The 47,124-nt window shown below is 49.8% G+C and carries 44 protein-coding genes, 2 tRNA genes and 1 pseudogene; 21 read left to right on the forward strand and 26 right to left on the reverse strand.

Annotation, left to right across the window (positions count from 1 at the left end; genetic code table 11):
- Window positions 1-217: 217 nt before the first annotated feature.
- The gene (eno, locus tag HQ50_RS09710) at window positions 218-1,495 is read right to left on the reverse strand and encodes a phosphopyruvate hydratase (RefSeq protein ID WP_039419728.1); all 1,278 of its coding nucleotides are present in this window, start codon (window positions 1,493-1,495) and stop codon (window positions 218-220) included.
- 209 nt (window positions 1,496-1,704) lie between these two features.
- Window positions 1,705-2,124 carry a YkvA family protein gene (locus tag HQ50_RS09715; RefSeq protein ID WP_018965739.1) on the reverse strand — a complete coding sequence of 140 codons (420 nt, stop codon included), beginning with the start codon at window positions 2,122-2,124 and terminating at the stop codon, window positions 1,705-1,707.
- A 133-nt stretch (window positions 2,125-2,257) separates the two neighbouring features.
- Between HQ50_RS09715 and HQ50_RS09720 the strand changes: the two genes are divergently transcribed.
- Complete coding sequence (locus HQ50_RS09720) at window positions 2,258-2,761, forward strand: RNA polymerase sigma factor (RefSeq protein WP_018965740.1); 504 nt, start codon at window positions 2,258-2,260, stop codon at window positions 2,759-2,761.
- 224 nt (window positions 2,762-2,985) lie between these two features.
- Here the strand turns inward: HQ50_RS09720 and HQ50_RS09725 are convergent, their stop codons facing one another.
- The 10 genes from HQ50_RS09725 to HQ50_RS12285 form a co-directional block, all read right to left on the reverse strand.
- Entirely contained in the window at window positions 2,986-3,201 is a 216-nt protein-coding gene (locus HQ50_RS09725) for a hypothetical protein (protein ID WP_018965741.1), read from the reverse strand.
- A gap of 137 nt (window positions 3,202-3,338) precedes the next feature.
- Window positions 3,339-5,009, reverse strand: a complete 1,671-nt coding sequence (locus HQ50_RS09730) for an AMP-binding protein (RefSeq protein ID WP_039430155.1) — start codon at window positions 5,007-5,009, stop codon at window positions 3,339-3,341.
- A gap of 613 nt (window positions 5,010-5,622) precedes the next feature.
- Complete coding sequence (locus HQ50_RS09740) at window positions 5,623-6,099, reverse strand: ATP synthase subunit C (protein ID WP_004583476.1); 477 nt, start codon at window positions 6,097-6,099, stop codon at window positions 5,623-5,625.
- A gap of 53 nt (window positions 6,100-6,152) precedes the next feature.
- A complete protein-coding gene (locus HQ50_RS09745; protein ID WP_026292317.1) occupies window positions 6,153-7,967 on the reverse strand; it encodes a V-type ATP synthase subunit I in 1,815 nt (604 codons plus the stop codon).
- Window positions 7,964-8,578, reverse strand: a complete 615-nt coding sequence (locus tag HQ50_RS09750; protein ID WP_018965746.1) for a V-type ATP synthase subunit D — start codon at window positions 8,576-8,578, stop codon at window positions 7,964-7,966. The genes HQ50_RS09745 and HQ50_RS09750 overlap by 4 nt, the downstream gene beginning before the upstream one ends.
- 15 nt (window positions 8,579-8,593) lie before the next feature.
- Complete coding sequence (locus tag HQ50_RS09755; RefSeq protein WP_018965747.1) at window positions 8,594-9,913, reverse strand: V-type ATP synthase subunit B; 1,320 nt, start codon at window positions 9,911-9,913, stop codon at window positions 8,594-8,596.
- Window positions 9,914-9,924: 11 nt separating this feature from the next.
- On the reverse strand, window positions 9,925-11,679 hold the full coding sequence (locus tag HQ50_RS09760) for a V-type ATP synthase subunit A (protein WP_039430158.1): 1,755 nt from the start codon (window positions 11,677-11,679) through the stop codon (window positions 9,925-9,927).
- 9 nt (window positions 11,680-11,688) lie between these two features.
- Window positions 11,689-12,621, reverse strand: coding sequence for a DUF2764 domain-containing protein (locus HQ50_RS09765; protein ID WP_039419732.1), 933 nt, complete (start codon window positions 12,619-12,621; stop codon window positions 11,689-11,691).
- Window positions 12,622-12,624: 3 nt separating this feature from the next.
- Window positions 12,625-13,215 (reverse strand): hypothetical protein, encoded by a 591-nt coding sequence (locus tag HQ50_RS09770; RefSeq protein ID WP_018965750.1) that lies wholly within the window; start codon window positions 13,213-13,215, stop codon window positions 12,625-12,627.
- A 352-nt stretch (window positions 13,216-13,567) separates the two neighbouring features.
- Window positions 13,568-13,636, reverse strand: a complete 69-nt coding sequence (locus HQ50_RS12285) for a DUF1661 domain-containing protein (protein WP_230587268.1) — start codon at window positions 13,634-13,636, stop codon at window positions 13,568-13,570.
- On the opposite strand from HQ50_RS12285, the gene HQ50_RS12290 reads away from it, so the two are divergent.
- Window positions 13,605-13,697 (forward strand): DUF1661 domain-containing protein, encoded by a 93-nt coding sequence (locus HQ50_RS12290; protein ID WP_230587254.1) that lies wholly within the window; start codon window positions 13,605-13,607, stop codon window positions 13,695-13,697. The genes HQ50_RS12285 and HQ50_RS12290 overlap by 32 nt on opposite strands.
- 268 nt (window positions 13,698-13,965) lie before the next feature.
- Entirely contained in the window at window positions 13,966-15,183 is a 1,218-nt protein-coding gene (locus tag HQ50_RS09780) for a T9SS type A sorting domain-containing protein (protein WP_039430159.1), read from the forward strand.
- A gap of 80 nt (window positions 15,184-15,263) precedes the next feature.
- On the opposite strand, the gene HQ50_RS09785 is transcribed toward HQ50_RS09780, so the two are convergent.
- Entirely contained in the window at window positions 15,264-18,146 is a 2,883-nt protein-coding gene (locus HQ50_RS09785) for an ATP-binding protein (protein WP_039430161.1), read from the reverse strand.
- Between the two features lie 280 nt (window positions 18,147-18,426).
- Here HQ50_RS09785 and HQ50_RS09790 point away from each other — a divergent pair, with 280 nt between their 5' ends.
- Entirely contained in the window at window positions 18,427-19,245 is an 819-nt protein-coding gene (locus HQ50_RS09790; RefSeq protein ID WP_039430163.1) for a T9SS type A sorting domain-containing protein, read from the forward strand.
- Window positions 19,246-19,540: 295 nt separating this feature from the next.
- Here HQ50_RS09790 and HQ50_RS09795 read toward each other — a convergent pair whose 3' ends face one another.
- The 5 genes and pseudogenes from HQ50_RS09795 to HQ50_RS12400 form a co-directional block, all read right to left on the reverse strand.
- Window positions 19,541-19,861 (reverse strand): hypothetical protein, encoded by a 321-nt coding sequence (locus tag HQ50_RS09795; protein WP_152566936.1) that lies wholly within the window; start codon window positions 19,859-19,861, stop codon window positions 19,541-19,543.
- Between the two features lie 32 nt (window positions 19,862-19,893).
- Entirely contained in the window at window positions 19,894-20,907 is a 1,014-nt protein-coding gene (locus HQ50_RS09800) for a peptidoglycan DD-metalloendopeptidase family protein (RefSeq protein WP_039421856.1), read from the reverse strand.
- Window positions 20,908-21,313: 406 nt separating this feature from the next.
- Window positions 21,314-21,601 (reverse strand): hypothetical protein, encoded by a 288-nt coding sequence (locus HQ50_RS09805; protein WP_039421855.1) that lies wholly within the window; start codon window positions 21,599-21,601, stop codon window positions 21,314-21,316.
- A gap of 107 nt (window positions 21,602-21,708) precedes the next feature.
- Entirely contained in the window at window positions 21,709-21,861 is a 153-nt protein-coding gene (locus HQ50_RS11750) for a hypothetical protein (RefSeq protein WP_160216973.1), read from the reverse strand.
- 119 nt (window positions 21,862-21,980) lie between these two features.
- Window positions 21,981-22,217 (reverse strand): annotated as a pseudogene (locus tag HQ50_RS12400) (hypothetical protein); the annotation flags it as partial.
- On the opposite strand from HQ50_RS12400, the gene HQ50_RS12405 reads away from it, so the two are divergent.
- From HQ50_RS12405 to HQ50_RS09835, 6 genes are all read left to right on the forward strand, one after another.
- On the forward strand, window positions 22,126-22,329 hold the full coding sequence (locus HQ50_RS12405; protein ID WP_152566937.1) for a DUF1661 domain-containing protein: 204 nt from the start codon (window positions 22,126-22,128) through the stop codon (window positions 22,327-22,329). The pseudogene HQ50_RS12400 and the gene HQ50_RS12405 overlap by 92 nt on opposite strands.
- A 271-nt stretch (window positions 22,330-22,600) precedes the next feature.
- Window positions 22,601-24,148 carry a glycine--tRNA ligase gene (locus HQ50_RS09815; RefSeq protein ID WP_026292358.1) on the forward strand — a complete coding sequence of 516 codons (1,548 nt, stop codon included), beginning with the start codon at window positions 22,601-22,603 and terminating at the stop codon, window positions 24,146-24,148.
- The gene (locus HQ50_RS09820) at window positions 24,145-24,708 is read left to right on the forward strand and encodes an FKBP-type peptidyl-prolyl cis-trans isomerase (protein WP_018965955.1); all 564 of its coding nucleotides are present in this window, start codon (window positions 24,145-24,147) and stop codon (window positions 24,706-24,708) included. Before HQ50_RS09815 ends, HQ50_RS09820 begins: the two co-directional genes overlap by 4 nt.
- On the forward strand, window positions 24,705-25,475 hold the full coding sequence (gene surE, locus HQ50_RS09825; protein ID WP_018965954.1) for a 5'/3'-nucleotidase SurE: 771 nt from the start codon (window positions 24,705-24,707) through the stop codon (window positions 25,473-25,475). The genes HQ50_RS09820 and surE overlap by 4 nt, the downstream gene beginning before the upstream one ends.
- Before the next feature lie 37 nt (window positions 25,476-25,512).
- The gene (gene lpxB / locus HQ50_RS09830; RefSeq protein WP_039430169.1) at window positions 25,513-26,664 is read left to right on the forward strand and encodes a lipid-A-disaccharide synthase; all 1,152 of its coding nucleotides are present in this window, start codon (window positions 25,513-25,515) and stop codon (window positions 26,662-26,664) included.
- On the forward strand, window positions 26,661-27,560 hold the full coding sequence (locus HQ50_RS09835) for an AraC family transcriptional regulator (RefSeq protein WP_039430172.1): 900 nt from the start codon (window positions 26,661-26,663) through the stop codon (window positions 27,558-27,560). Before lpxB ends, HQ50_RS09835 begins: the two co-directional genes overlap by 4 nt.
- A gap of 43 nt (window positions 27,561-27,603) precedes the next feature.
- Here HQ50_RS09835 and HQ50_RS12720 read toward each other — a convergent pair whose 3' ends face one another.
- Window positions 27,604-27,714 (reverse strand): DUF1661 domain-containing protein, encoded by a 111-nt coding sequence (locus HQ50_RS12720; RefSeq protein ID WP_235317996.1) that lies wholly within the window; start codon window positions 27,712-27,714, stop codon window positions 27,604-27,606.
- Between HQ50_RS12720 and HQ50_RS11890 the strand changes: the two genes are divergently transcribed.
- The 3 genes from HQ50_RS11890 (at window position 27,713) to HQ50_RS09845 (ending at window position 30,363) form a co-directional block, all read left to right on the forward strand.
- Entirely contained in the window at window positions 27,713-27,823 is a 111-nt protein-coding gene (locus HQ50_RS11890) for a DUF1661 domain-containing protein (RefSeq protein WP_235318006.1), read from the forward strand. The genes HQ50_RS12720 and HQ50_RS11890 overlap by 2 nt on opposite strands.
- A gap of 532 nt (window positions 27,824-28,355) precedes the next feature.
- Window positions 28,356-29,777 (forward strand): chromosomal replication initiator protein DnaA, encoded by a 1,422-nt coding sequence (gene dnaA / locus HQ50_RS09840; RefSeq protein ID WP_039430174.1) that lies wholly within the window; start codon window positions 28,356-28,358, stop codon window positions 29,775-29,777.
- Window positions 29,778-29,790: 13 nt separating this feature from the next.
- Entirely contained in the window at window positions 29,791-30,363 is a 573-nt protein-coding gene (locus tag HQ50_RS09845) for an acyltransferase (protein WP_039430177.1), read from the forward strand.
- Between the two features lies 1 nt (window position 30,364).
- Here HQ50_RS09845 and HQ50_RS09850 read toward each other — a convergent pair whose 3' ends face one another.
- Window positions 30,365-31,384, reverse strand: a complete 1,020-nt coding sequence (locus HQ50_RS09850; RefSeq protein WP_039430180.1) for an acyltransferase — start codon at window positions 31,382-31,384, stop codon at window positions 30,365-30,367.
- Window positions 31,385-31,463: 79 nt separating this feature from the next.
- Between HQ50_RS09850 and HQ50_RS09855 the strand changes: the two genes are divergently transcribed.
- Complete coding sequence (locus HQ50_RS09855) at window positions 31,464-32,168, forward strand: NAD-dependent deacylase (RefSeq protein ID WP_039430182.1); 705 nt, start codon at window positions 31,464-31,466, stop codon at window positions 32,166-32,168.
- 74 nt (window positions 32,169-32,242) lie between these two features.
- On the opposite strand, the gene HQ50_RS09860 is transcribed toward HQ50_RS09855, so the two are convergent.
- The 5 genes from HQ50_RS09860 to HQ50_RS12725 all read right to left on the reverse strand — a co-directional run bounded on the left by HQ50_RS09860 (window position 32,243) and on the right by HQ50_RS12725 (window position 35,380).
- Window positions 32,243-33,397 carry a metallophosphoesterase gene (locus HQ50_RS09860; RefSeq protein WP_039430184.1) on the reverse strand — a complete coding sequence of 385 codons (1,155 nt, stop codon included), beginning with the start codon at window positions 33,395-33,397 and terminating at the stop codon, window positions 32,243-32,245.
- Between the two features lie 52 nt (window positions 33,398-33,449).
- A complete protein-coding gene (locus HQ50_RS09865) occupies window positions 33,450-34,829 on the reverse strand; it encodes an MATE family efflux transporter (RefSeq protein WP_039430186.1) in 1,380 nt (459 codons plus the stop codon).
- 129 nt (window positions 34,830-34,958) lie between these two features.
- Window positions 34,959-35,032, reverse strand: a tRNA-Asn gene (locus HQ50_RS09870).
- Between the two features lie 22 nt (window positions 35,033-35,054).
- Window positions 35,055-35,128 (reverse strand) — tRNA-Asn (locus tag HQ50_RS09875).
- A 177-nt stretch (window positions 35,129-35,305) separates the two neighbouring features.
- Window positions 35,306-35,380 (reverse strand): DUF1661 domain-containing protein, encoded by a 75-nt coding sequence (locus HQ50_RS12725; RefSeq protein WP_235285215.1) that lies wholly within the window; start codon window positions 35,378-35,380, stop codon window positions 35,306-35,308.
- On the opposite strand from HQ50_RS12725, the gene HQ50_RS12315 reads away from it, so the two are divergent.
- The 7 genes from HQ50_RS12315 (at window position 35,349) to HQ50_RS09910 (ending at window position 45,580) form a co-directional block, all read left to right on the forward strand.
- Entirely contained in the window at window positions 35,349-35,615 is a 267-nt protein-coding gene (locus HQ50_RS12315; protein ID WP_235315012.1) for a DUF1661 domain-containing protein, read from the forward strand. The two genes, HQ50_RS12725 and HQ50_RS12315, sit on opposite strands and share 32 nt — an antisense overlap.
- 139 nt (window positions 35,616-35,754) lie before the next feature.
- Window positions 35,755-38,328 (forward strand): ATP-dependent Clp protease ATP-binding subunit, encoded by a 2,574-nt coding sequence (locus tag HQ50_RS09880; protein ID WP_039430189.1) that lies wholly within the window; start codon window positions 35,755-35,757, stop codon window positions 38,326-38,328.
- A gap of 215 nt (window positions 38,329-38,543) precedes the next feature.
- Window positions 38,544-41,555, forward strand: coding sequence for a glycoside hydrolase family 3 N-terminal domain-containing protein (locus HQ50_RS09890; protein ID WP_039430195.1), 3,012 nt, complete (start codon window positions 38,544-38,546; stop codon window positions 41,553-41,555).
- Between the two features lie 47 nt (window positions 41,556-41,602).
- Window positions 41,603-42,631, forward strand: coding sequence for a histidinol-phosphate transaminase (locus HQ50_RS09895; RefSeq protein WP_026292231.1), 1,029 nt, complete (start codon window positions 41,603-41,605; stop codon window positions 42,629-42,631).
- Window positions 42,632-42,640: 9 nt separating this feature from the next.
- Entirely contained in the window at window positions 42,641-43,411 is a 771-nt protein-coding gene (locus tag HQ50_RS09900) for a 2-phosphosulfolactate phosphatase (protein ID WP_039430198.1), read from the forward strand.
- Window positions 43,412-43,638: 227 nt separating this feature from the next.
- Complete coding sequence (locus HQ50_RS09905) at window positions 43,639-44,718, forward strand: asparaginase (protein ID WP_018965272.1); 1,080 nt, start codon at window positions 43,639-43,641, stop codon at window positions 44,716-44,718.
- Between the two features lie 52 nt (window positions 44,719-44,770).
- Window positions 44,771-45,580 carry an MBL fold metallo-hydrolase gene (locus tag HQ50_RS09910; protein WP_039430200.1) on the forward strand — a complete coding sequence of 270 codons (810 nt, stop codon included), beginning with the start codon at window positions 44,771-44,773 and terminating at the stop codon, window positions 45,578-45,580.
- A gap of 122 nt (window positions 45,581-45,702) precedes the next feature.
- On the opposite strand, the gene HQ50_RS09915 is transcribed toward HQ50_RS09910, so the two are convergent.
- Window positions 45,703-46,674 (reverse strand): Gfo/Idh/MocA family protein, encoded by a 972-nt coding sequence (locus HQ50_RS09915; protein WP_039430202.1) that lies wholly within the window; start codon window positions 46,672-46,674, stop codon window positions 45,703-45,705.
- Window positions 46,675-47,124 lie beyond the last annotated feature (450 nt).

The following is a 47,124-nucleotide window of genomic DNA, read 5'->3' on the forward strand; positions in this document are numbered from 1 at the left end:
CTATGAAGATAAGAAAACTTGCAGATTTAGCAAAGATATTCGCAAACTAATTTGCTGAATATCAGAGATTAAAAAGAATTTTAAGGGACGACTAAATAGGACGGTGATATAATCAAGCAGCCCCCGAAGTCGGATATCCGACTTCGGGGGCTGCTTTTATTTAGTTAGACAGCGGCACTGTCTTTTCCTCAAGCAGTGCCACTATATATTATGCAACTTACACTTTCATGTAGCCGTAAACAGCGCAAGGGCCTAACTCCTCTTCGATGCGGAGCAGTTGGTTGTACTTAGCCATACGGTCGGTACGGCTGAGCGAACCGGTCTTGATCTGTCCCGAGTTGGTTGCTACAGCAATGTCTGCGATCGTGGTGTCTTCCGTCTCTCCGGAGCGGTGCGATGTAACGCTGGTAAAGCCGTGTCGGTGTGCCATCTCGATAGCATTCAACGTCTCAGTGAGCGTACCGATCTGGTTTACCTTGATAAGGATGGAGTTGCCACACTTCTCTGCAATACCACGGCGTAGGAACTCCACATTGGTAACGAAGAGGTCGTCGCCGACAAGCTGAACCTTATCACCCAAGGCAGCCGTGAGCTTCTTCCAGCCTTCCCAGTCGTTTTCGCTCATACCGTCTTCAATAGAGTCGATGGGGTACTTGCCAACCAATTCGGTCAGATAAGCTACCTGCTCATCGATAGAGCGTTTTTTACCCTTTTCACCTTCAAACTTGGTATAGTCGTAAACGCCATCCTTGAAGAACTCGGAAGATGCGCAGTCCATAGCGATGGTAATATCCTTACCGGGTGCGTATCCGGCAGCTTCCACAGCCTTGAGGATGGATTCGATAGCATCCTCCGTTCCATTCAGGGCAGGAGCAAAACCGCCTTCGTCTCCAACAGCAGTACTAAGGCCGCGATCGTGCAATACCTTCTTCAGTGCATGGAAAACTTCGGCACCCATACGCAAACCCTCACGGAAAGATGATGCACCCACGGGGCGGATCATGAACTCCTGAAATGCGATAGGAGCATCAGAGTGAGAACCTCCGTTGATAATATTCATCATAGGCACAGGCAGCACATAGGTATTCGAACCACCGATATATCGGTAGAGAGGGATATCCAAATAAGCTGCAGCAGCTTTGGCTACGGCCAACGACACCCCCAGCATAGCATTTGCGCCAAGGTTGCTTTTCGTTTTCGTACCATCCAGCTCGATGAGCTTGCGGTCAATAGCTGTTTGCTCCAATACTGACATTCCGCAGAGAGCGGGATCTATCACTTCATTTACGTTCTTAACAGCCTTGAGAACACCTTTGCCACAGTAGCGACCTTTGTCCTGGTCGCGAAGCTCGATAGCTTCGTTTTCACCGGTGGAGGCTCCGCTGGGTACTGCAGCGCGTCCTATTATGCCACAGGCCAGGTGCACATCTACCTCGACCGTCGGATTACCTCTGGAATCGAGGATCTCCCTGCCAATAATCTTTACAATTTCCATTTCTTCTCGTTATTACTAAGGATTAATTATACGTCTTTTTCTTAGCCGTACAAAAGTACACCTTTTTCCCACTAAAAGCCTAATAATCTTTTCGTTTGCTGCGATACCGCAAAGAGAACTTTGCAACCGAACAAAAAGGAAAAGAATAAAAAAAGAAAAGCCTGCCAATAATCAGTGGCAGGCCTTAATTCGGGAGAGTTCCTTTTCTATCAATCCTCAAAGATAGCGGCAGCACGCAAGCGAGCCTTTTCGCGAATGGCCGGAGTGATATGGCGACTCAAAATCCTCAGCACAATGGACGTGACAGCAAGGTCGTCCGTAAAACCGATAAATGGCATGGCAAAATCAGGAATGAGGTCGATCGGTAAGAGAAAGTAGCCCAGAGCTCCTGCAAGAAGCAACTTCTCTTTCATTGTCATCTCCCCGGCCTGCAACATATAATAAAGCGTCAGCACTTGTGTGGTGCCAAACCGGCCGATAAGTCGGCAACACTTCAGCACCTTACTCACCAGTGCATTTTCCTGATAGTAAGAGGCGTAGTAAGATATATCGGACAAGGTCGTCGGGAGCTTTTCCACAAAGCCTTTGCGAAAACCTTTCCGCTCTTTCCGTGGATCGTTTCTTTTCATATCATTGATACCATCTATTGTACTTAATACGCTGTTTATTAATGAATCTCACCTATTCGATTATCTTTGTCTCAGTGGCAGGAGGGAACGAATCTTCCAACCATTGGCTTCAACAACAAAGAAACAGCTTATTATGAATAGTGTGCAATTTCGCGAAAAACTTCTGAGTCTGCAAGACAACATGCGCAATTTTGCCTTGACTCTGACTGCCAATCTGGATGACGCAGAAGATTTGCTCCAAGATACAACACTCCGAGTCCTCAACAATGAAGACAAATTCGTTGACAACGTCAACTTCAAAGGGTGGGTGCTCACTGTCATGCGAAATATCTTCATCAACAACTACCACAAGCTGGTTCGTTCGCAAACAGTCATCGATCCGAATAGCGATCCGTACAATGTCCCCATACTCAATGAAGGAGGAGAGGATACGCCTGACGGCACCATGGCCATCAAGGAAATAACCGCTGCTATCGCATCGCTGAACGAAACGCTCAAGCAACCGTTCTCCATGTACGTGAGCGGATATAAATACAATGAAATATCCGAGACGCTTGGAATCCCTCTGGGTACGGTGAAGAGCCGTATATTCCTTGCCAGACAGGAACTACAGCAGCAACTCAAGGACATGAGATAACAGCCTGCCCCGGGAGGGGTACACAGCCTCCATCGACAGACAGTATCAAAAAAGGGTATTCGTTAAAGCCTCTGAAAGGCCGATAACGAATACCCTTTTTTGTTGCAACAGCTCGCTAAGGCGAGAAGTTCATAACTGAAAAAGAGACATAAGTCCGACTCTCTTGAAGTCAGACTTATATCTTACCCCACAAATGATTCGGGGGATGCTAAATAGCCGTTGGATTATTGAGCGGCTTGTTCAGTAGCAGCTTCTTCAGCCTTCATTGCAGCAGAATCGATCTGCATAGCAGCAGTATCAACTACAGGAGCTGCCTCTTCTACCAAAGTGGCAGAATCCATAGCCGTAGAGTCAGCAGCTTCTTCAGTCTTAGCCTGAGAGTTGCAAGAAGCGAATGATACAGCTGCGATTACAGCTGCAAAAGCAACAAATTTCTTCATTTCCTTTTGGGGTTAAAAGTGTAATTAATGTTCTATAACGGCGCAAATATACAGTTTCTTTCGGTACCAGCAAAAAAACGGACAAATGCTGTTTATTTCGTGTTGATTCCTACCTGATGACAGACGGAGCCACGGGATCAGGTATAAAGGAATCGTTTGATACTCCGCTTGGGCGTCTTTTCGAACTCTTCGTCATGACGAATAAAAGCCGTTATCTTCTCATATGCGGCTACTTGGGCATTCAATTCCACCCGGCTCTTTTCGATTTGCGTCCAAGCCTGCTCGAGAGAGAGACCTTTATGTTCTATCGCCTGTCTATCGGGAACGACAAGCGCGACCAGGCGTCCGTCTCGCTCTGTGACGATGCTTTCAAGGACATAGGACAAATTGTTGATCTTCGATTCTATTTCCTCCGGATAGATGTTCTGTCCGTTTGATCCGAGGAGCATGGTCTTGGACCGGCCTTTGATAAAGATATTTCCTAAGCTATCTATGGTACCGAGATCTCCTGTACGCATCCACCCATCGGGAGTAAAAAGCTCGGCTGTCAGTTCGGTATTCTTATAGTAACCGAGACAAACATTCTCTCCGCGTACTTGGATCTCTCCCACATCACTATTGCCACTACCTTCTTGTTGCAAATGACCGATGCGCACCTCCATGATCGAGAGCGATTTGCCACAGCTACCGGGTAGCCACAGGCTGTGATCTTCGTAGCTGATCAGAGGCCCGCATTCCGTCATACCATAGCCCACTGTAAGCGGAAACCCGATCCGATGGAGGAAATGAGCCACTTCATCATTGAGAGCGGCTCCTCCCACAATGACTTGTCGGAAGTTGCCACCGAATGATTCGATCAGTTTGTTCCGAATTGATTTGTGGATCATCTGTTTCAAGAAAGGCAATGTCAGCAAAAACTTGATCAGCGGTTTCTTGATTTTCGGAGCTATCGCCTTGTGATACAGTTTCTCTATAATGAGCGGCACCACGATTATAAATGAAGGGCGCACATCAGCAAAAGCCTTGATAAGAGTAGCAGGCGAAGGAATTTTGCCCAAAATGTACACATGTACTCCGATAGTCAATGGTGTCAGGAAGTTGAACGCGCAGCTATACGTATGCGCCAAGGGAAGAAAACAAAGGATCGTCTCCCCTCGAAACATAATATCGCGATCCATCACATAGGTCACATTGCCGGCCAAATTATTGGCACGCAGCATGACACCTTTACTGAATCCCGTCGTTCCGGAAGTATAATTCAGCAGGATAAGCTCGTCATTCGAGATCTCTGCGTAGCGAATATCCCCTGCCACGAACCCCGAAGGATAGCGTTCGGAAAAGGAGCGATCCAATCCCTCCACCTCTTGAGAGAGGATGCCCCCTTCGGTACGATCCAAAAAGACGGTATAATCACGAATGGATACAACTCCGCTCAATAGGGGAAGCTGAGCCGGATCCATCGTCTCCCATATTTTGTCCGAGACAAAAAGATACTTGGCGTCGGAATGAGTTACAATACTTGCGGCATCAATAGCATTGAAATCCGGCAAGATGGGAACGATGATCGCTCCATACGTGATGACAGACATAAAAACTATGCACCACTCGGCTGAGTCTTTGCCAAGGAGTGCCACCTTGTCCCCCTGCTTGATTCCAATACGCTCAAAGAGCAGATGTCTGCGAGCAATATCGGCAGCCATCTCGCCATATGTATAACTTTCCCCTGTATCGTAGTTGGTTAGTGCCGGAAGTGACCAATGCTCCCGAAAACTACTCTGATAAAGTCTGATGAAATTCTGTTCGACCATATATGCACAAAAACACATATCCTGTGCAAAAATACACAAAAAGCCATAAAACGAGCAAATGACACCCTGACGATAACGGGACGATCGAATCAAAAGGCGAGCTGCGTCTTCAAATAGCTTCTTCGGAAAACGGCCTTATGCGACGATCAGGTTCGGATCCGAATCTCTATTCGATGTATAAGCTAACGACATGAACCATACACCAGTCTTTCATAATGCAGGCTGGATCTAAGTGCAGAGAGGGTCTATGAGGGATTTCAAGATCCTTCCCGGCACCAAAATTTTCCTGTTTGCTACTCCCAGAAATGTGGCGCGTAAACTTTTCGATTGTGGCGCGAGAAGCAAAAAATTTACGCGCCGGAACGAAAAAATTCCGGCTCCACCTTCTTCAGAAGACACAGACCGCAATTACAGAATTTTTGGGACGTATTGCCAAGGTTACGATGGATCGAATTCACCTCTCCATAAAGAAAAAGGGTGTGCAGAAACATTACGTTCCGGCACACCCCTTGGTGTTTGTTCCTTAGGCCAAGGCCTATGAGAAACGATTCTTGCTGTTTTAGGCCTTACTTGCCAACAGTACTGTTCGTATGGACTGAGACCCTCCTTCGGATTAAGCTCCGACCATGCCGGGAACGCTACCGAAGATCAGGATAGACACGAGAAGTGCCAAGATAGCATAAAGCTCCGGGAACACAGCCATCACCATGGTAGCACCGAATACGTTGTGACCACCGCCGATAGCTTGGATACCATTAGCGCATACCTGTGCTTGACGAATAGCAGACATCAGACCTACTACACCCAATGCCAAACCGGCGAAGAAAATAGCCCAACCTGCAAGCAGCGTAAGAGCATTGGCTGCAACCAATTTGGTGATCAATCCGGAAGCCATAAAGAAGCCCACGAAGCCGTAGAGACCCTGTGAACTGGGAAGTGCGCTAAGACCGATGTAGAGACCCAATGAATCGGGGTTCTTCTTCATTGCGCCAACAGTAGTGTTACCGCAGATCGTTACGCCGATGGCACTTCCGATACCGGTCAATGCAACCATCAATGCAATACCGAGATAAGCTAACATTTGTTCCATAATACTTTTGTGTTGTTTAGTTGTTATGATTTTTTGAATTGTTCTTTTATGATTTAGGAGCGTTTGAACGGTGTGTATTGGTTGCCTCCTCCCTCAAATTCGCTGTTCTTATAGAACTCTACGAATGTCAAACGAATGGGGTGAACAAGGGAACTGATCATCGTAAGACCGAAGTTCAGGCCATGACCGATCAGCAAAATGATCAGCATCACGATGATCCGAGGTACAATACTCATCGAAGCAGTCATATCTGTAGCCAACGTATTGAATACGCCACCGAGGATAGAACCCGTGAGTCCGATCGCAAACAGTCGGATGTATGAGAGCGTATCGCCCAAAAGTCCTGATGCTGTGTTATAAGCCGTCCACAAGCCGCTACCGAAATTGACAAACGGATTCTTGCCCGGTGAGTTGTAGAAGAACGCGACCAAACCTCCGGCAACAGCAATGCCGAACATGACGTTGATCACCGCTTCCGGCACCTTCGGTGCTATCATGGGCAAAGTGAATGCCAATATCACCGCCGTGATAATGACTGCCCACGCGAACGTAGCCAAGCTATACTTCACTCCGCGTTGAATTTTGATCTTGATACCGGCCAAAACCTTGGCATAAATGATTTGTATCAGACCGATGACAACGGACAAAGTCATCAGATTGTCCTGATTCAGGAAGTACTTCTTGATGCTTGCCAACTGCGGTACTTCGGCTAATGCTATACCGAAGAACGAACCGGTGAGCAGACCGATTATCGTCGTAGCCCCTCCCAACCATTGGAAAAGAGTGAGTATCGGCTTCAAATCCTTGCCGGCCTTCCCCTTGAAGAGGGTAGAAGCGAGCAGAATAAGCAAGCCATAGCCTCCGTCGCCGAAGCAAAGCCCGAAGAAGAGCATAAAGAACGGCGCAAGGAATGGTGTGGGATCCAGCTCTCCGTAGTTAGGCAGAGAATACATCTTCGTGATAGGTTCGAAGAGCCGCGCGAAGAAATTGTTCTTCAGCTTGATGGGCACCTTGTCTCCTTCTTCTATCTGCATCTGCTCTACATAGTAGCCTTCTCCGGCCAATGCCTGCTCCATGGTCGAAGCGTCCGACACAGGCACCCAGCCTTCGAGCAGCATCAGCTTGTCGTCTGCTTGCCCTTCGGCTTGTACCATGGCACTGGTAAAGGCGAACTTATCCGACAAAAGTTTGTCATACGCAGTCAGCTCGGCCATTCGATTGTCTGCAAACGCGGTCTTGTCCTTCGCATTCGCCTCCAATTGGGCCTCCAGCTCCTCCTGCTGCTGACGGAGTGTGGCCAGATCATGATCAGGCAGTTTGATTCGCTCGGCATCGGGCTTGGCATCCTGTTTGTGACCAATGGTGATAAAATGAACAGTGGAGCGTACGGTATTGATAGGCACAGCCCCGAACTTTTCCTCCCATTCCGTTTTGTATCCCGAAGAGGAAGAAGAGTAAAAGTTCACCTCGTAGCCCGCCTTCCGTAGTCTTTCGATGGAGGCGAAGTCAAACTGTCCCCAAACCTCCATATGCTCCACTTCCCGCTTCTTAGAGTGGATAGCACTTTTCAGACGTGTCTCTTCTGCGAAAAGAGCTTGAGCGTCCTGCATAGCCGCCTCACCGTCAGCTTGAGATCCAAGGGTCAGGGTTTGTTCGACGGGAGCATTTTCGCTCTTGTACGAAGCGAGCATGCGCTTGGTCTGGGCAATCTCTTTACGTAGATTGAGGAGTTCCTGCAATTCCGCCACATCTTTTGTAGCCTTGGTTTCCCGAATGTGTACCACTCCGATCGTACGCAACTTCTCGAGGAAGGTTTCGTACTCACGGTGATAAATCAGGAAAAGGTATTTGTTCATTGCGGTAATCATGCCATCACCTCCTCTTCTTTATTACGTTTCTCCATATTGGCACGCATAATCTTCTGAGAGGATTTGGACAAACTCTCTTCATCCTCCAGATAGCGTTTGATCTTGCGTATGGCGTCTTTGTAGCCGGGGATCTGCACTTTCTCAAAAAGATTCACCTTCTGTGTAGTCTTCTTGCGTGCATATTCGAGGAACTCCAACTTCAGACCGAGGAACTCAGCCTCGATTCCGGTGTGGGCCAAGTTCTTCAGCAGGTCAATGCCTTCGGCAAACCATGATGGGGCATTGAACAAACTGAATGGCTTGATGGTGTAAGAAATATCGTCCAGTACGGGAACGACCACACCTGCCACCTTCTTCGCCGAGAGCTTGACACCCTCCACGCTGATCAGATCAGGCTTGAATTCGTTCCACAGGCTTACCATGCTTTGGTAGCCTACGATCTCTTCTTCCAGTTGGCGTTCCAATCGCTCCACCTCATCCTTCGTCCGCTTCACCTCCAGACGCAGTGCGCTCTCCTTGCTTTTGATCGTAGGCAAGGTACGCTCTCGCATCTTAAGCTGCTTTTCCTGCTGCTGGAGAGAGGTTTTGTTGTATTGAAACTTAATAGCCATTGTAGCGCAAGGTTATTATTTCTTCCAGTAAGTGTCCACAAGCTGCTGCTTGATATTCACTTCGGCCGGTTTGAAGTGCTTCGAGAATAGCTCCCATGCCGTGTCGAGCATCTCTGTCGTATTCACGTTTACGTCTATGGCCAAGAGCTGACGAGAGTAGTCATTGGCGAATTCGAGCGCACGGTTGTCGTAGTCCGTAAGGTCGAAACCATTCTCCATCTTGGTCTGAGCGTTCGCTGCATCGGAGAATAGACGAACGGCTGCGTTCATCACCTGAGGGTGGTCTTCGCGCGTCTTCTTGCCGATAACGAGCTGCTTCAAACGAGAGAGGCTTCGGAAGGGGTCTACGATGACCTTACCCACGTTGCTGTCGCGACGGAGATAGAGCTGACCCTCCGTGATATAACCGGTGTTGTCCGGCACAGCGTGCGTAATGTCTCCTCCGGAAAGAGTGGTCACGGCGATAATCGTGATAGAACCGCCATCGGGGAACTGTACTGCCTTTTCGTAGATTTTGGCCAAATCCGAATAGAGCGATCCGGGCATAGAGTCCTTAGAGGGGATCTGGTCCATACGGTTCGATACGATGGCCAAAGCATCCGCATAGTTGGTCATGTCCGTCAGCAGCACGAGCACTTTCTCATGCTTCTCAACGGCAAAGTATTCGGCAGCAGCCAAAGCCATGTCCGGCACGAGGATACGCTCCACAGAGGGGTCTTCCGTCGTATTGATAAAGCTCACGATACGATCGAGTGCTCCGGCATTGCTAAATGTATTCTTAAAGAACAAGTAGTCGTCGTTGGTCATACCCATTCCACCGAGGATAATCTTATCACTCTCGGCTCGGAGGGCTACCATGGCCATTACCTGATTGAACGGCTGGTCGGGGTCGGCGAAGAAAGGAATCTTCTGTCCCGTCACCAAAGTATTGTTCAGGTCGATACCGGCGATACCGGTAGCGATCAGCTCTGAAGGCTGCTTACGACGAACGGGATTAACGGACGGGCCGCCGATCTCCACTTCTTTTCCTTCCGGTTGGGGGCCTCCGTCGATAGGTTCGCCATAAGCGTTGAAGAAACGGCCGGCCAGCTGATCTCCCACTTTGAGCGTAGGAGCTTTGCCCATGAATATTACTTCGGCATCGGTGGGGATCCCCTCCGTCCCGGCAAATACCTGCAGGGTTACATCTTCGCCCTGAATACGCACCACCTGAGCCAATCGGCCATCGATAGTGGCCAACTCTTCATTACCCACACCGGTGGCACGCAAAGAGCAGGTTGCCTTGGTGATATTGGTAATCTTCGTATATATTTTCTGAAAAGCTTGTTTTGACATAACTATCTAATTTATTTGATGCGTTCGGCCAGAATAGCGTCCAACTCTTTATTGTATTTGTCGAATTCGGCACTTTTGAACTGAGAGTAGTTCACCTGCTTGAAGGTATTGATCATTCGCTTGAAATAGTCCGAAACCTCGAGGAAGTCTTCGAAATCGAATTCCGTACGACAGATGTCCGTTATTCTGCTGAGCATCAGCTCCTGACGCTCGAGCGAGCTGTTGCAATCGACATCGTCGAAGGCGTCTTGCTGAAGGATCACAAAGTCGATCAACTCTGCTTTCCAGAAGACTACGTGATAGCTAACGGGTACACCATCATCACCGAGGATATTGATCTGCTCGGCAATTTCTTTACCCTGATGCAAGCGCATCTTCAGCTCATTCACCTTAGTAGTCCAGTCTGCACTGATGTGGTTCGATATATAGCTCTCGAATTCGGGATATTCGATGTACTTCGAGTAACTGTCGATGGGATTTACAGCCGGATAACGTTTGCGGTCGGCACGATTCTGCTCCAAAGCATAGAAGCAGCGAGCCACTTTCTTGGTGTTTTCCGTCACAGGCTCTTTGAGGTTACCACCGGCGGGAGATACCGTACCGATGAATGTTACCGAACCGGCCGAACCGTTGTTCAGGTAAACGTATCCTGCACGAGCGTAGAAGTTGGCTACGATAGCCGACAAGTCCATCGGGAAAGCATCCGGTCCGGGGAGCTCTTCCAGACGGTTGGACATCTCACGCAGAGCCTGTGCCCAACGCGAAGTGGAGTCTGCCATCATCAGCACGCGAAGTCCCATGGAGCGATAGTACTCGGCTATCGTCATGGCCGTATATACGGATGCCTCACGCGAAGCCACAGGCATATTCGACGTATTAGCAATAATAATGGTACGTTCCATCAATTTACGTCCCGTATGAGGGTCGTTCAGGTGGGGGAATTCCGCAAAGATCTCCACGACCTCGTTTGCACGCTCACCACAGGCTGCAATGATCACGATATCGGCTTCCGCCTGCTTCGAGATAGCGTGCTGGAGCACCGTCTTACCCGTACCGAAAGGACCGGGGATAAATCCCGTACCACCCTCTACGATGGGGTTGAAAGTGTCGATGATACGGATACCCGTTTCGAGCAGCTTGAAAGGACGCGGCTTCTCGCGATAGCAAGTGATGGCACGCTTCACCGGCCACTTCTGTACCATGGTTACATTGTGGTCTTTCCCGTCCTGATCCGTTACCACAGCGATCACGTCGTTCACTTTGTACGAACCAGCTTTGGCCAGACTCTTCACCTTGTAATTGCCTTCGAAAACGAAAGGCACCATGATCTTGTGCGGTTGGAAATTCTCCGTCACCTCTCCGAGCCATGAACCTGCGATCACATTGTCGCCCACATTGGCCAGAGGCTTGAATTCCCACTGCTTGTCATCATCGAGGGCAGGAGTATAGTCGCCTCGTTTGAGGAATACTCCATCCATCTTGTCCAAGTCGTGTTGCAAACCGTCGTAGTTCTTCGAAAGCATACCGGGGCCGAGCGTTACCTCAAGCATACTGCCGGTAAACTCTGCCTCATCTCCTACGTGCATACCGCGGGTACTTTCGAAAACCTGCACATAAGCATTCTTGCCGATCACCTTGATCACCTCGCTCATCAGCTTGGTGCCATTGACATCGATGTAGCAAATTTCATTTTGGGAAACCGGCCCATCGACCTCCACGGTCACGAGGTTGGACACAATCCCCTTAACAACTCCTTTTGTAGCCATTATCTTGATTTATTTCTTTTGATTTCTTCTGAACTCGTCCAATGACTCTGCGCTCTCGTGTTTGAGTGTCTTGACGATGCGGCGGAAAGTCTCCTCTCCCGTCTTTTCGTCCAACTTCACCCAACGCTCGATGATCGCCAGCTCCAAATAATAGCAGAGCAAACGCTCTATGGTGAATACACGGTTGAATACCGACTCTTCGAGCCACTCCCAACGAATCACATCGAGCAGACGTTCACGTTTGGTAATGTCCGTCTCCTCACCGACAGAAAAGAGTGTGGACAGATAGGGCAGTTCTTCGCCCAAGTCGAAGTCACGAGCCCGTGACGTACGCAATTTGTCTTCTATTTCGCCGGTACCGACAATATAATTGATCGGATTCCAGCCCAGCTTCCGACACGTGATCGCAGCCAAGATGTTCTTGATATGCAGATTCAGGGCAAACCATTCTTCGAGGAAGTCGTTGCCGCATTTCATGGCATATTCATAATAGTACATGGCCAGACGATCTTCGTCGGAGATCGGCAGGCGTGCTTTGCCTTCTTCGGTATCCGACAGGGACATCTGTCCCTCTTCGCTCTCTTCTTCCTCGCGGAACATTTCGGTCAGCTTTTCGGACAAGAATGTCCGGAAATGCTCCGGCAACGAATCCATACGGGGCATGACACGTTTCTCCCGATAGGCTGCTATGATACCATCCAGCGTATCATAAGAGAAGAGAGTCGGCCGGGATTCGTCGGCCTTGGCTTTCTCGCTGTCTTCCAGATAGCGCAGCAGGAACCGATTCTCCTGCTCCCAAAGCAGGAGGTCGAAGAGCTTGTTATCCGTACGACTCAGGATAGGCCTTAGCTCCTGAAGGAACTGCAGGGAAGTAAACGGCAATTTCCGATCTTCCACAGTGATGTTGGGCAGACCGGCTACAGTGGCGTAATATTTGGCCATGACTTAGAAAAGCATTTCTACCAGCCTGGGGCGCAAGAAACTCTTGAAGAGATTGATGAACTCTTCCTCGCCGAATTGGATCTTGTAAGAGCCATCCTGAGGTTGGATGGTGTAGGCCACCGGTTGATTGTTCACCTCTTTGACCGTCACCTTATTGTTGAGCAATTCTTTGGCGTTGCTCTCGAAATAGGATTGAAGGGCAGCGGCGTTTTGCGTGGAAATAATGATGTTTTCGCCCGATGCCCAATTCTTGGCCATATCGAGCATCATCTGCTGCATAAATTCGGGGTTGGTCGATGCCGCTTTCACATTAGCCGACACGATCTCGCCGGTAATCTGATCCACAATGGTACTCTTGAGCGACTCCAGCATCTGACCGGCATAAAGCTTCAGTTCGGATTCCGTATTCTGCTGAAATTCAGTTGCCTTCTTCTTTGCATCGCTTACAATGCGCTCGGCCTCAGCCTTGGCATTATTGATCGTCTCTGCGCTTTTGGCCTCAGCCTCAGCGATAATTTTCGCGGCCTGTTCGTTGCCTTTTTCGACACCTTCGCGATAAATTTTGTCAGTTAGTTCCTGGATTTTAGAGTCCATTGTTCTTGATTCTTTATTATGGTAGTATTTGATTCCGAATTAAGCGTCTGCAAAGATAGTACAAATCCGTAAATCACAATCAGTTTCACGCTTTTGCGCTTCTGTGGCATGAGCCTTTTGCAAGGCCTCCCGATATAGCCAAGCAGCAAGCTGCAAGCATCGGTCAAAAGGAGAGGCAATTTGTCGTTTAGCAATTATAAATCCGTATTCGATATAGTACCGAGTTTCGGCCTTTCGGACAGGGGCTATCCTCCGATATGAAGCCATAGAGTTTCGATGTCGGTCCACCGGATCAATATCCGCAAAGCTGTTGCTTTGTGTTTACGAGCCAGAAACGCTCCGATTGTGGTGCCTAAATCCTGAAAAAACGGCGTGAGAATTTTTTCGTTTTGGCGCGAGATTTTTTTACCCCCCGAACCAAAAGCAAAAAATTCTCGCGCCACGTTTTCAGGAGTAACAAACGCAAAAATTTTGGCACGTAAACAGGCCCAACAGAGATGATGTATTCCGGACTTTTTTAATGGCTATTTGTAATAGAGTATTGTATTCCCCATAATCATAGTTCCTGAGTCATTGCCACAAAGAGGGACACTTAAAATCCGGTCGTAAGCTCCATATTCACTCATTTTTTGTACGTAAACGTCTTTTTCCAAACTTTAATATTTATATTTATCCCGAAAAATTACCCAATAGAGATCGGGGCGATTGTCGATCCATCTTAAGTCATACAATCCAATAATCATTATTGAAATGAAAAAAACGACTATTATTTCTTTGATTGCCTTCGGAGCTTTCTTTGCAGCCACGGGCCAAACCAAGGACAATTCTTCTTACAAGCCTTTTTCGAAAGAAGATATTGCCGGAGGAGTTCGCACTCTCCCGATCCCAAAACGTGTACAGAAAGACAACGCCGAGTGGCTTCTGACAGCGACCGTCTCCACAAATCAGACGGCTGATACTTACTTCATATTCGATGAGGACAATCGCTACATCGGCCGCGACATAAAAGTGAATGGGGTAAGAAAATCTACGGACTCCATCTATTACGATGCCAATGGGAGGATATCGCATGTAGACCTTTATGTCTCTTTCTCCGGAGGAGAACCTGCACTCGACACCCGATTCAAGTACACCTACGATGCCGAAGGGAAGATGAGCGCAAGGGAGGTATTCATGCTGATCCTGGATCCGAACAACCCTATGTCGCGTGTAGAATATCATTATAACGAGGAGGGGCGACTGACCCATTGGATTTCCTTTGCTTTCGGCTCAGAGTCCCAAAAGAACACGTACTTCTACAATGACAAAGGTCTCTTGTCCCAAGAAGTGCTAAGCAATGTAATGGGTACCACCTATGTAGATGCGGGCAAAGTGGAATACAGCTATGACGAGGCTGACAATATGGTGAAGGCTCTGTACTTCATTGTCCAGCAAGGACAGGGCTGGGAAGTGCTCAAAAGTGAAGAATATACCTACGATGGCAATATCTGCACACAGTATTTGGCCATCAATGGCACCGACACGAAGGTGTACAAGCGAGACATCGAGAGCGACAAGTCCATCTCCGCAAATGTCATTGCCATTCCGTCAATGCCGGAACAGACCTGGCCTAATATGTACGGATTCAATGCAATGCGGCTGAAAGAGACTTATTCCTCTTACGAAGGGGATGTGGCTACTCCTGTGTTCGACTATATCTATACGTACAAGGCCCTCACCTCGATGGCAACACCTTCGACAGAAGCTCAGGTGGCAGTCTACCCCAATCCGACAACGGACCGGTTAGTGATCCTGGCCAATGGCATCACGCATCTGAGCATGTACGACTTGCAGGGTAAGCTTGTCCGTGAGTGTCCCGTGAGTGGCGACAAGGTGGAAATGGGTGTCGCATCTTTGACCCAAGGGACATACCTGCTTAAAGTGAATACGGATCAGGGAGCCTTTGTGAGGAAAGTCGTGATTCGATGATGTAGTTCAAATCGAATTTAGAAGAAAGGAGCTGTACGACAAGGGATCCCCCCTGCGTACAGCTCCTTATTTCATTGGGATCAAACAGTCTCCATGTCGTTCCCCGGCATGGCAAGGAGTTTTTGCCGGTATTGGGAGGGAGAGCAGTTCATGTAGCGTTTGAAAGTGCGAGAGAAGTAAGCCGGATCCGAAAAGCCTGCCTCAATGCTGATGTCGGAGATGTTTTTGCTCTCATCGGCAAGGAGCTTGCAGGCCAATTTTATCTTGATCTGCTGTATATAGCCGATGGCGGAGCAACCTACGACACTCGTGAGCTTTCTGTTGAGCTGGGATGGACTCATGCACATTTTTTCGGCCAAGTCCTGAGCGGAAAAGTCCGGATTCTGTTTGACCCCACCGGACACTGCATCCTTGGCAGCAAGGAGGAACTGCATGCTGCTGTCGTCTATCGGTTGAGGTTCCTCCTCCGGCTTCCGATCCAGCATGAGTTTTTGCATATAGAACTTCTTGAGCGACTCACGGTCTTTCAGAAGCTGCTCGATCTGCACCAGAAGTTCCTCCGGAGAGAATGGCTTGCACAGATAAGAGGCTACACCGCTTTTGATTCCCTCCAATCTGTCCTGCTCGGTACTCTTGGCCGTCAAAGCGACAATGGGAATATGGCAGAGAAGAGGCGATTGTTTCATCCGGATCGTCATTTCTATCCCATCCATTATCGGCATCATAATGTCCGTAATGATGATGTCGGGAATATGCTCGGTAGCGAGGGCTATACCCTCTTTTCCGTTTGCGGCGGATAGCACATTGAAGCGATCGCAAAGGAGGAGTTTGACGAGCAGGTTGATATCCTTATTGTCCTCGACGAGCAGTATGGTTGGACGTTCGTCCTCGAAGCGATGATTCGGAGCCGCTACCACCGGAGATGTCGCCGAGTCATCGGGTTCGACGTGGACAGGCATGACAATGTCATCGGAGGAGGGTAGCCAAGGAAGAATCTCTGCCGAAGAGGACTGGTTCCGTGTAGGGATACTAATGGTGAAGGCACTTCCTTTCCCCGGCTGGCTTTCTACTTTGATCGTACCACGAAGGTTTTCGACCAGTATATTGGTAAACGAGAGTCCGACACCCGATCCATGCTTTTCGGTAGCAGACTGTCCTCGATAGAAGATGTCGAAGATATGAGCCTGATCGGTTTTATCTATTCCTATACCGTTGTCTGCAACGCGTATGATCAGATTTTTTTCATTCTTGGTTTTTGCCAGAGATATGACCACTCTCCCTCCGGCAAAAGAATACTTGATGGCATTGGACAAAAGATTGGATATGATCTTTTGCAAGTAGGAGGGGATGAAGTCCACGACAATAGGTTTGCTCTCAGCTTGCAGTTCCAAAGTTATGTCCTGAGCTTGTGCGTATGGAGTAAATGAATCGATGAGAATCTGTACGAAGGAGACGATGTCGCCATTGCGCCATTCGGGTGTGGATATTCCGCTTCTGATCTTGCAAATATCCAACAGCTGATTCACCAAATTCAGCATATGGCTACTTTGTCTGTCTATTATCTTGTGCAGTTCGGCTCTGTCCGATGCTTGGAGATCAGGACTCGACCTCATTTTCTCATTCAAGCCTTGTATGACGGTGATCGGCGTACGAAATTCGTGTGTAATGCCGGTGAAAAAGCTGGAGCGAAGCTTATCCGTCTCTTTGATCAGTTTGTTGTGCTTCTTCCCCTGACGGTATGCATAGGTCAGAACAGAAATCAAAAGAATCGAGATGAAAAGGGCAAAAAGAGTACTCAAGAGGATAAACTTCGATTTCTCTTGTTTCGCCTTGCTTACCTGTTGTATTTCTTCAAGCTCTTTTTGGGACTTGTTGCGTTCGTAGTTGAATCGCGTCTCTTGTATGCTGCTGACCTTATGCGCAATGGACATACTGTCGCTCAACGTCTTGCTCAGACGGAATGTCTCGAGGGCTTGTTTGTATTCCTTTTTACGCTTAAGGTTCTCGTATTGGAGATTGTATATTTCTATCAGATGCGAAGTCGAATTAATTTCTTTCGCAGTCTCTTCGGCCAAAGAAATGAAATGCTGGTAGAGCTTTTCGTTCCCCTGTTTAAGATTGATACGTGCCATCGGGATACAGGAGTTCAACCAATGCCATCGATCGGATAGCTGTTCCATCAGTTTGTATGCCGTAGCATACTCTTGTAAAGCCTTTTGATAATCCCCTTTTTCTTCGTCTACTTCTCCGAGATTGATGCTACAGAGACCGATACCCATCAGATTCTCTGCCAGAAGATTCTGCTCTAAAGACAAGAGGTAGTAGGTGCGAGCTTTGTCGTATTCTTTGCGTTGTCGATAGATACGCCCGAGGTTTGCGTAGTTGATAGCCTCCCCGAGACGACTGTCGAGTTCTTTCTCCCCCTGCAGTGCTTCGTGGAAATTCTTTTCGGCTTCATCATAATATCCCAGCTCAAGATTAACGTTACCGATTCCGTTTAGGGCTGCCGATCTGGCTTTGATAGCCGGCTTGTATTGCTTCCCGCTAAAGGATTCTATCAAGGCAAGAGCCTTGTAATGATAATCCGAAGCTTCGGCCAGAGCACCGATACGTCGGCTATCGGTGCCAAGGTGGTTCCATGCCTGTGCGGCTACAATGGTGTCCCTTAGCGTCAACGCCGCAGTCAATCCTTTTTGGTGGTATAGCATTGCATCTGTGTACTGGGACATATTGCGCATCAGCTTGCCTACCTCGATAGCAAACAGCATTTGCCCCACCAGATTCTTATCTTGTACACTTTCTTCGTAAAGCTGTTTGACAGAGTCTGCAGAGAGCTCTTTTTCATACAGCAATGCAGAGATGCGCTTTTTTTCTTGGGCGACTTCAGTCACAGAGCGTTTTTCTTTTTTACCACATCCGACCAAAATCGATAATACGAGCAATAACGGGAAAAGTATTTTCATCGGACTCTCCGTATGTGAAATTTTCGGTAAAGCTAATCAAACACAGATAATCTAACACATAAATCGTAGTCTGCGAAACAATATTATACGGCCTGCAGATTGTTCATTTGAATTATTTCCTATATTTGCGGAGGCACTGTTGAAAAAGAAGAAGAAAATTTTTCGATTTTCCACGTGATGACAAGCTGACAAACGAGAAAATAAGAGAATAGAAGGAGTGGAAGTCCGTGACTTTTGCCTCTTCTTTTAACAAGTATAACTTAATAAAAACAAACGAAAAATGAAAAAAGCATTACTTATTGGTGCTGCTCTTTTGGGTGCAGTCAGTTTTGCTGGTGCTCAGTCTTTGAGCGCAATCAAAGTACAGAACAATTCAGTACAGCAACCTCGCGAAGAAGCCACTATCCAAGTTTGTGGAGATCTGCCCGCAGAAATTCCTACCGTTGGAACACAGCAAGCAGGACTCATGGCTGTTGCAGCCAAATTTGACAGTGATGATCTTGAAAACTACGTTGGATGGGAAATCAAAAGCGTTGATTTCTTCCCTGGACATGAAGGTTGTAAGTACACTTCTGCTGTATGGGCTGATGATATGACTATTTTGGGCGAATCAGTAGAAAGTGATCCGGTAATGCAGCAGATCAACAATCTTGCTCTTAAGACAGGTGTAAAGATTGAAGCCGGCAAGACTTACACGATCGGTTACAAGGCTAACACCGATGGTGGATTTCCTCTCGGTTGCGATGAGGGTCCTGCAATTGACGGTTATGGAGATTTGATTTCTCTCTCAGAAGACGGAGAAACTTTACCACCGTTCGTATCTCTGCATCAAGAAGTTCCTTCCTTAAATTACAACTTCTATATCGTTGTTCATTTGAGCAAGGGTGAAGGTGTTGAGGCTGTTCTCACCAACGACAAGGCTAATGCTTATGTTCAGAATGGCGTTATCTATGTAGCGGGAGCTAATGGTCGTCAAGTATCTCTGTTCGACATGAACGGTAAGGTTGTTTACACCGGCGTTAGCGAAACGATTGCAGCTCCTCAGAAGGGTATGTATATTCTCCGTGTAGGTACTAAGAGCATCAAGCTGGCTATCTAATTTGAGTACCCTTATATCTGATAGGCATGACCCTTTTCAGGTATAACTATCGTAAAAACACAGCGAATTTCGATTCGCTGTGTTTTTCTTTTTTATTCGTGACGCCTTCAAGTGGGATAAACACCTAATCAGCCATAAAAAGCGAGAAAGAAAATAGACCAGAAGCTGATTCCGAAGCGGAGTACGTTTTATTTTTCCAGTCCTGCAGCAACGGAGTCAAAGCCGACTTAGTTTTCTGTATGGGTAGGCTCAATGGTATTTTGGCTAATGCATATACAACTTACCTAGTCGTCCCTTAAAAACGCCCTTTAAGCCAGATACAATTATCAAATGGTTTCTCACTTATTATTTTGATCATGAGCCAAAGAGCCATGAAGGCTCTTTTGCACCTGCTCAAAATAATAAGCGAAAAGCTAAGCGAGAGACCATCGATGAATGACTTCTCACTTGCAAATGCTTTTGCACCTGCATCAGCCCTTCCGGCGTTTGAATCATCTCCATATTTTTCAAAGGTCTCCCGAAAGACATAAAAATATCCCTCAAAGCCTAAAGCCGGTGGCTTAATCAACCGCAAACCGAAAAGAAAAGAGGCTGCGCCAAAAATGAATTTTGACACAGCCCCTTTTTCTTTTTTTCTCCGAGAGCGTTTTATTTGATTCTCAAAGCTTTGCCCGGAGTCAAAACCTTGTTTTGGCTGATGCCGTTAGTCGCACAGAGCTTCTTTACGGAAGTACCATGTCGTTTGGCTATTTTCTCCAATGTGTCGCCCTTTTTGATTCTGTAGGTCATTGGAGAAGATGCTCGTCTGTCTCGCTTGCCATTCTTGGCGTAGCGCGAAGGTGCCGGAGAGGCTTTGGCGTAACGAGAGTTGGTTCCTCGTTTGAATGTGTAGACGTCTCTGAGGGGTACTCCATTGCCGAAGTCGATAATGGTGCTCGGATTGATGGGGATACCCATAAAACGAGTCTCGAAATGGAGATGAGGTCCTGTGCTACGTCCTGTGCTGCCACCTAATCCGATCGGTTGTCCTGCACGAACGATCTGGTTTTCCTCCACCAATTGGCGGCTCATGTGTCCATACACTGTCTCCAGACCATTCGGATGACGCAGGACTACGTAGTAGCCGTAGCCACGACCTTCGTAGCTGCGTACACGAACTTTCCCGTCGAAGGCTGCTCGTATCGTGTCGCCACGATTCACTGAAAGATCAATACCATAATGCATCCGCCCGAAACGCCGGCGGTAGCCAAATTCAGAGGTGACCTGCTTATCTTCGACGGGCATCACGAACGAAGAGCAGTCAATGTCGTAGGAGTCCGGAATTTCGACATCGGTTCGTGCGCCCACAAAGGGGTTCACATACTCGCTCCAAGAATCTTCACCATATAAATCTATGGCGGGGTAATTAAGGGCTTCCATCGCCAGCCGACTTTCGTATTCGGCATTCCTTACCTCTTTTTCAGAAGAAATCTTGTTGCGGAACTCGAGTCGATCGGCAACCATGTTGCCCAAGTAGCGTACAGAGTCCGAAGGCTTTGTACGTTCGGTCTTTGCTTTGCTTTTCACTTGGTTATTGCGCACATTTCGGACCGGGGTCACAGCCTGGGTTGCAGAAATGAAGCACAGCGAACAGCAAAGCAGAAGGATCGATTTTTTCGACATATTTCTGTTCCTGTTTTAAAATAAGATTAGGCAGTCGGCTCTACGCTGAAAGGTCATGGGAAAGAGCGCTCCCGAGTCTGCCGCTGAAAAAAATTTGCCTCAAAGGTGTAATAAAAAATCCGAATAACCATGCTTTTCGTTAGGCTTTTTCTCTTTTTGCACACATTTCGCATCCGTGTGCAAGGTTTTGGCTCGCTTTAGGACATGATCGTTTGTGTGCTTGATCATGGCCATCTCCCGTTAGTCAAAAAGGTGCTTCAAAGTCTGTAGAAAAAGAGGATGCAAATCCGATCCTTAGTGGGCATTGGATCTTCTGACATCCTCTTTTTATCTATATGATCCCCTCCGGCAGGAAGAGGCTGTAGCTTCAGCTGCGAGGCGCGCAGTCCCTTTGGGGAAGATTATCTTATTCTCCGATAAATAGTTTGTCCGTGCGATCTGGTCCGTTGCTGATCAGGTAAAAACCGAGACGCATACCGCAGGAGATGGTCATCGACCCCGATGTGGCCATCGTTTCAAATGCCAGACGTCCATTCATGCCATATACACGGATTGCTTGTCCTACGATCAGATTCTCCAAATGGAGCATGCCGTCAGAGTAGCGCGCTGCAAGGCGGGAGGGAGCGGCCTCTACTGAGTTCAAGGACGTTGCCGTTCCTTCATACTCCACCCATGCCGATCCGTTCCAAGCCATTACATCCTATTTTTTAGCTTTTGCACGAGCTGCATGATCCGGGGTTATGATATTGCCTTCGGATGCAGATAGTACTGCTGCAAAGAGTGCGCCGGGAGATTGTAGTGTCATTTGAGGCAGAGATTCTTCACGATCTCTTCCGTTTCGGCCTCTTTGATATTGTTCTTGGCTACGGAGATGAAATAGAGTTCGGGCTTATTGCTTATATCGAGTTTGGATATCTTGTTGTCCTGACAGGAAATCATGATCAGCTTGTCCATGCCGGTCACGTTCAGTTCGGTCAGCTTATTCGAATTGCATTCGATGTAGTTGAGTTCATGGTTTTTGGTTATATCGATCGACGTGAGTTTATTCTTGCTAACTTATATCAACTATTTTCTTAAATTAATAATGCGCTTATATGATGTCGAACAAACTTGCTAAAATTGAGGATAAAAACAAGTGTAATTAGTGCTTGCAATCCCCGAAATGACGAGCTTGGGGGCTGTGGAGCGGCCCGTATTGTCCGATAGGGTAGCTTGGGCATGGGGTGGGGAGGGGGGCGTTCGTGGCTGATAGCTTTGGCAATTACGAACCTAAAATGCTCCGATTCCGGCGCGTGTTTTCTGAAAAAGTGGCGCGAGAAAAATTTCGTTTTGGCGCGAGATTTTTTTCATTCCCGCGCCAAAAGAAAAAAGTTTACGCGCCACGTTTTTCGGATCGGGAAACCCAAAAGAAATCAGCCGTAAATCACGGTAACGCAAAAACCTTGTAGGACCTTTCCTCCCAACGAACTGCCCGCTTCTGCTCATGATGAGAGCCGAGGGGAAGAGCTCCCCGATAAACAAGGAAAGAGGTGCAACCTGATCTTACAGCCATTCGGATACCTTCGGGGAAATGCGTCGAAGGCTGATCGGACTGTGCCGGCTCCTCAAATCGGTTGGGACAGTATTGAAGAAAAAGGATTATTTTCGCGAGGTAAAACGTAGGAATACAATAAGATTCACACATCAAGATAGCATGGCACAACAGGAAGATCTCTTCAAAAAAATAGTCTCACACTGCAAAGAATACGGCTTCGTCTTTCCCTCTTCCGAGATATACGACGGTCTGGCTGCTGTGTACGACTATGCACAATACGGTTCTGAACTGAAGAACAACATCAAACGCTACTGGTGGGAAAGCATGACCCTGCTGCATGACAATGTGGTAGGTATCGACTCCGCCATCTTCATGCATCCTTCGATCTGGAAGGCTTCCGGACACGTGGATGCGTTCAATGATCCACTCATAGATAATAAGGACTCCAAGAAGCGTTATCGTGCGGATGTCCTCGTGGAAGATCATTTGGCCAAAATAGACGAAAAAATAGCGAAGGAGGTAGCCAAGGCAGCCAAACGCTTCGGCGATGCATTCGACGAGGCTCAATTCCGTGCCACCAACGCCCGTGTGATCGAATATCAGCAGAAGCGAGATCAGATACACGAACGCTTTGCTGCTGCACTGAACGACAACAATCTGGAGGAAATCCGTCAGATTATCCTCGACTGCGAGATCGTCTGTCCGATCAGCGGCACGCGCAACTGGACAGAGGTACGCCAGTTCAACCTGATGTTTGCCACGGAGATGGGTTCCACGGCCGATGGTGCCATGAAGGTATATCTCCGTCCCGAAACGGCTCAGGGTATATTCGTCAATTTTCTGAACGTACAGAAGACGGGACGAATGAAGATCCCTTTCGGAATTTGTCAGATAGGCAAGGCCTTCCGCAATGAGATCGTAGCCCGTCAGTTCATCTTCCGGATGCGCGAGTTCGAACAAATGGAGATGCAGTTCTTCGTCCGACCGGGTGAAGAGCTGCAGTGGTTCGAGAAGTGGAAAAAACTCCGTATGCAGTGGCACCGTGCCCTCGGCTTCGGAGACGACAAATACCGTTTCCACGATCATGACAAGCTGGCACACTATGCCAATGCTGCCACCGATATTGAGTTCGAGATGCCGTTCGGCTTCAAAGAAGTGGAAGGGATCCATAGTCGGACAGACTTCGACCTCTCTCGCCATGAAGAGTTCAGCGGCAAGAAACTGCAGTATTTCGATCCCGAATTGAACAAGAGCTACGTGCCGTATGTGGTGGAAACCTCCATCGGACTGGATCGAATGTTCCTGACGATTCTCTTCGGATCGTATTGCGAAGAGGAGACTTCCAACGGCGAGATGCGCGTAGTGCTGAAGTTGCCCGCAGCGCTGGCCCCCGTGAAGCTGGCCGTACTGCCTCTGGTTCGCAAGGATGGTCTTGATACGAAGGCTCGGGAGATTGTCCACGACCTCCGTTTCGACTTCGCCTGCCAATACGATGAGAAGGACTCTATCGGCAAACGCTACCGCCGTCAGGATGCCATCGGTACTCCTTTCTGTATCACGGTGGATCACCAATCGCTCGAAGACAATACCGTGACTATCCGCTATCGCGACACGATGGAGCAGGAGCGCGTGGAGATCAGCCGTTTGAATGCCATTATCTCGGAATATGTAAGCCTCAAGAGCTTGCTCAAAAAGATAGACCTATGAAAACGAAAAAGAATATCATCATGGTGGCCCTTGGGCTGATGCTGGTAAACGTCCTCCTTGTTTTCTCCTCGTGCGAGAAAAGGCCGAATGAGGAAAAACAGCGTCGCCACGACAACGAAGTGGCCTTCAACGCCTATGCAGACAGCACCAACTTCAAGAAAGCATCTGTCGATGGTTCGACCGCATACGTTTACATGCGCTGGATAACAAACGGTACGGGCACAGAGCATCCGATTGCTACCTCCCGTGTGGAGGTCCACTATCAAACGTACCGTTTGGTAGGGAATATCATGGTGGACGGAAACTATAACTCCGAAAAGCCGGCGCGTATCACACTTTACAGAAATGAGAAGGATAAGGCGATTACCGGCTTCCGCATTGCTTTGCAGAATATGGTCATCGGAGACGAGTGCGAGTTCATTGTCCCCTGGTATCTGGCCTATGGAGAAACGGGAGTGCCTGCATCGGGCGCAAATCTCATAGCCATCCCTTCCTATTCCGCACTTCGCTTTATCGTGAAGCTTAGTGGCATTATTCCTGAAGAAGAAGACAAAAAATGAAAGCCGAGCCGATTGAAATTTTAGTTTCGAATGACGATGGTTTTCGAGCACAAGGCGTCCGCGAGCTGGCAGAGGCCCTGCGCTCATTGGGGAATGTCACGATCGTAGCTCCCGACGGGCCACGATCCGGAGCTTCGGCTGCCATTACCTCCACTCTGCCCATCAAGCTCAAGCTTCGGCACAGAGAGGAAGGCTATACCGTGTATAGTTGTACGGGAACGCCGGCGGACTGCGTGAAGCTGGCGATGAATACGGTATTCAAGGAGCGCAAGCCCGATCTGCTGGTTACGGGGGTCAATCACGGCAACAATGCCGGCATCTGCGTAATCTATTCCGGCACGGTGGGTGCTGCAATGGAAGGATGTGTATGCGATGTACCGGCTCTGGCCGTTTCGCTCGACGACCATAGCGAGATCTGCGATATGAGTCATGCCACGGCCTATGCCGTGCTTGTCAGTCGTATGATCCTGAAGAATGGCTTGCCTCAGGACACGATGCTAAGCATGAATGTTCCGAAGGGAAAACCTTTGGGGCTAAAGCCTTGCGCCGTCACGGACGGTCGTTTTGTCGACGAATACATGGCGTCCGAAGATGCACGCGGCAATGCCGTCTATTGGATGACGGGACGTCAGATCAACAAAGGAACCATAGAGGGCGATTTGGAGCTGATGCGTGCGGGCTACGTTACGCTATCTCCCATCAAGTTGAACATGACTTCCAGACGTTATCTGCCTGTTTTGGAAGAGCTTCTCAAGGAGCTTGACTGATCTCTTCTCCCCCTTTCCCTGATTTTTCCTATTGCCTATGCGCTATTTCATCGTAGCCGGCGAAGCCTCGGGCGACCTGCATGGATCCAATCTGGTTCGTGCCTTGAAAGAGCACGATCCGGAGGCTGTATTTGCTTTCATGGGAGGGGATTTTCTGTCCGAGGCGACCGGGGAGCAGCCAATCTTTCATTACAGGGAAGTAGCCTTCATGGGCTTCATTCCGGTACTCACCCACCTCGGCGTCATTCGGCGCGCAGGAGAGCATGTGCAGGAGCAGATGCGAGCTTTTAACCCCGACGTTGTCATCGCAGTAGACTACCCGGGCTTCAATATGCGCTACGTGCTTCCGTTTGTACGCGAAGAGCTTGGCAAGCCGATCGTCTATTACATCTCGCCCAAGGTCTGGGCATGGAAATTCTGGCGGATCAAGACGTTGAAGAAATACGTCGATCTCATGCTCTGCATCTTGCCTTTCGAGAAAGATTTTTTTGCCCGACACGATTTTCCTGTCGTCTATGTAGGCAATCCGTGCTACGATGCCGTGAAGCAACACATGCGGCCAACGATCGAAGAGCAGGAGCATTCAGTCAAGGATTCTCGTCAAGTAGCTCTTCTCTGTGGGAGTCGCTTGCTCGAAGTCAAGGAGAATTTGCCCGTGATGCTACGGGTGATGAAGCAATTCCCCGACTACCGACCTGTCATAGCCGGTGCGCCCGGACTGACGATGCAAGACTACGTCCCGTTCTTGCCCGACGACTCTGTTCCCGTTGTATTCGGACATACGTATGAAATACTGCGAGAGAGCAAAGCAGCCCTCGTAACCTCCGGAACGGCTACGCTCGAAACCGCCCTGATCGGTACGCCGCAGGTCGTATGCTATTATATCCGAGGAGGCCGACTGACCAATCTGATTTTCAAGTATTGCTTTAGTACACCTTTCATCTCGCTGACCAACCTCATTGCCGGCAGGGCTGTAGTGCCCGAGCTTTTCGGAGCCTTGTTCACGGAGAAAAGGTTGGCCGCAAGCCTCTCTCCGCTCCTTGATACTTCCTCCGCAGAGCGACAAGCGCAGTTGTCCGGATACGACTGCATCCGCAAAAGCATCGGCACGGACAATGCGTCGGACAAGGCTGCCCGTTGCATAATAGCTCGCTTTGCCAAAGATAACGCCCGACCATCCTCCTTATGAGCATTCATATCTGTCAGCCTGTCTCTCCCAAAGAAAAGCCAAATGGCTTCCTGAACAACAGCCGACCGACCACGGCTCTGTCCGGATTGCCCGAACTCCATACGATAGGACAAGGAGCTGATTTGGAAATCTGGACCAAAGACAGCCATGCTTTGCTCTTCCTGCTCAAAGGAGAGCTGGCCGTATTCGTTGGGCGAGAATCCGGCAATTCGCAATTATCGGGAGATAATGTCGTTCTCTTAGCTGCCAATCTGCGTATAAGACTTAGAGCCGAAAAAGGACCGGTTACGCTCATCTGCTTTTATTTCCACCCCACACTCCATTTATGCCTCGGCATTTGTCCCTCCTCGGGCAATAAGAAAGAATGCCGGAGACGAACTGAGATCGTTCACATCTCCTCCTTGCAACGAGAGACAATGGTGAACTCGTGGCTCCACTCTGTGATGGGATATTTATCAGAAATGCCCACTTCGTCCGAGATATTCGAGCTGAAACTGCGCGAACTCTTCTGCATCTTGCGCTCACGCTACGAGAAGGCGCTCTTAGACAACTTTCTCTCCTCCTTCCACTGTCAGAACAAGGGGTTTCGCGCTTTCGTATTCCGACACCATTTGGAGTGCCGATCGGTAGAAGAGCTTGCAGCCAAAATGAATCTGTCGCTCAGTTCTTTCAAGCGTCACTTCAATCAGGAATTCGGCTGTCCGCCACTCAAATGGATGCACGAAGAGCGAGCCAAGCATATCTACTCGGACTTGGCCGATCCGTCTCTGTCTCTCAAGGAAATAGCGGACAAGAACCTCTTCTCCTCCGTGAGTTACCTCTGTGCTTTCTGCCGCAAGATGCTCGGCAATACACCCCTGCAACTCCGCAAAGCAATTGGACGACAGTCCAAATAAGCTCCCCTCCTTCTCCTCTATTTAAGATTAAGAGCAAGCAGAATCATCTGCTTTTTCTTCCCTCCTTGTCTCCGTGGTTCTTTCTATTCCGGTGCGGGAATTGACCGGAATGCGGTTCGTGTTTTCTGAAAAAGTGGCGCGAGAATTTTTTCATTCCGGCGCGAGAATTTTTTCATTCCCGAACCAAAACGAAAAAATTCTCAGACCGCGTTTTTCGGCGTGATAAACCGCGATTTTTTAGCATGTGCAAGGAGCGTCAATGAAATTTCCCTTTCGGTACCTTACACATCGAATTTCAAAAGATATGGATCTCCCGTGCAGGATGTTTTCGGGATTCCTCGGTCTATGATATTTTTGTTCCTGGTCGGACACATCTGTACCGAGATGCGAAGATAGGTATCCGAAGATGCCATTTTTCCACAGTCTGTACTCAATTTTAGGGGGGGACTACGTATTTCCCTTATTTCGATTCATTGTAAATAAAAGCACTGTTGAAAAATTTTTCGCTCTTGGCTCGCAACCTCTTTGTACACAAACAAATCGGGCATGCAGCTTGGTTGTTGATAACTCCATTATTCATCAGTCGAAAAAACAGCAATATCCTGAAAAACAGAGGTATACAGGTATTTCGTTCGTTGTTTATATCTCGGGGTTATAACCGCCTGAAAACAATATAGATACAGTTCTTCTGAATTATACTACACTTTTTGCCGATTGTTTTTTTGCTCTTTTGTTTGAACCTTTGCTATCCCTAAAGGAGCAATGAATAACCGCTCCCAAAATGATAATTTTTAGATGAACTACCACTCGACCGACGTAAACGAAATATGGGACGCGTGTCTTCGCATCCTTCAGGATATTGTAGATGAGCGAGCATACCGCACATGGTTCTTGCCTATCGTGCCGGTATCTATTGAGGGCGATACGCTTACCTTACAAGTGCCGAGTCAGTTCTTCTGTGAGTTTTTGGAGGGCAATTTCGTAGAGCAGCTGCGTACGGTGCTGGGGCGTGTCATAGGTCCCAACGCATCATTACAGTACAATGCCCTTGTGGACAACAGTTCGCCCAAATATCCCGGCACGGTGACATTGGCCGGTTGTGCCGGCGGTGGGCAGGCAGCCGAACAGTTCGATGCCAATTTGCTACACAGGCACATGCCGAGTACGGCTACGCATAGCGAGGCACAGGATTTCGACACGCAGCTCAACAGCAGGCTCAATTTCCGCAACTTCTACCAGAGCGAATGCAACTATGTAGCTCGCTCAGTGGCTGAAGCCATCGCCGCCAGCCCGGGCAATACGCCGATGAATCCGTTCTTTATATATGGAGCTTCCGGTGTGGGCAAGACGCATCTGTGCCATGCCTTGGGCCTTCGTGTCAGAGAGATACACCCCCGGTTGAAAGTACTATACGTATCGAGCCATTTGTTCGAGATGCAGTTCACTACGGCAGCCCGTATGGGGACGATCAATGACTTCATCGCCTTCTATCAGCAGGTGGATGTACTGATCATCGATGACATCCAATGGTTGATCGGCAAGAAGAAAACACAACTGGCTTTCTTCCAAGTGTTCAATCACCTCTATATGCTCGGCAAACAGATAGTCCTGACGTCGGACAAACCTCCTGTGGACCTTAACGGGATGGAGGAGCGGTTGGTCACTCGTATGGCCGGTGCTACTTGTGTCAAGATAGAACGTCCGGATTTGAAGTTGCGTCGCGAGATACTCCAGCAGCGTACGCTCCAGAGCGGAGTCCGGCTGGACGAATCGGTGCTGAACTTTATCGCCGAGAATGTCTGCGACAACGTTCGTGAACTGGAAGGCACCCTCGTATCCTTGATTACAAATTCGGTGGTTGTGGGTAAGGAAATCGACCTGACCTTTGCCAAACGGATTGTCCGCCAAGCTGTCAGACTGGAGAAAAAGGAAGTCACCATCGAGTGCATCCAGCAGGCTGTCAGCCGTGTATTTCAGGTGCAGATAGAGCAGATGAAAAGCAAGAGCCGGAAGCAGGATATTGTACAGGCACGTCAGGTGGTCATGTTCCTCTCCAAGAAGCATACGGCTCAGTCCTTATCGGCTATCGGCGAACTGATGGGTGGGCGTAACCATGCCACCGTACTCCACGGCTGTCGCTGCGTGACGAACGAGATGGAGATGAATGCCTCGTTTCGTTCGTCGGTAGAACGTGCCGAACAGTTGATCGCCAATTGATACGCAGGTCTTTATGATTCATCCCACAGCGATAGTAGAAGACGGTTGTGTGCTTGGCCAAGGTACACGCGTATGGCACTTCTCTCACTTGATGGGCGGAGCCGAGGTCGGAGAGAATTGCAACATCGGGCAGAATGTCGTTATAATGCCGGGAGTACGATTGGGACGCGGATGTAAGGTGCAGAACAACGTTTCCCTCTATAGTGGTGTCGTATGCGAAGATTACGTATTCCTCGGACCGAGTTGTGTATTTACCAACGTGATCAATCCTCGTGCCTTTATTGAAAGAAAATCCGAATACCGCTCCACTCATTTGCGCGAAGGCGTCTCCATCGGAGCCAACGCCACTATCCTTTGTGGTATTACGATAGGAGCTTATGCCATGGTAGGAGCAGGAGCGGTGGTGATTAGAGATGTACCGCCTTACGCCTTGGTAGTGGGCAATCCTGCCCGCCGAATAGGTTGGGTAAGCCGTGTCGGTCACCGTTTGTCGTTCGATGACAAGGGGATGGCCGTCTGTCCTGAGACGGGCGAACGATACAGAGAGGTCGAAGAAACGGGTACGATAGAACCGATCTCGGACTGACCTACACCAAATGGCGGCATATCGGCAACCGCTTCATCAGCCGCACAACTCCCCAAGAAACGAAGAAAACCAATCCTACACGAACCGGTATGTTGAGCCATGCGCTTTGCATCAGGCCGGGGGTGGCGAGTACAAGTATCTTTGTCACCACGTTCAGCACAGCGATGTGCACCAGATAAATCCCTAAAATATCCCCTTGGATCTTCCCGATCCGTGCCAATTTTCCTCCACATTCTCCCCAAGAAACGAAGAAAGCGAAGAGACTGACAGCAGAAAGAACAATCAGTGGTGAGAGATTACGGTAGAAGTATAGCCCTTCGCCGTGCTCGAAAGCGTGCCGACTGGCGAAGAAGAGACAAATTGTAGAGAGTCCGTACAGGGAAAGAGCCGGTAAAGAACGCTTTGGAGCATGGCTCCTCAGCGTATAACCTACGAGGAAATATCCCAGATAATCCGGCCAGAGAAAGGGGAAAAAGCAGTTGTAGCCGAGTACGTAATCGTAGGTGTTGGACAATATCCCCAGCAGCAGCAATATGGTGGATAGTGTCCAAAGTTGTTTCCGAGCTGCCTTCTCTCCACCGGCTTCGCACCTGCGGATTATTTCGTTGAGCAGAGGAACGACCGCATACAGTCCCAGCAGCATCACCACATACCACAGATGAACGAACGAGCGTCCCTGCCAAAAGCCGGCAAGATAGGAACCTATGTCATCTCCCTTGAGCCACATCCACAGCCAATAGAACGGGAGCCAAAAGACAAGCAGTACCAGCAGTCGCGGTATTCGCTTCCGATAGAAATCTCCCCACGTCTCATTGCGTCCCAAGACGAAAGCCCCACTGATAATAACGAATAGAGGAACGGCCGGCTGAACGACCGCTTCCCAGCATAGACCGGCTATAAAGTTTGTACCCTCAGCCACTCCTTCGAGAACGTATTCTCCCGAAGTATGGATGCCGATTACCATCAATCCGGCCAGAACTCGCAGGACATCGACGGCGGTATGTCTCCCCTTGGTAGTCATAACTATCTGATAATTGCAGACAAATATACGGGGACTTCTCTTTATCTTTGTCAATAAACCCCTAAACGAAGGATACAACATGAATAAGAAAAGACTCGTCGTCTTGAGTGGCGCAGGCATGAGTGCCGAAAGCGGCATATCGACTTTTCGTGATGCCAACGGACTGTGGGAGAATTATCCCGTCGAAGATGTGGCCTCTATCGATGGGTTTAGGCGCAATCCTGCCCTCGTCCTCAAGTTCTACAATGCACGCCGACGCGACTATGCCGGTTGCAAACCGAATGCAGGCCATATCGGCCTGGCAGAAATGGAGAAGGAGTATGATGTGAGGATCGTCACACAGAATGTGGATGATCTGCACGAGAGAGCAGGCAGCACGCACGTCATTCATCTGCATGGAGAGCTGATGAAGAACAGATCTGTGGCCACAGACAGTGTACTCTATCCCGTAGACCCGACCAATCCCGATCTGCATGTGGGAGATCTGGCACCCGACGGCTGTCAGCTACGGCCGTTTATTGTCTGGTTCGGAGAAGCCGTTCCGATGATAGAGCCGGCCATCGAAGAGGTAACGCAGGCTGACATTCTCGTTGTCATCGGAACCTCTCTCAACGTTTATCCGGCTGCCGGACTATTGAATTATGCTCCTCGCAACTGCCCCATCTACCTGATCGATCCCAAACCCGTACGCAGCACCTCCCGGCAAGACATCCGGTATATCCAGGCTCCTGCCACGGAAGGCGTAAGGATGCTACGGCAAGAACTCTACGAAACAGACCGCTAAAAAAACACTAACCCCAAGGACCTGCCATCGTGGTGGTTCCTGGGGTTAATTGTATCTGTTCGTTTTTCGGAAGACTAACGAGCCTGTTTGTTTTCGGGGGCAAACCGAATATTCAGAATGACAATCTCGCTCTCCGTGAAAACACGAATAGCCGGTCCGGCCGCTCCTGCTCCTGAACTGACATAGAACTGCGTATGCCCTTTGCGAAGATAGCCCCATGATTTTTCAAAAGCCAGTCGGGTCAAAATCGTAAACGGCCAGATCTGTCCGTTGTGCGTGTGCCCGTACAGAGCCAGATCCACACCGGTCATCGCCACGCTGTCCAGCTTGTGCGGCTGATGATCGAGCAGGATAGAGGCCTTAGTGGTATCGACATATGGCATAAGTTCATGTAACGGAGCACGGAAGACATTCGTGCTATCGTCCCGTCCTATCAGATAGAAAGCATTGCCCGGGGTGACAACCTGATCGATCACCAGATGGCCGATCGAACGGAACCACTCCCGCTTCTCTACTTCGTCCGCCCTGTATTCATGATTGCCCAGCACATAGTAAGCTCCCATAGGCGTCTCGTCCTGCAGGCGGCGCATATACTCCGTGATGCTGTCCCGACGAGCATATCTGCCATGATAGTCGATCATATCCCCACCGATCAGAACAATATCCGGACGTTCGGCCAAAGTCCTCTCCACCATCTCGCGGATATGGCCGGCCGTCACCGTCTCGCTGATATGAATATCCGTGAGCAGGGCTGCTCTCATGGACTGCCTTCCGTCTATGGCCGGTCTGTCCAGACGAATGTCCATATGCTTTACTACGGGATAGCGTACGATATTCAGACCATGTATCACGATCAGAGCCGAGTACAAGCCTATGAAAACGAACAGTCCCAATCGGATGCGAGCCTGCACTCTTTCGGACAGCCTGTCGAATCTGTGCAGGAAATGCCTGTCCACGACACGGGCAATCTCTACGATCACCATGGCAAACATGGCATAAATGGACATGACAAACCAGAACCCCGTGACAGACATAATACAGCTCATCACGGCATCGGGCAAAACCCTGTTGCCGGCAAACCCTATTAGATACAGGGCGAATACTACACCCATCAGAAGGTGAAAACCTTTGCGCCAAAGGCTCTTTTGCGGCAGCGCCTGTCCTCCTCGGTATGCGATGTAGAGGGTGAGAAGATATTGCAGGAGGAAGGCTTCGAGAAATACTTTCATCGTTCCGGTAAGATTATCTGAGTCATGAAAAGGATTCGGTTCTGTAAGATGATTACTCGGCGAAAGTAGTTTTTTTCGATTGATTGAAATGCTTCATCTGTATGGTAATCAGCACAAAAGCCAAAACGACCGAGGCCAGATCACTGATCGGCAGACTCCACCACACGCCGTCCAACCCCATGAATCGGGGGATAATCAGCAAACAGGGAATCAGGAAGATGATTTGGCGCGTCAGGCTCAGGAAAATAGCCTTATGGCTGAAGCCGATGCTTTGGAAGAATTGGGTCGTGGTGACTTGAAAGCCGACCAAAGAAAGCCCGATCAAGGCCGTGCGAAGAGCCGGAGCAGATAGCGCTATCATCTGTTCGCTATCGGTGAACAGCCCCACGATCGTCCTCGGCATAAGCATAGCCAGAGCAAAACCGAGAAAGCTGACCAGTAGATTGACGCCACAACTGTAGCGATAGGCCGACTTCACTCGTCCCAGATTCTTAGCCCCGTAGTTGAAGCCCACGATCGGCTGCATCCCCTGAGCCACACCGATGATAATCATGAAAAAGAGCATGGCATAGCCATTGATAATCCCGAATGCTCCGATGGCCAAATCGGTAGTCTCCGGCGTGTCGCCATAGGATACGAAGGAGCGATTCATGATGATATTCACAAGGCTCCCTGTAAGATGCATGGCGAAGGGTGCTACCCCTATAGCCGTGATGCCGCCGATCACGGGCATCGAAAGGCGGAAAGCCGAACGGTGGAAACGTACGATGCTGTCCTTACGGAAAAAGTGCGAAAGGACGTAGACCGAACACACTATCATGGAGATGACTGTCGCTATGGCGGCTCCGCTTATCCCCATCCCCAACGGATAGATGAAGATGTAGTCCAGCACCACGTTCGTCATAGCCCCGATAATCATCGTGATCATGGCTTTGCGCGGATAGCCTGAAGCTCTCATGATAGCATTGTAGCCAAAGCTCAGAGCCGAGAAGATATTGGCAGGAACCACGTATTGGAGGTATTCCATGGCGTAGGGCAACGTACGTTCGCTGGCTCCGAACAGCCGAAGCAGCGGTTCCATGAAGATATAGCAGGGGATAATGGTCAGGGCTTGTGTGAAGAAGGTCAGGAAGATGGCATTGGCCAGTGTGTGTTCGGCCCCTTTTATGTCTTTTCTCCCCAGCAGGATGGAGACTCGCACGGACGCACCGGCTCCCACCAGCATACCGAAGGCCATCAGGAAGATCAGGATCGGGAAGGTGATAGCCAAGCCCGACAAGGCATATTCGCTCACCCCGTTCCCGATGAAGATACGGTCTACGATGTTGTATAGCGAATTGACTGCTGTGCCCACCACTGCCGGCAGAGCATAGTGAAACAGCAGTTTGGGTATCTTTTCCGATTCTAATGCTTGGATCTGTTGGGATGACATAATTCTTCTTTACGCGCTGAAATCTCTACCGAACGGGCTGTGCGAAAACAAACGGCATATACCGCAGAGCTTCCTCTCCCATACAAAACAGACCGAAAACCCTCTCGGACTTTCGGTCTTGTTCGTTTGCTCTTCCTCTTGGACTTGAACCAAGGACCCTCTGATTAACAGTCAGATGCTCTAACCAACTGAGCTAAGGAAGAATAGAAAAACGTCTTGTGACTGCGCTTTCTCTTGGGCTCGAACCAAGGACCCTCTGATTAACAGTCAGATGCTCTAACCGACTGAGCTAAGAAAGCCTTTCGTTTTTCGTGATGCAAAGGTAGTGGATTATCCCAAACTTGCAAGAGGTTCCGCAAAAAAATTACAATCCGACATTACAACCATCTCGCTACCCCATCCGTTGGGGCATCTCATCTGTATTCATGACAGAGAAAGAGCTGCCACCTCCAAACGGTTTAGGCTCGTGAATTTTCTCATTCCATGCTCCGAAAAACGTGGCGCGAGATTTTTTTCGCTGTGGCTCGAGAATTTTTTACTTCCCGCGCCACAGCGAAAAATTTTACGCGCGTGTTTTTCAGGATTTACGAACCGCAATCTCGGCATTTTCGGTTCGACAATCAAATTTCCAGCAAACCGCAGACTTCGGCTCACTCCCTATGCAATAGCAGATCTGTGACTGTGGATTCATCCGGAGGTAAAAAGCTTTTTTCTTATTATCTTTCAAGAACGGGAAGTCTGTGCCGAGCGATCGGTATAAGTTCTTCCCGGCCTGTTGGAGACTGAGGCCTGTCAGCCAATCGGGCTTTCGCATCGGTCATTATGACAGACGAGGAGGCATTGAACACCCGCCAAACGGCCATTGTTATGCCTAAAGGGATAAATCCGAATCCTGCGGCACGATAATTGCAATACGTATTTAGAGATGGCATACGACTTTACACAAACATTCCGCAACAGTCTGGAGTACAGCTATCAGGAGGCAACCCGTCTCGGCGTCGTAGCCGTGACGCAGGATATGCTCGTACTCGGTATCATTCGCGACGGAGACAACGGCGCGATCGACATCATGCGGCACTATGGGATCAACCTGTACGAACTCAAACGGTTGATCGAGTTGGAAGCCATCGCCGAGAGTTTGCCTGCTTCGCCCGAGGGATTGCCCATCTTCACCCCTTCGGCTCGGGAGGCTATCAATGATGCCACAGACATCTGTGCCGACATGGAAGACGAGGCCGTCAGCCCGGTCCATCTGTTGCTGAGTATTCTCAACTCGACACAGGAGAGCTTAGTACAAAAGATATTTATGAAACAAGGTATAAAATACGACACCATCCTGTCGGATTACTTCGGACAGCGCAGCCCCTCCGAAGGAGAGACTCCTGCCGAAACGGAGATCATCGACGGGTACCAAGACAACGACTTCGACGACGAAGAGGACGACGCCTCTCTGCCTCCGGGCAACAGCGGCCCCACCGGCGGCTCCGGCGATGCTCCCGAACAGAGCTTCGGCGGAGGCGATACGACTACCACGACACGGAGCGGAGGCGATACGCCTGCCTTGGACACCTTCGGCACCGACATCACCGCCATGGCAGCAGCAGGCAAGCTGGATCCGGTAGTAGGTAGGGAGCAGGAGATCGAAAGGGTGATACAGATCCTGAGCCGGCGCAAAAAGAACAATCCGGTACTCATCGGCGAACCCGGTGTGGGCAAGAGTGCCATCGTGGAAGGACTGGCCGAACGCATCGTGAACAGGAAGGTGAGCCGCATCCTTTTCGACAAGCGGATCATCAGCCTCGATCTGGCTCAGATGGTAGCCGGCACCAAATATCGCGGACAGTTCGAAGAGCGACTCAAAGCCGTACTCGATGAGCTGAAGAAGAATCCGCAGATCATCCTCTTCATCGACGAGATACATACCATCGTGGGAGCAGGTTCTGCCGCCGGATCGATGGATACGGCCAATATGCTCAAACCCGCTCTTGCCCGTGGACAGGTGCAGTGCATCGGAGCCACTACGCTGGATGAGTATCGCAAGAACATAGAAAAGGACGGAGCACTCGAACGCCGCTTCCAGAAAGTGCCGATAGCCCCTTCGACAGCAGAGGAAACGCTGACCATCCTGCAAAACATCAAAGAGAAATACGAGGACTATCACGGCGTACGCTATACGGACGAGGCCATCAAAGCAGCTGTGGAGCTGACCGATCGCTATGTGTCCGATCGCTTCTTTCCGGACAAGGCCATAGATGCCATGGACGAGGCCGGCGCGAGCGTCCACATCACTAACGTAGTGGCACCGAAAGAGATCGAACTATTGGAGGCCGAACTGGCTTCGGTGCGGGAGAACAAGCTCTCGGCCGTAAAGGCTCAGAACTACGAATTGGCCGCATCCTTCCGCGATCAGGAGCGACGCACTCAGCAGCAGATAGCGGAAGAGAAGAGGAAATGGGAGGAGCAGATGGCCAAGCATCGCGAGACGGTGGACGAGAATGTAGTGGCGCACGTAGTGGCGTTGATGACAGGCGTTCCGGCCGAGCGGCTGAGCACGGGCGAAGGCGAACGTCTGCGTACGATGGCAGATGACCTCAAGACCAAAGTAGTAGGTCAGGACACAGCCATCGAAAAGATGGTGCGTGCCATCCAGCGCAATCGTCTGGGACTTCGCAATGAAAAGAAACCGATCGGATCTTTCCTTTTCCTCGGCCCCACAGGCGTGGGCAAAACCTATTTGGCCAAGAAACTCGCCGAATACCTGTTCGAGGATGAGAATGCGATGATCCGGGTGGACATGAGCGAGTATATGGAGAAGTTCTCCGTATCGCGTCTGGTGGGAGCACCTCCGGGATATGTGGGCTATGAGGAGGGCGGCCAACTCACCGAGCGCGTAAGACGCAAGCCCTATTCCGTGGTTCTCTTGGACGAGATCGAAAAGGCCCATGCCGATGTCTTCAACCTGCTTCTGCAGGTGATGGACGAGGGGCAGCTGACCGACAGTCTGGGACGGCGCGTGAATTTCAAGAATACGGTGATCATCATCACCTCCAACGTGGGTACACGCCAGCTCAAAGACTTTGGGCAGGGCATTGGGTTCCGTTCGGACAAAGACGAGGAAGCGAACAAGGAGCACAGCCGTTCTGTGATCCAAAAAGCACTAAACAAGACGTTCAGTCCCGAATTTCTCAACCGTTTGGACGACATCATCCTGTTCGACCAGCTGGGCAAGACGGAGATTCGCCGGATGGTGGACATAGAGCTTAAAGCCGTCTTGGCGCGCATCCATCGTGCCGGATACGACCTCGTTCTTACCGATGAAGCCAAGGATGTGATAGCGACGAAGGGATACGACCTCCAATATGGAGCACGACCGCTCAAGCGTACACTCCAGAACGAAGTGGAGGATCGCCTCACGGATCTCATCCTCTCCGGACAGATCCGGAAAGGACAGACGCTTACGCTCTCGGCTTCCGACGGGGAGATCGCCGTACAAGAGTAGGCATAATACAACTTTCTCTACCTTTTTTCTCTTTTGAGTGAAGGAGGCGGCAACGGAAGCAATGCTTCTTTTGTTCGTCTCCTTTCTTTTTCGGGTATGAGTGCATCCCTCAGTCGGCCGACGGCTGCCCCCGATGCACGACATAGGGAGAAAGCACCGTTGCACAGGGTCTGCAAGCTCGGAGCAGGCCGCTTTTTTGTGTACATTTGTAGGGTATGAAACGATTTCTTTTCTCCTCCATCACAATACTCTTTCTGTCGGTGCTGTACACTGCCATGACACCGCCTCGTACGAACAAGGGTACAATGCGTGCCGTACAGTCGAAGGACTATCCCTTTCTCCTCTTCGAGGGGATCGACGGTAAGGATGTTGATCGGTGGGTCGAAGACCGAATCAAGAACATGAGTACAGAGGAAAAAGTAGGCCAACTGCTCATGCCGATCGTTTACCCCTCTTTGCAGGGAGAAAAAGTAAAGCAAGCCGAACAACTGGTGCGCTCCTGCCATATCGGGGGTATCCTCTTCCAAAAAGGAACACTCTCGGAGCAATACACGATGACTCGCCACTTGCAGGAAGCTGCCCGCATCCCTCTGCTGATAGCACTGGACGGTGAGTGGGGTTTGCACATGCGTCTGAAAGATGCCCCACGCTTCCCTCGCAATATGGGCTTGGGACACCAAAAAGACAATCAGCTCCTTTACAACTATGGTCGGGAGGTAGCGCGCCAATGCCGGCTGATGGGGATTCATGTCAATTTTGCCCCGGTGCTGGACGTGAACAATAATCCGAAGAACCCCGTTATCGGTACGCGTAGTTTCGGCGACAATCCACGCCAAGTGGCGGAAAGGGGAGTCGCCTATGCACAAGGTTTGGAGGACGGTGGCGTAATGGCAGTGGCCAAGCATTTCCCCGGGCATGGCAATACGATGGAGGATTCGCACAAGACCTTGCCCACGGTCTTTGCCTCCCGAGAGGAATTGGACAAGACCGAATTGTTCCCCTTCAAGGAGTTTTTCCGAGCCGGTCTCAGTGGAGTGATGACGGCTCACCTCAATGTCCCGGCATTGGAGGCGAAGAAAAATACACCCTCCTCTCTCAGTCATGCCATCTGCACCGATCTGCTCCAGCGGGAAATGGGCTTCGAGGGGCTGATCTTTACGGATGGGCTGGCCATGCAGGGGGTACAGAGCGCCGGTTCGCAGCCGATCTCGGTTCGTGCCATATTGGCCGGCAACGATATTCTCCTCGGTCCCGTAGACCCGGCCAAGGCTTTTTCTGAAGTGCTCGCTGCTGTAAAAGACGGGACGATAAGCAACGATTTGCTGGACAAGAAATGTCGCAAAATTCTGGCCTTCAAGTATGGGCTCATTATCCGCAAGGAACTGCCCAAGGAAAAGGCCGCGGAGAAGGTGGTACGGCAGGTAAACAACCGTGAAGCGGAACGGATGGCAGAAAACCTCTGGCTGGCGTCTATTACGATTCTCAAAAACAAGAAGCAGTTCCTCCCCCTCTCGGAGGGAAACCGTATTGCATGCGTCGATCTGGATGGTGCAGCCACCAATACTTTTACACAAGAGCTGGGGCTTACGAGCAAGGACTGCTATTCCTATACCAAGGGCAGCAGCAGTACGCGCACACAAGAGCTGCTCTCCAAACTCAAGGGGTACGATGCTGTGATCGTCACGGTTCGGCACACACAGCCGGATCGGGCAAGAACCTTTCTCCACCGGCTGACGGAACAGAACCACACTGCCATCGTCTTCTTCACATCGCCCTATGTAGCCGACAGGATTCCGGCGGCTACGGACAAAGCACGGGCTATAGTCGTGGCATATGAAAACGTAAAGGAGGCTGCTCGAATGGCAGCTCGCAAGATTCGGGACAGAGTTGTGGTATCCTCAGGTGGTGAGATCCCGGTTGTTCCGGAAGAGGAGGAGACCGATCCGACTGCGAACATGATGCCACCGACCGAATCCCACTCCTCTATCATCCCGATGCCGGCGGTAGACCGCATAGCGAAAGAAGCCCTAAGGCAAGGAGCTTTCCCCGGTTGTCGTATCCTCGCTGTCCATCGGGACAAGGTGGTATATGACAAAAGCTTCGGCACCCTCGACGGATCTGCACACGGAGGCAAGGTATCTTCTTCCACCATCTACGACTTGGCATCCGTCACCAAGATCGTAGCCACTACTCCGGCTGTGATGCTACTGGTTCAGGATGGGAAATTGAAGCTCAGTGACCGGCTCGGAACGCTATTGCCTCGCTTTGCCGGAACAGACCTCAAAGACATCACCGTACAGCAGCTTCTGCTTCATGAAGCAGGCCTTCGGCCATCGGTCAATTTCTACGAATCCCTGATAGACAGTAGCAGTCTGGACGGCAAGTTGCTCTCTCCCCGGCGGAGTTCGGGATGGGTTCGAGTAGATACCAATATGTGGGGCAATCCGTTCTTCGGATTTCGCTCCGATCTGGTCTCCGGACAATTTCGGCCGGACTATCCGTTTCGTTTTTCTTCCAATCTGTACCTGTCCAAAGAGGTCAAAGAAATTGTCCTCAATACGATCGCTTCTACTTCTCGCAATGGTGTCGGACGCTACAGGTATTCGGATCTGGGGTTCATCCTGCTACAGCAAATTGTGGAAAAAGTGTCGGGCAAGAGCTTGAATGTCTTTGTCGAAGAACGCATATTCCGCCCCATCGGAGCCGGTTCGCTCGGTTATCTTCCACTCGATAAGTATCCCGTTTCGCGCATTGCACCGGCACAGAACGACAAATTTCTACGTAAAAGCATCGTCCGCGGTACAGTGGACGACGAAGCTGCCGCATGCCTCGGAGGCGTGTCGGGCAATGCCGGTACTTTCGGCACGGCAGAGGATGTAGCGCGCGTGTTGGACATGTTCCTTCACGAAGGCAGCTACAAAGGCCGCAGAATCATTGACCAAAAGGTCTTTCGACAGTTCATCACGACTCACGGCAAGGGCAACAGACGTTGTCTCGGGTTTGACAAAGGTCGCGCAAGCATGGCGGAATCGGCTTCCTCCTCTACCTACGGCCATACGGGATTTACGGGCACCTGTGTTTGGGTCGATCCCGAGAACGAACTTATCTTTGTATTCCTTTCCAATCGAACTTACCCCAATCGGCTGAATAAGACACTGATGACGGCAAGCGTACGCCCAAGGCTGCATCAAGCGATATACGAGGCTTTGGGAATAGCGGAGCAATGAGACCGGAACAAAATAGAAACCTACAATATAGAGAAGGAGACAGAACTATGATTTTTGGACATGGAGATGAAGGCGTTACACCCTTATCAGGCAAAATAATCAACTTCAGTACCACTGTCTGGACAGATGGCGATAAAGATCATCTGGAGAAACATCTGGTAGAAAACCTCAACTGTATTCAGCACTACCCCGAGCCGGATGCCGGTACGCTCAGGCAGATGCTCGCCAAGCGGAACAGTGTGGATAATAACGCCATACTCGTGACCAACGGACCCACGGCGGCCTTCTACCAAATAGCACAGGCATTCAGAGGGAGCCGAAGCCTCATAGCCATTCCTTCTTTTGCCGAATATGAAGATGCTTGTCGGATGTATGAGCACGAAGTCTGCTTCTATCCTTCTAATGAGGATATAGGCGAGGCTGATTTTTCCAATATAGATTTCTGCTGGCTTTGTAATCCGAACAATCCCGATGGCAGACTGCTGCAGCGGATAGAGATCCTGCGTCTGCTCAACGATCATCCTGACACGACATTCGTCCTCGACCAGTCCTATGTATCGTTTACGACCGAGGAAGTGATTCGTCCGGCCGACATCAAAGGACGAAAAAACCTTGTCATGGTCTATTCCTTCAGTCATGCCTACGGGATACCGGGACTTCGTATCGGCTACATCGTGGCCAATAAGGATTTTATGAAGCGTGTAGCTGCTTTCAGTACCCCGTGGGCGGTAAATGCACTGGCTATAGAGGCTGCCAAATTCATCCTTATCCATCCTGCACAATTTACTCTGCCGATCCGCAAGTGGCAACGCAATACGGTAGATTTTATCACAGCCCTGAATCGCCTCGATGGCGTAGAAGTACATCCTTCCGGTACCACGTTTTTCCTCCTTCGGCTGAAGAAAGGGACTGCAGCCGAACTGAAAAAATATCTGTTGGAAGAGCATAATATGCTGATTCGGGATGCTTCTAATTTCCGTGGTCTCGACGAATCCTACGTCCGAATCACTACGCAGCGACCTGCTCAGAACCAGCTTTTCATCAAAGCTCTGGAGACATTCCTCGAGAAATACTAAGAGTAGCAGATGCTGCAGATCAGTCTCTGTCCTTCTCCCGTACTCTATCCATACTACAAGACGGAGCAAGAAGAGTACACGGTTGTCATCGTGGATATATTCCGTGCCGGCACCACGATTACGACGGCACTGATGAACGGTGCCGCAGGCATCATCCCGATTGCAACCGTCGAGGAGGCGGAAATCTATGCCAAGAACGGCTTCCTCGTAGGAGGTGAGCGAGGAACGAAGCGATTGCCTTTCGCGCATTTCGGCAATGCTCCCGAAGAATATACTCGCCGGGCGGTAGAGGGGAAACAGCTCGTACTATCGACGACCAACGGCACCCGTGCCGCCGACATAGCTGCCGGAGCCTTGCACGTTATTATCGGGGCTTTTATCAATCTGGAAGCTGTCGCTCGCTACTGCATCGCCAAGCGGAAGCCAGTCATGGTACTGGCTTCGGGCTGGCAAAACAGGATGAGTACGGAGGATTGTCTGTTCGCCGGTGCTTTGGCTGCTACGATCGTCCGGCTTGGAGAGGAGGTCATTTGCGAAGACGGAGCTTCAGTTTTCCAAGAACTCTGGGGTAACTACAACACGCATGAGAAGCTGACGGCATACCTGAGCCGGCGAGATCATTACGAACGCCTGCGCGCCAACAATCTGGAGAGAAGTGTTCCCTATTGCACTTCGCTCAATCTCACAGAAATTGTTCCCGAACTGACCTTCAAAATTCCTGCCGCATCAATGGATTGCCCGGCTAACCGGCTCTTCCTACCCGTCACCCCACCTTTCTGAGCCATCCGACAAATCTTATCGGAGTACGGCATCTTTTTCCACCGCAAACCGTTCCATTTCCTCTCCACGCTCCACTAATTTGCAAGAAGTGGCGCCGTAAAGCATGCTCTGAACGAGCTTTTATTATCTTTGTGCACCGGCCGTATCCAAAGCCATAGTCCGATGGCTGCGCGATCTTGGAAGCCGGCAGGAAAAAACCGCCACCGTTTTGTTTAGCTCACCACATAATGCAAACTAAATCTGCTTCAGGACGTTCTGCGATTCTCCTCATATATACAGGGGGGACAATCGGCATGATTGAGAATCCGGAGACGGGAGTATTAGAAGCTTTCGACTTCAAATATCTGGAAACCAATGTGCCGGAACTGAAAAAATTCGGTTTCAAAATCGACTCCATCCAGTTCGATCCTCCTATCGACTCGGCTGCTATCTCACCGGACTTATGGGTGAGGCTGGCCGAAACTATTCGAGAGAACTACCGGACTTACGACGGTTTCGTCATCCTCCACGGCACAGACACCATGGCCTATACGGCCTCTGCCTTGAGCTTTATGCTCGACGACTTGCAGAAGCCTGTAATCCTGACCGGATCACAACTACCTATCGGCACCCTTCGGACAGACGGAAAAGAAAACCTCATTACCGCCATCGAAATCGCAGCAGCGAAGCAAAACGGCTATGCTCGTGTGCCGGAAGTTTGCATTTTCTTCGACAATTATCTCATGCGTGGCAATCGCACTTCGAAAGTCAGTGCGGACCAGTTCGAAGCCTTTGCTTCATACAACTTTTCGCCTTTGGCCTATGCCGGTATCGACATTCGGTACGAAGATACTCTGATAGCCGACCGAGGGGCAGATGCTGCTCTCAGTGTCCACACGGAAATGGACAGAAACGTTGTCATCCTGAAAATATTCCCCGGCATCACACGCGAAGTGGTGGAGAGCATTCTCGGTATCTCCTCACTGAAGGGTGTAGTCCTGGAGACATACGGTAGCGGCAATGCCCCCATGGAGCCGTGGTTTCTGGATGCTTTGGAGAAGGCTGTTCAGCGTGGACTCGTCATCGTCAATGTCACCCAGTGCGTATCGGGCTATGTGGATATGCATCGATACGAAACGGGGCATCAACTCGAAACCATCGGGCTTATCAGCGGTTATGACAGTACGACCGAGTGTGCCATCATCAAGCTCATGTATCTGTTCGGACGCGGATATACACCGGAGCGTGTAAAAGCAGAGATGAAACGCTCTCTAAAGGGAGAAATAAGCGTAGGAGAAGAGTACGAAAACAACAAATGCCGATGCTGATCTCCTCCAACCGAACTGTCAGAACAAAGAGCAAAGGAGAACGGAAAGCAAGATGATCAAATTCATGAGTATCGCCAGTGGCAGTAGTGGCAACTGCTACTACCTCTCCAATGGCAATCAGGCACTGCTTATCGACGCAGGCATTCCATTACGAACCATTTCCAAAGCCCTTAAAGATCATCAGATACCCATCGAAGGGAATGTAGTGGGCGTATTGGTTACGCACGACCATGCCGACCATATCCGGACTATCGGCTGCCTGGGAGAAAAATTCCATCTGCCCGTGTTCGCCACGGAAAGAGTGCATAATGGGATCAATAGCAGTAGATACGTGGATCACCTCCCGCTCCTTTCACGGCGCAATATCATTCAGGAAGAAACGTTCCGGCTGGCCGGATTCGATATAACAGCCTTTCCCATCCCTCACGATGCCACAGAAAATGTGGGCTACCATATTACGGTTCCGGGCTTCAGCTTCACCCTCTGCACAGATGTCGGACACATCACCGACACCATCTCTCATTATGCTTCCAAAGCCGATTACCTCGTCATGGAAGCCAACTACGACTGTGAGATGCTGCTAAGCGGACCCTATCCGGAGTTTCTGAAAGAACGGGTATCGGGGCCGAACGGACATCTGAGCAATCAGGAAACGGGCGACTTCCTTGCACGAACTTTCCATCCGGGGATGAAACACGTATGGCTGTGCCACCTGAGCAAGGACAACAACCACCCCGACTTGTGCTGGAAATCCATCGAATATCGCCTATTCAATGAAGGAATCCGTGTCGGAAAAGATATGGAACTCACCGTACTCAAACGTACATCCCCCTCAGCCCTGTATACTCTCTTGGAGGATTGATCTCCGGAGACTCCTTCCCATTTCTCTCGCTTCGCATACTACGGCCGATAAGCTCTCTCCCCATAACAGATTGTTACAGGAGCAAGGGTGAGCGGATCATAAGATTATAGAAATCCCTTTTTTCAGCGTCTCCATCCGAAAGGATGAGAGGCCAGAGGCAAACGTGCGAAGGGATGGTATTCGCCCTTCAACCCTACGGGACAAGCATTGCGAATGTCATGGACGATCTGAATACTGTTGCGAGCCTCGTCCAAACCGAAACCTTCGCCGGCCAAAATCCGCCGATAACTCTCGGTGTGCAGCTCTGTAAATCCTTCGCTGAACTCGAATGATTCGCCGTCTATTTCTATCGTACGAAAGGTTCGCTTCTCTCCCTGTACGGCATTCTCGGGCAGAAGCTCTTCATTGATCGAGAGGAAGTAACGCACACGGGCGCGCTCCAATTCCAGATAGCCGGCAGCCCTGTCATGCTCATACACATGTACGATATTGTGTCGGACACTGCCGAAAATCCACGACAGCATATCGTAGAAATGGACACCGATATTCGTAGCTATGCCGCCGCTCTTACGCTCGTCTCCCTTCCAGCTCGTATAGTACCAATTGCCACGCGAAGTAATATACGTCAGCGTGACATCATAGATCTTGTCGGCCGGTCCGGCTTCGATCTTTCTCTTCAGAGCCACGATCGACTCATGGAGTCGCAGTTGAAGGATATTATAGATCCGATGCCCCGTCTCTTGCTCGATCTCCTGCAAAGCGTCTATATTCCAAGGGTTGAGCACCAAAGGCTTCTCGCATATCACATCTGCTCCAAGCCGCAGGCCATAGCGACAATGGGCATCGTGCAGATAGTTCGGTGTACATACGGACACATGGTCGATAGCCTGATCGGTCCCTCGCAGCTTGGAGTTGTGACGGTCGAACAGTTCTTGCTCTGTAAAGAAGGCAGCTTTCGGGAAGTAACTGTCCATGATACCCACACTATCGAACTTATCCATAGCCGATACCAAGCGATTGCCCGTATCCTTGATGGCGCGAAGATGGCGCGGAGCGATATAGCCGGCCACACCGATGATGGCAAAGTTGTGCATTGTCCTGTTCCTCATTATATCCGATCAGAAACATCCTGATCCGGACAAAGGTAAGGAGTAAAGGCGAAAAACTCTCTCGCTTTTCTTGCGTGATTGTATTCGCGCTCTATCGGGAAAGAAAAGGCGGGGGTCGCCGGCATCTTACAGCTGATCGGATTAATCGTCACGTTTCCCCAGTACCATTGCCAATAACCCGAAAACGGGTGTGTCGAATTTGTTTTTCGATACACCCGTTTTCAGCTTTCTCTTGGCTCCTCTGTTAAAAACGAGAAGGTGCGCCGGAAGATAATCTCGACACACCTTCTTTGCATAATGCAGACTGTAGCTTCTTTGGGAACGAGGATTATAACTCTATATAGTCGTCCCTTAAAATTCTTTTTAATCTCTGATATTCAGCAAATTAGTTTGCGAATATCTTTGCTAAATCTGCAAGTTTTCTTATCTTCATAG

Origin of the sequence: Porphyromonas sp. COT-052 OH4946 (genome assembly GCF_000765965.1) — a bacterium.
In the GTDB taxonomy this organism is placed as follows: Bacteria; Bacteroidota; Bacteroidia; order Bacteroidales; family Porphyromonadaceae; genus Porphyromonas; species Porphyromonas gulae.

Coding starts and splice junctions, on each gene's coding strand:
- HQ50_RS09745 (WP_026292317.1), bottom strand. CDS start 7,967: ATGATTACCGCAATGAACAAATACCTTTTCCTGATTTATCACCGTGAG.
- HQ50_RS09790 (WP_039430163.1), top strand. CDS start 18,427: ATGAAAAAAGCATTACTTATTGGTGCTGCTCTTTTGGGTGCAGTCAGT.
- HQ50_RS09815 (WP_026292358.1), top strand. CDS start 22,601: ATGGCACAACAGGAAGATCTCTTCAAAAAAATAGTCTCACACTGCAAA.
- HQ50_RS09895 (WP_026292231.1), top strand. CDS start 41,603: ATGATTTTTGGACATGGAGATGAAGGCGTTACACCCTTATCAGGCAAA.
- HQ50_RS12405 (WP_152566937.1), top strand. CDS start 22,126: ATGGGGTGGGGAGGGGGGCGTTCGTGGCTGATAGCTTTGGCAATTACG.
- HQ50_RS09800 (WP_039421856.1), bottom strand. CDS start 20,907: ATGTCGAAAAAATCGATCCTTCTGCTTTGCTGTTCGCTGTGCTTCATT.
- HQ50_RS09860 (WP_039430184.1), bottom strand. CDS start 33,397: ATGAAAGTATTTCTCGAAGCCTTCCTCCTGCAATATCTTCTCACCCTC.
- HQ50_RS09880 (WP_039430189.1), top strand. CDS start 35,755: ATGGCATACGACTTTACACAAACATTCCGCAACAGTCTGGAGTACAGC.
- HQ50_RS09780 (WP_039430159.1), top strand. CDS start 13,966: ATGAAAAAAACGACTATTATTTCTTTGATTGCCTTCGGAGCTTTCTTT.
- HQ50_RS09785 (WP_039430161.1), bottom strand. CDS start 18,146: ATGAAAATACTTTTCCCGTTATTGCTCGTATTATCGATTTTGGTCGGA.
- HQ50_RS09865 (WP_039430186.1), bottom strand. CDS start 34,829: ATGTCATCCCAACAGATCCAAGCATTAGAATCGGAAAAGATACCCAAA.
- HQ50_RS09910 (WP_039430200.1), top strand. CDS start 44,771: ATGATCAAATTCATGAGTATCGCCAGTGGCAGTAGTGGCAACTGCTAC.
- HQ50_RS09760 (WP_039430158.1), bottom strand. CDS start 11,679: ATGGCTACAAAAGGAGTTGTTAAGGGGATTGTGTCCAACCTCGTGACC.
- HQ50_RS09765 (WP_039419732.1), bottom strand. CDS start 12,621: ATGGCCAAATATTACGCCACTGTAGCCGGTCTGCCCAACATCACTGTG.
- surE (WP_018965954.1), top strand. CDS start 24,705: ATGAAAGCCGAGCCGATTGAAATTTTAGTTTCGAATGACGATGGTTTT.
- eno (WP_039419728.1), bottom strand. CDS start 1,495: ATGGAAATTGTAAAGATTATTGGCAGGGAGATCCTCGATTCCAGAGGT.
- HQ50_RS09805 (WP_039421855.1), bottom strand. CDS start 21,601: ATGGCTTGGAACGGATCGGCATGGGTGGAGTATGAAGGAACGGCAACG.
- HQ50_RS09720 (WP_018965740.1), top strand. CDS start 2,258: ATGAATAGTGTGCAATTTCGCGAAAAACTTCTGAGTCTGCAAGACAAC.
- lpxB (WP_039430169.1), top strand. CDS start 25,513: ATGCGCTATTTCATCGTAGCCGGCGAAGCCTCGGGCGACCTGCATGGA.
- HQ50_RS09820 (WP_018965955.1), top strand. CDS start 24,145: ATGAAAACGAAAAAGAATATCATCATGGTGGCCCTTGGGCTGATGCTG.
- HQ50_RS11750 (WP_160216973.1), bottom strand. CDS start 21,861: ATGGACAAGCTGATCATGATTTCCTGTCAGGACAACAAGATATCCAAA.
- HQ50_RS09770 (WP_018965750.1), bottom strand. CDS start 13,215: ATGGACTCTAAAATCCAGGAACTAACTGACAAAATTTATCGCGAAGGT.
- HQ50_RS09905 (WP_018965272.1), top strand. CDS start 43,639: ATGCAAACTAAATCTGCTTCAGGACGTTCTGCGATTCTCCTCATATAT.
- HQ50_RS09890 (WP_039430195.1), top strand. CDS start 38,544: ATGAAACGATTTCTTTTCTCCTCCATCACAATACTCTTTCTGTCGGTG.
- HQ50_RS12720 (WP_235317996.1), bottom strand. CDS start 27,714: ATGAAAAAATTCTCGCGCCACTTTTTCAGAAAACACGAACCGCATTCC.
- HQ50_RS09740 (WP_004583476.1), bottom strand. CDS start 6,099: ATGGAACAAATGTTAGCTTATCTCGGTATTGCATTGATGGTTGCATTG.
- HQ50_RS09755 (WP_018965747.1), bottom strand. CDS start 9,913: ATGTCAAAACAAGCTTTTCAGAAAATATATACGAAGATTACCAATATC.
- HQ50_RS09750 (WP_018965746.1), bottom strand. CDS start 8,578: ATGGCTATTAAGTTTCAATACAACAAAACCTCTCTCCAGCAGCAGGAA.
- HQ50_RS09730 (WP_039430155.1), bottom strand. CDS start 5,009: ATGGTCGAACAGAATTTCATCAGACTTTATCAGAGTAGTTTTCGGGAG.
- HQ50_RS09715 (WP_018965739.1), bottom strand. CDS start 2,124: ATGAAAAGAAACGATCCACGGAAAGAGCGGAAAGGTTTTCGCAAAGGC.
- HQ50_RS09725 (WP_018965741.1), bottom strand. CDS start 3,201: ATGAAGAAATTTGTTGCTTTTGCAGCTGTAATCGCAGCTGTATCATTC.
- dnaA (WP_039430174.1), top strand. CDS start 28,356: ATGAACTACCACTCGACCGACGTAAACGAAATATGGGACGCGTGTCTT.
- HQ50_RS09845 (WP_039430177.1), top strand. CDS start 29,791: ATGATTCATCCCACAGCGATAGTAGAAGACGGTTGTGTGCTTGGCCAA.
- HQ50_RS09855 (WP_039430182.1), top strand. CDS start 31,464: ATGAATAAGAAAAGACTCGTCGTCTTGAGTGGCGCAGGCATGAGTGCC.
- HQ50_RS09850 (WP_039430180.1), bottom strand. CDS start 31,384: ATGACTACCAAGGGGAGACATACCGCCGTCGATGTCCTGCGAGTTCTG.
- HQ50_RS09915 (WP_039430202.1), bottom strand. CDS start 46,674: ATGCACAACTTTGCCATCATCGGTGTGGCCGGCTATATCGCTCCGCGC.
- HQ50_RS09900 (WP_039430198.1), top strand. CDS start 42,641: ATGCTGCAGATCAGTCTCTGTCCTTCTCCCGTACTCTATCCATACTAC.
- HQ50_RS09835 (WP_039430172.1), top strand. CDS start 26,661: ATGAGCATTCATATCTGTCAGCCTGTCTCTCCCAAAGAAAAGCCAAAT.